We start from the raw sequence: 44,163 nt of genomic DNA, 5'->3' as shown, positions 1-44,163 counted from the left end.
GGGCGGGGCCTTCAGGCCCCGCCCCGCTCCGTTCTCCTGTTCTCCTGTCGGCTCAGGCCAGGGCGTGCAGGAGGCGGTCCACGTCGTCCCGCGTGTTGTAGAGGTGGAAGGACGCGCGCAGGTTGCCGGCCCGGTTGGAGACCTCGATGCCCTTCGTGCGCAGCTCCGGCTGGCGGGCGCCGAGTCCCGGCACGGAGACGATCGGCGAGCCCGGGGCGGGGATCGGGGCGAGGCCCCGCTCGGCGAGCCCGGCCCGGAAGTGCTCGGCGAGGGCCAGGTCGTGGGCGCACACCGCGTCGGGGCCCAGTTCCTCGATCAGCTCGAGGGAGCGGCGGGCTCCGGTGTACGAGACGAGGCCCGGGGTCTCGTCGAACCGGCGGGCGGAGAAGGCGAGTTCGGTGACCGGGCCGTAGCAGCTGTCCCAGGGCCGCTCCCCCGCGACCCAGCCGCCGAACACCGGGCGCAGCGCCGCGAACCCCTCCGGGTCGGCGGGGCCGATGAAGAAGGTCGCGCCGCGCGGGCAGGTGAGCCACTTGAACGCGACGGACGTGACGTAGTCCGCGTGCGGGGCGTGCTCGGTGAGCGGGTACCAGCCGGCGGCCTGCGAGGCGTCCACATACAGCCGGGCGCCGTGGGCGCGGGTCGCCTCCCGCAGGGCCCGCACGTCGGCGACGCGGCCGTCGGCGGACTGGGCCGCGCTGACGGCGACGAGCGCGGTGCCGGGGCGGACGGACTCGGCGAGCGCCTCCAGGGGCACGGTGCGGACCTTGAGGTCCGGGCGCACATGGAACGGGTTGATCGTGGAGCTGAACTCGCCCTCGGCCGTGAGGACTTCGGCGCCGTCGGGGAGCGAGGCGGCGATCAGGCCGGTGTAGACGGCGACGGAGTTGCCGGTCGCGACGCGCTCCACGGGGACGCCGGCCAGCCGGGCGAACGCGGCGCGCGCGTCCTCCACGTCGGTGAACAGGTCGTCGATGGAGCCGCCCTCGGCCATCACGGTGATCGCGTCGCGCATCGCGGCGGTGGCGCGGGCCGGGAGAAGGCCTGAGCTCGCCGTGTTCAGGTAGGTGGTGGCCGGGGTGTACTCGGCGCGGACCAGGCCGGCGTCGAGCTGGGGCACAGCGGAAGTCTCCATGCGTCCACTGTGCCCCGCCGCCAACTACCCGTCCATTGCGGATGTTTGAGCAGTACCTCTAAGAGGCGCTTATCAGTGCAGGTCAGGCCTGGGGCACGGCGCAGCCGTCGGGGCCGCAGACATCACCGTCGGCGCTGTCCGCGGTCTCGATGACGGTGAGCGGGGAGCGGGCGGACCAGGCCTGGGTGAGGGCCTGCGTGAAGACCTCGGCGGGCTGGGCGCCGGAGACGCCGAACTTGCGGTCGAGCACGAAGAACGGGACGCCGGTCGCGCCCAGCGCGGCGGCCTCCTGCTCGTCGGCGCGGACCGCGTCGGCGTAGGCCTCGGGGTCGGCGAGCACCCCGCGGACCTCGGTCTCGTCGAGGCCGGCTTCGACGGCGAGCTTCACGACGTGCTCCTCGTCGGCGAAGACGGACGCGTCCTCGGCGAAGTTGCCGCGGTAGAGGGCGTCGATCATCGCGTCCTGGAGGCCGCGCTCGTGGGCCAGGTGGAGGAGTCGGTGCAGGTCGAAGCTGTTGCCGTAGTCGCGGCCCTCGGTGAGGTAGGGCAGGCCGAGCGCGCCGGCCTGCTGGCCGAGGCCCTTCTCGTTGGCGGCGGCCTGGGCCTCGCTGATGCCGTACTTCTCGGCGATGTGCGGGACGACGAGGCCGGTGAAGTCCTTCTTCACCGTCGGGTCGAGCTCGAAGGACCGGTGGACGACCTCGACCTCGGCCTTGTGCGGAAAGGCGTCGAGTGCCTGCTCGAACCGGGCCTTGCCGATGTAGCAGAACGGGCAGTTGATGTCGGTCCAGATCTCGACGCGCATGGGGGTCTCTCGCTCGCTTCGGGTGACGTACGGCGCAGGGGGTGCCCCGCACTCCCCTCCACAACCGGAACCCCCCTCCGGAAATTCCCGGGCCGGACGACCGTGCCGGTCAGGAACCGTCACGCAGGCCGTCGGGCCAGGTGGGGCGGTACTCGATGTGGTCGTAGGTGACGACGCAGCCCTCGCCGACCGGGGACTGGGCGAGGAAGCCGACCAGTGCCGCGCCCGCGGTCTTCTCGTCACCCAGCGTGAAGATGCGGATGAAGGTCCAGGTGGTCCCGTCGGTCGAGGCGTGGAAGGCGAACGCGGCGCCGGTCCGGCTGATCCGGAGCCAGACGGAGCGGCCCGCCACGACGAAGGCGTTCGCGTCGTCCGAGTGGCCCCGGGTGACGACCGTGCAGATGGTGGGCTCGTCCGGGGAGCGCTCGAAGCAGAGCTTGGCCCACTCCCGGTCGCCGACGTGGAGGTAGAGCACCCCCGCGTCGAAGGCCGCCTCGAACCCGACGGTGACCCGCGCGATCAGCTGGAAGTCCCCCTCCGGCGCCGCCCCCAGCAGGCGCGGCGCGTCGGAGGCGGGCTCCAGGGAGTCTCCCGTGGGCGGCACGAACCGGTCCTGCCGGGGCCCCGCCCACCCCGTGAGCGTGCCGTCCTCGTACGACCAGTTGCCGTCGGGGCCGTAGCTGCGCAGCGGAAAGGGCAGTTCGGGGAGTCGCAGTTCCATGCCGGTCAGTGTTCCAGGCGGCCGTTGTAGCGGCGCGGCAGCCCCAGCGGATTGCCGTCGCGCAGCTCGGGCGGGAGCAGCGCCTCGGGCGTCGTCTGGTAGGCGACGGGCCGCAGCCAGCGCTCGATCGCGGTGCCGCCGACCGAGGTGGAGGTGGAGGTGGTCGCCGGGTAGGGCCCGCCGTGGTGCTGGGCGGGTGCGACGGCGACGCCGGTCGGCCAGCCGTTGACGAGGACGCGGCCCGCGAGCGGCGTGAGCTCGGCGAGGAGCTCGGCGCCCCGGCCCTCGCCGGCGGCCTCGCCCTCGGACAGCTGGAGCGTGGCGGAGAGGTTGCCGGGCAGCCGGGACAGGACCGCGGTCACCTCGTCCGCCGAGCCGTAGCGGGCGACGACGGTGACCGGCCCGAAGCACTCTTCGAGCAGCAGGTCGTGCGGCCCGTCCTCGGCGAGCCGCGCGGCGGGCACGGTGAGGAATCCGGGCGCGACGGTGTGGTCGCCGCCCGCGCCCGGCGTGACCGGCGCCTCGACCTCGGGCAGTTCCGCTCGCGCGGTGACCCCGGCGACGAAGTTGTCCCGCATGCGGTGGTCGAGCAGGACCCCGGCCTCGGTGTCGCTGACGGCGGCGGTGAGCGTCTTGACCAGCGCGTCGCCGGCCTCGCCGCGCGGCGCGAAGACGAGCCCCGGCTTCACGCAGAACTGCCCGACGCCCAGCGTCATGGATCCGGCGAGCCCCGTACCGATCGTGTCGGCGCGCTCGGCGGCCGCCGCCTCGGTGATCACGACGGGGTTGAGCGAGCCGAGCTCTCCGTGGAACGGGATCGGCACGGGCCGGGCCGCCGCCGCGTCGAACAGGGCCCGCCCGCCGCGGACGGAACCGGTGAAGCCGGCGGCGGCGACGAGCGGGTGCCGCACCAGTTCGAGTCCGGCCTCGAAGCCGTGGACCAGGCCGAGGACGCCCTCGGGGATGCCGTGCCGGGCGGCGGCGCGGCGGATCGTGGCGGCGACGAGCTCGGAGGTGGCGGGGTGGTCGGGGTGGGCCTTGACGACGACCGGGCAGCCCGCGGCGAGCGCGCTCGCGGTGTCGCCGCCGGGCACGGAGAAGGCGAAGGGGAAGTTCGAGGCCGCGTAGACGGCGACGACGCCCAGCGGGATCTTGTAGCGGCGCAGGTCAGGGACGGGCGGGGTGGCCGTGGCGTCCGGGTGGTCGATGACCACGTCGAGGAAGGCGCCCTCGTCGACGATGTCGGCGAAGGCCCGCAACTGATAGCAGGTGCGGGCGAGTTCTCCGGTGAGCCGGACGGGGCCGAGCGCGGTCTCCGCGTCGGCGGCCTCGACGAGGTGTTCCTCGGAGGCCGCGAGCAGTTCGGCGGCGGAGCGCAGGAACGCGGCGCGGACGGTGCGGTCGGCGAGCGCGGGGCGGGCCGCCTGGGCGGCGTGGACCGCCTGGTCCACCTCCTGCGGTGTCGCCTCGACGGCAACCTGCTCCCGCTGCTTCCCGGTTCGGGGGTCGACACTCCAGACTGGTGCTGCTGCCACCGCGGATCCTTCCAGCTTTTCTTCGAAGCTCACCGGGCCGGCCAGGAGAGCTGTTCGATATACTGAACACTGTCTCTCATCGTGAACTCGTATCGAGACTGGACAGTAATTCCCGTGGAACGAAGGGGTCAAGGGAGATGTCGGCAGGCGAGGCGGGGGCCGCCGCGGGCGGTGCCCAGGTCAAATCGGCGGTCCGCACGGTGGAGCTGCTCGAGTACTTCGCCGGGCGCCCCGGCATGCACTCGCTGGCCGCGGTCCAGGAGGCCGTCGGTTACCCCAAGTCCAGTCTCTACATGCTGCTGCGCACGCTCGTCGAGCTCGGCTGGGTCGAGACCGACGCGACCGGCACGCGGTACGGCATCGGCGTACGGGCGCTGCTGGTCGGCACGTCGTACATCGACGGCGACGAGGTGGTCGCGGCGGCGCGGCCGACACTGGACCGGCTGTCGGACGACACGACCGAGACCATCCACCTGGCCCGGCTCGACGGAACGAACGTCGTGTACCTCGCCACCCGTCAGTCCCAGCACTATCTGCGGCCCTTCACGCGGGTGGGACGCCGGCTGCCCGCGCACTCGACCTCGCTCGGCAAGGCGCTGCTCGCGACGCACACCGACGAGCAGGTCCGCAAGCTGCTCCCGGAGACGCTGCCCGCGCTGACCGAGCACACGATCACGGACCGCGAGAAGCTCATCGAGGAGCTGCACCAGGTGCGCGAGCAGGGCTTCGCGGTGGACCGGGAGGAGAACACGCTGGGGCTGCGCTGCTTCGGCGTGGCCGTCCCGTACCGGACCCCGGCCCGGGACGCGATCTCCTGCTCGGTCCCGGTCGCCCGCCTCACCCCGGCGCACGAACAGATGGTCAAGGACGCCCTGTTCGACGCCCGGGACCGCCTGACCCTGGCCACGCGCCGCCTGTAGTCCTTCTTCGCGCCGCTCCCCCTCCGCCGCGCGGCGGAGGGGGATCACCGGCTCGCACGACGACCCGCGCCACCCGGCGGGCCAGCCTGGACGCATGACCTCGAAGCTGCGCTCCACCTTGCGAACCGTCACCGTCCTCGCCTGTCTCCCGTACCTGTCGCTGAAGGTCGCCTGGATCGCCGGCAGCCGCGTCGGCATCCCCGACGGCAGCACCCTCCTGGACCACCGCACGACGATGGCGGTCGCCAACGGCATCACCGTGCTGCTCGACGGCGCCGTCATCCTCCTCGCCTTCCTGCTGACCCGCCCCTGGGGGCGCAGGGTGCCGGCCTGGGCGCTCGCCGTGCCGATGTGGGTGGCGACCGGACTGCTCACCCCGATCATGACCGGCTACCCGGCCCAGCTGATCGTGCAGGCGTTCGACGGTTCGGGCGGCGGCTCAGGGCCGAGCGAACCCTTCCTGGACGACTGGGTGTTCGCGGTCGTGTATCCCGGCTTCATCGCGCAGGGCCTGTGCCTGGGCGCCCTCTTCGTCGGATACGCGCGGGAACGCTGGGGCGGGGTCTGGCAGGGCCGCGTGCGGGAGCTTCCGGTCCGCCCGCAGGACGCGGCGCAGCGCCTGATCGCGGTGGGCGCGGCCCTGCTCGCCGTGCTGCCGGTCACGACGCACCTGCTGTGGGCGTGCGGCATGGACGCCGGACTCAACGCGGCGCGGGCCGCCGAACGCGACAGCACCTACTACGTGATGGAGACGTTCAACGCGCTGTATCTCGTCGCGGCGGTCGCGGGCGCTGTGCTGCTGACCTTCCGGCGCGGGCGCGTGCTCACCCTGAAGGTGCCGCTGGCGCTGCTCTGGGTGGGGTCGGGGGCGGCGGCCTGCTGGGGCGGCTGGCTGGCGCTGGCCTCGCTGACCGGGGTCGACGACCTCTCCCGGCAGCCCACGCCGCTGATGAACCTCACCTACGCTGGGCAGATGATCGTCGGCCTGCTCGTCGTGACCATCGGCGCCCATCACGCGGCCGCCCGCCGCACCACCCCCGTGCCCGCGTGAGGAGCGTGCGACCACAGGCCGCGGCACGGCTCCTGTTCGGGAGCCGTGCGCGCCGTCGCTGGCTGCATCTGATCATCGGCGGCGCCCTCGCCATGCCGTACCTGCTGCTGGCCTCGGTCGTGGTGGGGCCGCTGACCGGCGCGACCGACGTGTTCTCGGACCTGGGTCTGCAACTCGCCTCGTTCGCCTGCGGGTTGCCGCTCGCCGCGCTGACCGCGGCCCTGTCGCCGCTGACCCGGCCGATGTCGGTCGCGGTGGTGCGGGCGCTGTGCGGGGTGGATCCGGCGGAGCTCGCGGACGGGCCGCCGCGCACCCGGGAGGCACGGGCCCGCACCGCCGCCTGGTTCACGCTGCACCTGGGGGCCGGCGGGATCCTGAGCGGGATGACGCTGGCCGTGCCGCCGTTCGCCCTGGCGCTGATCGCGCTGCCGTTCGTGCCGGCGCTGCGGGACTCGGACAAGCTGTTTCCCCGAACCGCGGATCATCCGTGGGCTCTGGCGCTGATGCCGGTCGCCGGACTGGTCATGCTGGTGGCGCTCGCGGGCTGCGCGGCGGTGGCCTCGGGTCTGCTCGCGCGCTGGGCGCCCGCGCTGCTCGGGCCGAGCCCCGCCGACCGGCTCGCGCAGGCAGAGGAGCGCGCCGCCGACCTCGCGGTGCGCAACCGGCTGGCCCGCGAGCTGCACGACTCGGTGGGGCACGCGCTGAGCGCCGTCACCCTCCAGGCGAGCGCCGCGCGCCGGGTCCTGGACAGCGACCCCGACTTCGTACGGGAGGCGCTCGCGGCGATCGAGGACACCACACGGCGCACGGTCGGGGAGCTGGACGCCGTGCTCGGGGTGCTGCGCGAGGCCGGGGACGCGGCGGCGACGGCGCCCGCGCCGACGCTGGCGGACGATCTCGACGGGCTGCTGCGGCGGACCCGGGCCGGCGGCACGGAGGTGACGGCGCGGGTGGACGTCGACCCGGCCGGGCTGCCGCCGCTGGTCTCCCGGGAGGCGTACCGGATCGTGCAGGAGGCGCTCAGCAACGCGCTGCGGCACGCGGGCACCGCCGTGGCCCTGCGGCTGGCCCGGGACGGGGACGCGCTGCGGATCACCGCCGAGAACCCGCTGCCGGACGACGGGGCCGGGCCGCCGCGCCCCGGCGGCGGACACGGGCTGCGCGGCATCGCGGACCGGGCCCGGCTGCTCGGCGGCACCGCGAGCGCCGGGCCCGCACCCGGCACCCCCGGGACCTGGCTCCTGGACGTACGCCTCCCTCTCCCCTCCCGGAAGGAACCGAAGATCCCGTGACCCCCGCACCGCTGCGCGTCGTCCTCGCCGACGACGAACGCATGGTCCGCACCGCACTGCGCGCGATCCTGTCCGCCGAGCCCGGTATCGAGGTGGTCGGCGAGGCCGCGACCGGCGCCGAGGCCGTGTCCGTGGTGCGCGAGCTGCGCCCGGACGTCGTGCTCATGGACGTGCGGATGCCGGAGGTCGACGGCATCCGTGCCACCGAACAGATCCTGCGTGCCATGGACGAGCCGCCGCGCGTCGTGGTGGTGACCACCTTCGAGAACGACGCCTACGTGTACGAGGCCCTGCGGGCCGGCGCCGCCGGGTTCCTGCTGAAGCGGGCGGACGCGGACGCGCTGGTCGGCGCGGTGCGGCTGGTGGCGCGCAGCGACACCCTCCTGTTCCCGGCGGCGGTGCGGGCGCTGGCCGCCGAGCACGCCGCCTCGCGGACGCGGGCGGCCCCGTGGGTCGCGCGGCTGACCGGACGGGAGAGCGACGTGCTGCGGCTGATGGCGACGGGCCTGACGAACGCGGAGATCGCGGAGCGCATCGGGGTGGGCGCGGCGACGGTGAAGACACATGTCGCGGCGGTGCTCGCGAAGACGGGGGCCCGGGACCGGACGCAGGCGGTGATCGCGGCGTACGAGGGCGGGTTCGTGCAGGGATCGTGACCGGCGTGACCGTTGCATGACGTTGATCACGTCATGAGAGCTTTCTGAGAATCGACCCCAGAAGGAACGATCCGCTCCGGTCCGCTCGTCCCTTCTGTGGGATGAACAAGGCGATCAGGCGTGCCTCGGTCTTCTGTCTGCTCCTCGTGCTCGCTCTGCTGGTCAAGGCGACGTTGGTGCAGTTCTACGACGGCCCTGCGCTCGCAGACGACAAGGACAACCGGCGGAAGACGATCGCGCAGTACGCGTATCCGCTGGGCGACATCATCGTGGGCGGAAAGGCGGTGACGGGCTCCGAGAAGACGGACTCGGGCGACCTCGCGTACAAGCGGACGTACGAGGACGGGGCACTGTACTCGGCGGTGACGGGCTACACGTCGCAGGTGTACGGCGCGACGCAGCTGGAGTCGATCTACCAGGACGTGCTCGACGGCTCGGACCCCGAGCTGAAGAACCCGGTCGACGCGCTGACCGGCGAGCACACGGACCCGGGCGATGTGGTCACGACGATCGACCCCGCGGTGCAGAAGGCGGCGTACGAGGCGCTCGGCGACAAGAAGGGCGCCGCCGTCGCGATCGACCCGGAGAGCGGGAAGATCCTCGGCATGGTGTCGACGCCGTCGTTCGACCCGTCGAAGATCAGCGGCTCGGGATCCTCGGACGCGGCGGCGTGGAAGGCGCTGTCCGCCGACAAGGACGTACCGACGCTGAACCGGGCGCTGAAGCAGGCGCTGCCGCCCGGCTCCACGTTCAAGCTGGTCGTGGCCGCGGCCGCGCTGGAGGACGGCCTGTACGGCTCGGTCGACGAGAAGACCGACTCGCCGGACCCGTATCTGCTGCCCGGCACCCAGACGTATCTGCGCAACGAGAGCAAGACCGCACCCTGCGAGAACGCCAGCATCCGCACGGCGTTGCAGTACTCCTGCAACACGGTGTTCGGGAAGATGGCCGTCGATCTGGGGCAGGACAAGGTGCGGGCGATGGCCGAGAAGTTCGGCTTCGGCGACACCGAGCAGGACGTGCCGGTGCGGGCCGCCGAGAGCGTGTACCCGTCCGGGATGGACAAGGCGCAGACGGCGCTGTCCGGCATCGGGCAGTTCGACGTGACGGCGACGCCGCTGCAGATGGCGATGGTCTCCGCGACCCTGGCCAACGGGGGCGAGCAGGCCTCCCCGCGCATGGTGTCCGAGGTGACGGACGCCGACGGCGACGCGCTGAAGAGCTACCCCGACGGCGACACCGAGCGGGTCGTGAGCACCCGGACCGCCGAGCAGCTCCAGTCGGCGATGGAGACCGTGGTCGAGCGGGGCACGGGCACGAACGCGCAGGTCCCGGGCGCGACCGTGGGCGGCAAGACGGGTACGGCGCAGCACGGCGAGAACAACAGCCAGACGCCGTACGCCTGGTTCACGTCCTATGCGAAGGACGACTCCTCCGGGAAGCAGATCGCGGTGGCGGTCGTCGTCGAGCAGTCCGACGCGGCGCGCTCGGAGGTCAGCGGCAACGGGCTCGCGGCGCCGGTGGCGCAGGCCATGATGGAGGCGGGCCTGAAGGACTGAGACCCGAGATCGCAGAGCGGTGGCGGGTCAGGCCCGGCGGCGCCGGGGAAAGAGCCGTCGGCGGCGGGGCGGGGACGGTGCGGGCTGTGCGCCGTCCCCGCCCCGCACCGGCTCCGGCACCGGCTTCTCGCGCTTGAACCACGTGTAGACGGTCCAGGTCCCGCACGGCTGCCAGCCCACGCCGGCCGGCCGCCCTCCCGTACCGGTGACCGCGCGGCGGTACTCCCAGCGCCGGGGGTGCTCCGGATCGCGGCGGCAGACGAAACGGCCGAGGGAGTCGACGCGTTCGAGCTCCCAGCCCTCGGCGCCGAAGCGGTCGAGCAGTGCCGCGTCCGCGTAGGTGTCGGCGGACCAGCGCCAGATCTCGGCGTGTTCGTCGGCGGCGGGCGCGGGGGTCAGCATATCGGCGAGCGCGCCGGCCGGGCCGAACCGCCCGGCCGGGTCGCCGTGGGCGGCCCCGGCCAGCTCGGCGAGGACCGCCTCGGTGTGCCCGTCGGGCAGCCCGCGCCCGCGCAGCAGCTCCCGCATCTCGTCCCAGTACGCCGTCTGTTCCTCCGCCACCGGGTCAGCGTAGCCAGGGCCGCCGGGCGGGCCCGGGAGCGGACTCAGCCCACGTAGTAGGTGGGGTTCGGGAACTTGTACGTGCGGTCGGCGTGGCCGCCCTCGAGGTCGGACTCCTGGTCGCCGAAGTTGCCGACGATGTCGTAGCCGAGGGACTCGATGTGCGCGCGGGTGCCGGACTTGTACTGGACCGTGGTGCACTTCCAGGCGGCCGGGGTGGCGCAGTCGCTCAGGTAGGCGGGCGGGTTCGCCTTGTTCTTCAGGAAGACGTGGTCGGCGTCGAGGTTGACGTCGATGCCGACCTTCTTCAGGTTCTCCACGGCGGCGGAGCGCTGCTCCTCGCTCAGGCCGGAGTTGTAGAACACCTCGACGCCCTGGGACTCGGCGTACGCGATGAGGGCGGGGGTGCCGAACACGGCGGGCCGGTCCGCCTTGGCCACGTAGGCCTTCCAAGTGGCGTCGTTGTAGACGTAGTTCGTCTTCTTCTCGTAGTCGAGGCTGAGCAGCAGGGTGTCGTCGATGTCGAAGACGACGGCGGGGCGCTCGTCCTTGCCGTGGTGCCGGTGGGCGGCGCGGGCGATCCGCTTCTTCGCGGCGGCCTGGATGCGGGCGAGGTCCTGCGCGTACTGGCTGTCGGGCGAGGACTGCCAGACGCCGTCGGCGTCCTGGGTGGCGCCGTAGTAGGAGTCGATCTCCTTGAACAGCAGGCCGATGTTGTGCGGTTCGGCCGTCGTGCTCGCCGAGGGGCGGTCGGCGCTCGCGGTGCCGGTGCCGTAGGCGACACCGGCGGCGAGGGCGCAGGCGGCGGCGACGCCGATGACACGGGTGGAGGGGCGAAGGGTCGGCACGGGCAACTCCGGTGCTGGAAACGGGTGGGATGTGTGCAGGTGGCTGCATGTCTACGCGCATCACATGCGCTCCCGCGAGTCCTGTTACCCGATCGATATCAGCCACGGGGCAAGCCATTGCCCACGCCTGAACCGGACTTGACCGCGTGTTGAACCCCGGCCTCTAGGGTCGACAAGCCGGAACGAACCTAGACAGAGGATCCCGGACCGTGACTTCCGCACCCCTGGTCGCCGCCGTGACGCGCGCCGCGTCGCCCGAGCTGCTCGGGCTGTTCCTCGTGGGCGCGCTCGTGGCGATCTGCTGCGGTCTCAACTGGGCCCTTGACCTGCGCGGCACCCTCGGCCGGCGCACCGGGGCCCCGCCCGTCGCCGTGCCGTCGCCGGGCCATCTGCGGCTGCTGGGCTCACTGCTCACCGCGGCCGGGGTCGTCCTGCTGTGTGTGACGTACGTGCTGTGGCGGCTGGGCTGATCCCGGCCGCGCGATCCGGGGCATCCGCCCGATGCCGGGGCAGGGGCCTCAGATCCAGACTCGGCGCCCATGACCTCGTACAAGACGCCGCTCCCGGCGCCCCCTGAACGTCCCCTCGTCCGTGTCCTGCGCGACCGCGCCGCCGGCCGCTGTCTGCTCGCCGTGCTCGTCTCCGGCTTCGGGACGAGCGCCCTGTGGCTGGTCTCCGGGGTGTGGACCAAGGAGTTGACCGGCTCGGACGGTCTCGCGGCGCTCTGCGCGTTCGCGCTGTGGGCGCCCACGCTCGCCGGTCCGCTGCTCGGCGCGATCGCCGACCGGGTGCGCCGCCGGCGGCTGCTCGTCGCCGTGAATCTGGCCCTTTCTGCCCTCGTCCTCGCCCTGTTCGCGGTCGACGGCCCCGGCCGCCTGTGGCTCCTGTTCGCCGTCCTCTTCCTCTACGGGGCCTGCGGCGTCGTCACCGACGCGGCGGAGTCCGCGTGGGTCGCGGGCGCCGTCCCCGCAGACGTGCTCGGGGAGCTCAACGGGCTGCGGATGTCGGTGAACGAGGGCGTGAAGATCGTGGCGCCGCTCGCGGGCGCCGCCTTGTTCGCGGCGTACGGCGGCGCGCGCGTCGCACTGCTCGACGCGGTGACCTTTGTCGCCGCGGCGGGCCTGTTCGCGAGTGTGCGGGGGCGGGATCCTCGGCCGGTGCGGCGGGCGGGGGCCCGCGCGGCGGACGGGCTGCGCGAGCTGTGGCGGCACGGGGAGCCGCGCCCGCTGCTGCTGTCCGGGTCCGGCGTCATGGCACTGTCCGGGGTCACGGGCGCGTCGGTGTTCGCGGTGGTCGACGGTCTCGGCCGGGCCCCCGCGTTCACGGGGGTGCTGTACGCGGTGCAGGGCGTGGGCTCGGTGGCCGCGGGCGCGCTGTCCGGCGGGCTGCTGCGCCGGCTCGGCGCCCGCCGCTTCGCCGCGTACGGGATCGCGTTGTTCGCGCTGGGCGCGGCGGTGCGGGCGGTGCCGTACGACGCGGCGGTCCTCGTGGGCAGCGCGGCGATCGGGGTGGGGCTGCCCTGCCCGCTGGTGGCGGCGCTGACTGCGGTGCAGCGCGCCCTGCCGGACGAGGTGCTCGGCCGGGCCTCGGCGGCGGCCCACACCCTGCTGTTCACCCCGGGTGCCCTGACCCTGGCCGTGGGCGCGGGGCTCGTGGTCGTGGCGCCGGTGGGGGTGCTGTTGCCGGTGGTCGGCGGGGCGGGGCTGCTGCTGGCCGTGGCCTGTCACGGCGCCGGCCGTCGGGGCGGTTCGGCTGTGACGGAACCCGGGTGAGTGGTCACGGTACCTGGCTGAGCGGTCACGGCACCTGGGTGAGCGCCCGCGTCACCGCCGCCAGGTCCGCGTCGGACGCCAACCCGGCGTGGTAGAGCCTCAGTTCGCCGGCTCCGGCGGCGCGGGCCGCGCGGGCGTCGGTGGCGAGGGCCGCGGGGTTGCCGCCCATGCCGGTGACGATCGTGAGGTTCGCTGCGACCACGCCGCGGCCCTGCTCGGCGAACGGGGGCACGAGGCCCGCTCCCCCGGTGCAGGGCACGACGACGCCGTCGGCGACGGAGAGGATGTGGGCGGGGTCGACTCCGGCGTTGGCCCCGCAGTGGTACGGGACCGGGTCGGCGTGCAGCAGGACCTGGAAGGCGGTGTCGGCCGGGGCTGCCTTGCGGACGGCCGCGACGGCCTCCTCCTGGAGCGACTGCGCGGTGGCGTCGCGGTGGGCGCGGGTCGCGGCGGCCCGGTCGGCGCCGAGCAGCTTCTCGACGCCCGCCCAGCCGTCGTCGCAGGCCTCGCCGCGCCATACGGGCTCCAGCGCGACCCGTACCGCGCGGGCGAGTTCGTCGGGGTCGAGGCCCTGACGCCCGTACCCGTCGCGGCAGGACAGACAGAAGCAGAGCGACATCAGGTACTGCCCCGCGTCGCCGAGCTCGACACCGGCGATCTTGTCGTGGGCGTGCAGGTGCGCGAGCCCGTACCAGCCGAGGGACTCGAGTTCGGTGCCGAGGGCGCCGGGCCGGGTGGCGGCCTCGGCGGCGAGGTCGACGAGGTAGGCGCGGGTGGCGGGCTGGGCGATGCAGGGGGCCCAGGGGTAGCGGTCGCCGTAGGCGTTGACGACGGAGGTGTCCGGATGTTCGGCGCCCAGGCGGGAGTTGTGGGCGAGGACGACCCAGGTGTGCACGTCGAGCCCGGCGTCGGCGAGTGCGGCGGCGGCCTCCCCGTAGGCGTCGCCCGGGGCCCAGTCGCCGGCCGAGTACGGGGCGGGGACCCTGCCGTGCCAGCGCCGCCGGTCGACGGGGTAGAGCGTGGCGGCGTGGGCGGCGGTGACGACGCGGTGGTGCGGGTGGCGCGGGGTGAGGGCGCGGGTCGAGTGGTAGGCGGCGGCGAGCGTGACCTGGCCGACGCCGAGGTCGGCGATCCGGCGGGCGGCGGCCGGGTCCCCGTTGACGTCCCAGGGGTAGAGGAAGACGGAGGTCTTCACGCGCCGGCTCCTTCCAGCAGACCGAGGCCGTGCTCGACGAGCGCGGCGAGCCGCTCGACGTGCTCCTTGCACGGCTCGTGCAGCGGCGGCCGCACCTCGCCGACGTCGAGCCCGCGCAGTCTTACACCGGCCTTGACCAGTGAGACCGCGTAGCCGCGGCCCTCGCCGCGCAGTTCGACGAGCGGCCGGTAGAAGCCGTCGAGGAGGCGGACCACCGTCGCGTCGTCCCCCGTGTTCAGGGCCCGGTGGAAGGCCTGGGCGATCTCGGGGACGAAGCAGAAGACGGCGGAGGAGTAGAGGGTGACGCCGATGCCGCGGTAGGCGAGCGCGGTGAGTTCGGCGGTGGGCAGCCCGTTGAAGTACAGGAACGCGGCGTCGGGGGCGTCGGTGCGCACGGCGCTCACGGTGCGCTGCATCAGGTCGAGGTCGCCGAGTCCGTCCTTGAGGCCGAGGACCTTGGGGTGCCGGGCGAGGCCGACGACGGTCCGCGGGGTGAACACGGCGTTGTCGCGCTGGTAGACGATGACGTCGAGGGAGGTCGCCTCGGCGAGCAGCGTGTAGTGCCGCAGCAGCCCCTCCTGGCCCGCCGCCACGAGATAGGGCGGCAGGGCCAACAGGCCGTCGGCGCCCGCCCGTTCGGCCCGGCGGGCGAAGTCGACGGCGAGCGCGGTGCCGTACCCGGCGCCCGCGAGGACCGGCACCTCGCCCGCGGCCGCCTCGACCGCGACGGCGACGCACGCCTCGAACTCCTCGGGCGCGAGCGCGTGGAACTCCCCGGTGCCGCAGCAGGCGAACACGGCGGCGGCCCCGGCCTCGACCCCGCGCCGCACATGGGTGCGGTAGGTGTCGAGGTCGACTCCGCCGTCGGGTCCGTACGCGGTGACGGGGAAGAACAGCGGTCCCCGGGGGATGCCGAGTCGGGCGGCGAGCGGGGCTGACGTCACGGGCTCTCCCTGAACTGGTGCACGCGGACGCGGGCCGGCACGCGCCTCCCCCGTCCATGTGCAAGTTTCTGATCCCTGTCCATATCCCTGAACGCGCTCACCGTAAGCCGCCGCACAGGGCGGGTCAAGGCGCAGACTCACCCCCTCCCGCACCCTTGACGCACCCCGCCACCCTCCCTAGCGTGTCCACAAATATGAACTCGACTCACACACATACACGGGAGATCCCGCGCATGGCCGCTCCCCACACGCCCCCCGCGCCCCGCACGGTCCTGCTCACCGGCGCCGCCGGCGGCCTCGGCACCCTGATGCGCGGCCTGCTCCCGCAGCACGGTTACGACCTGCGCCTGTTCGACGTGCGCCCCGTCCCGGACGCGCCCGACGCGATCGTCGCGGACCTCAACGACACCGCCGCCCTGCGCGAGGCCGTGCACGGCGTGGACGGCGTCCTCCATCTCGCGGGCATCTCCCTGGAGTCCACGTTCGACAAGATCCTCGAGTCGAACATCCGAGGCACCCAGCGCCTCTACGAAGCGGTCCGCGAGGCGGGCGGGCCCCGCGTCGTGTTCGCCTCCTCCAACCACACCATCGGCTACACCCCGCGCCCGCACGTCGAGGACGGCGCCCCCCTGGTCCCCGTCGACACCCCGCGCCGCCCCGACACCTTCTACGGCCTGTCCAAATGCTTCGGCGAGGACCTCGCCCAGTACTACTGGGACGAGCACGGCGTCGAGACGGTGTCGGTCCGCATCGGCTCCTGCTTCCCCGAACCGACCGACGTCCGCATGCTCTCCCTCTGGATGAGCCCCGCCGACGGCGCCCGCCTCTTCGACGCGGCCCTCACCGCCGAACACGTCGGCCACACCGTCGTCCACGGCTCCTCCGCCAACACCCGCGCCTGGTGGGACCTGACCACCGCCCGCGCCCTCGGCTACGCCCCCCAGGACGACTCCGAGCCCTACGCCGCCAAACTCCTCGCCGCCCAGGGCCCCCTCGACGACACCCTCCCCGCCCACCACCACATCGGCGGCCGCTTCGTCGATGACCCACCGATCTGGCCGCACTGAGACGGGCCGTCTCTCTCCCCCCCGGACATGGGGAAGGCCGGACTCCTTCGGAGCCCGGCCTTCCCCATGCCGTCGCGGCGGTGACGGTGACTACAACGCCTGCGCCGCCGGCTTGACCATGCCGCGGACCGTGCGGGACTTCACGAAGTCGCCCATCGCGGTCATCTCCCACTCGCCGGAGAACTGCTTGATGAGCTTGGCCATCATCACGCCGGTCTGCGGCTCCGCGTTCGTCAGGTCGAAGCGGACCAGCTCCTCGCCGGTCGCCGCGTCGAGCAGGCGGCAGTAGGCCTTGGCGACCTCGGTGAACTTCTGGCCCGAGAACGAGTTGACCGTGAAGACCAGGCCCGTGACGTCCTGCGGGAGGCGGCCGAGGTCGACGACGATCACCTCGTCGTCGCCGCCGCCCTCACCCGTCAGGTTGTCCCCGGAGTGCTTGATCGCGCCGTTCACGATCGAGAGCTTGCCGAAGTAGCAGCTGTCGATGTGGTTGCGCTGCGGGCCGTACGCGATGACGGACGCGTCGAGGTCGATGTCCTTGCCGCGGAACGCGGGCTCCCAGCCGAGGCCCATCTTGACCTGGCTCAGCAGCGGGCGGCCGCCCTTGACGAGGGACACCGTCTGGTTCTTCTGGAGGCTGACCCGGCCCTTGTCCAGGTTGATCTTCCCGGCGCCGGGGGCCGGGGCGGCGGCTGCCGCGGGGGCGGCCGCGGGCGGCGGGGGCGGGGCGATGCGCGGGTCCACCGGCGGGGTGGTCGGCGCGGGCATCGCGGCGGCGGGCGGGGCCGGCGGTGCGACGGGGGCGGCGGCCGGGGGCTGGGGCGCGGGCGGGGCGGCCGGCTCCTCCACGGAGACGCCGAAGTCGGTGGCGATGCCCGCCAGCCCGTTCGCGTACCCCTGGCCCACCGCGCGGGCCTTCCACGCCCCGTTCCGCAGATAGACCTCCATGACGACCAGGGCCGTCTCGGAGCCCAGCTGCGGCGGCGTGAACGTGGCGATGACCGCGCCGTCGTCCGCGCTGCGGATCGTGGCCGTGGGCTCGATGCCCTGGAAGGTCTGGCCCGCGGCGTCCGGGCTCGCGGTGACGACGATCTTCTCGATGCCCGGCGGCACGGCGGCCGTGTCCACCGTGATCGCGTCGGGCGCCGTGCCGCCGCCCGACGTGTACGTCACGCCGGGTCCCGCGGGCTGGTTGTAGAAGATGAAGTCGTCGTCCGAGCGCACCTTGCCGTCTGCGGTGAGCAGCAGGCCCGATACGTCCAGGCGCACGGGGGCCGTGACGTCCACCGTCACGCGCTGCGCCGTGAGCGGGATGTTCGAGCCGGGGGTCATAGCTGTCATGACTGGGGTAACGAGCGGCTCCGCTTTGCCGTTCCCTTACCGAAGGATTTTTCTTCGTCACCCCAGCCACTCGGCCTACGCGGCGGCCTGGGCCCAGGGCCAGTCCGCGTCCCGGCCCGCCTCCAGCAGCGACACCATCCGGAACGCCGTGTCGGACAGCCCCCCGAACGTGTGCCGGTTCGGCGCCGACGGAGCGTGACCGGCCCGGTACCCGGCCAGGTTCCACGTGTACACCGGGACGTGCGCCGGCAGGGACTCGCCCGGGTCCCCGTAGTGGCTGTACGTGGCCTGCTCGTCGGTGACGATCAGCACCCGGTCGTGCCCGCGGTAGTGGCGGCGCACCGCCTCCGTCGTGTTCGTCCCGCCGAGGTTCCCGAACCGCTCCAGGATCTTCAGCACGGACTCGCCCGCGCCGTACTTCACGGGCGCGCTGCTCGTGCCGAACTCGACCAGGTCCGCGTCGGCGGCCCGCAGCGCGAGCGCCGTGCCGAAGACCGCGGCCGCGTCCGCCCGGTTGAGCTGCGAGCGGTCGGACAGCGGGCTCCACATCGAGCCGGAGCGGTCCACCAGGATCAGCGTCCGGCCGCGCAGCGACGGCACGTTGGCCAGCGAGTGGCCGAGCGCCCGCTCCAGCGGGTACGCCCAGCGCAGCGACGGCGCGTGCTGGTACGCGGCGAGGTAGCGGAAGGGGAACTGGCGCGAGCGCGCCACTTCGGCCGGGTCCGCGATGCGGGCCGCGACCCGCGCCGCGACCTCGTCCGAGACACCGGCCTCGTCGAAGTTCCGCAGGTTGCGGACGAGCGCCATCGAGCCCATGGACGGGATCACCGCTTCCCAGGCCGCCCGGTCCATCGGACCCTGCAGCCAGCCGGCCAGCGCCTCCCAGGTCATGCCGGCCGCGGCGAGCCGCTCGGCGCCGTCGGGCGCGAGCAGCACGGCGCGCCGCTCGGCGGCCGGCACCGCCATCAGCTCGCGGTGCGCGACCAGGACCGGGCTGGAGGCCGGCGCCTCGGCCGTCTCCGGGTGGTGCCGGCGGTCGAGCGCGTACTGGAAGAGCTCGCCCTGCCCCGGCCGCTCGGGGTCCGGCGCCGCGTGCACCAGGTTCAGGACGTCGCCGAAGCGGTAGCCCTTGGAGGCGGTGTCGTACTTCAGGAGGGCCTTGCCGTGGTACAGGCGGCGGACGGCGTCGGCGACGCCGCGCTTGACCGGCTTGGGCAGGGCGCGGCCGTGGGTCTGCGCCCAGTAGCCGAGCAGTTCGCCGGGCTCGTCGGGGCGGCGCAGCACGGACGCGATCACCTGCCGGTTCGACGGGCCGTCGGTGGCGCCGGCGGCGAGCCGGGCGTGCACGTACTCGGCGGCGCCGACGAGGGACGCGGTGCGCATGTTGCCCTCGCCGCGCAGCCAGCCGAGCAGGCCCGCGGTCCACTCCGGGTCGCTCACGGCGAGCCGGCGCACGAGGTCGGTGAAGCGGTCGTCGCGGGCCGCTCCGTCCTCGTAGAAGGTCTGCTGCGACACGAAGTTGGCGACCGAGAGCAGAAAGAGTTCGGAGCGCTCGTCGCGCTCGGCGCCCCGGCCGCCCTCGTGGGTGCGCAGGACGCGGCCGGTGGTGCGCACCGGGGAACGGAGCGCGGCCTGTACGGACTTGCGGTTGAAACGTGCCATGAGAATTCCCCCGAATTCAGCGAAAGCGTGAAAGCGAGGGAGGCGCAGCGAATGGAGCGTGCCCGAGATCAGAAGTCGGCGACGGAACTGTGCCGGTGCTCTACCGATTGAGCTACCGCAGCCGTGCGAACGACCGCGTGACGGGACTCGAACCCGCAACCCCCGGATTAGGAGAAGTAACCGTTGCCTGCGCACCGGGCACACACCATCTGCTACGCCTCCCGAGATCTTGCCGGCCGCGGTGCTGTCTTCTGGAGAGGAAGTAACCGTGGCCTTCGCACCGGGAGGTGCGGCGTGAGAAAAACTCTAGGGCGGTGTGTGACCGGTCGCCAGGCAATTAAATTCCGGCGCGGAGGAGTTCAACGGGTTCAGCGCTGACGCTTCCAGGGCCCCGTGATGGCGAGCATGATGCCGGGGGTCTGGATGTTGGCGTAGAGGGTGCGGCCGTCGGGCGAGAAGGTGACGCCGGTGAACTCGCTGTACTCCGGCTCCTCTTCCGTCCCGATGTTCAGGTCGTTGCGCGCGATCGGGTACGTGCGGCCGCGCTCGGTCGCACCGAACAGGTGCTGGACGCCCTCGCCGTCCTCGGCGATGACGAGGCCGCCGTACGGGGAGACCGTGATGTTGTCCGGGCCGTCGAGGGCGCCGTCCTGGGACGGGTCGGGGTTGACGCCGAGGAGCACCTTCAGGGTGAGGGTGCGGCGCTTGGGGTCGTAGAACCAGACCTGGCCGTCGTGCTGGACGGGGCTCTCGTCACGGGCGAAGGAGGAGACGATGTAGGCGCCGCCGTCGCCCCACCACATGCCTTCGAGCTTGCGGGCGCGGGTGATCTCGCCGTCCTTGAACTGCTTGCGCGTGGAGACGGTCTTCGCGTCGCGGTCGGGGACGTCGACCCAGTCGACGCCGTAGACCGTTCCGGTCTTCGTGGCGCGGGACAGGTCGTCGACGAAGCGGCCGCCGGAGTCGAAGCACTTGAAGGCCTGGAGGACACCCGCGTCGTCGGCGAGCGTGGCGAGCTTGCCGCGGCCGTGCTTGAAGCCGTGCGGCGGGACCCAGCGGTAGAGCAGGCCGTTGGGCCCGGAGGCGTCCTCGGTGAGGAAGGCGTGGCCGCGCTTGGGGTCGATGACGACGGCCTCGTGGGCGTAGCGGCCGAGGGCCTTGATCGGCTTGGGGGCCTGGTTGGCGCGGCGGTCGTAGGGGTCGACCTCGAAGACGTAGCCGTGGTCCTTGGTGAAGCCGTTCTTGCCGGCCTTGTCCTCGGTCTCCTCGCAGGTCAGCCAGGTGCCCCAGGGGGTGGAGCCGCCCGCGCAGTTGGTGGCGGTGCCGGCGATGCCGACCCATTCGGCGACCTCGCCGCCGCGGCGGACCTCGACGACGGTGCAGCCGCCGGCCGCGGCCGGGTCGTAGACGAGCCCCTCGGTGAGCGGCACCGGGTGCGGCCACTTGTCGCGGGCGCCGGCCAGCTCGTGGTTGTTGACGAGGAGGGTGGTGCCGCGGGGGCCCTCGAAGGTGGCGGTGCCGTCGTGGTTGGACGGCGTGAACTCGCCCGACTCCAGCTTGGTCTTCCCGCTGTAGGTGATGACCTTGTACGAGAATCCGGCCGGCAGCGCGAGGATGCCGGCGGGGTCGGCCCGCAGCGGACCGTACCCGGGGCCGTCGGCCGGACCGTGCCGGTCCGCGTCGGCGTCGGTGACGTCGGCGGTGTCGGTGGCCGCGAGGGCGCCCGGCGCGGTGGCGAGGGCGCCGACGGAACCGGCGAGGGCGACGCCGGCGCCGGTGGCCGCGGAGCGTCGGGCGAAGTCCCTGCGAGTGAGCGACATGGTGGCTGTCTCCTGCGGAGGTGACGGGAGTGGTCGGGGGGTGAGGACCGCGGGGCGTCCCTTTCGAGACACCCGGTTCGGCCACACGCTCCCGCGCCCGCGCGAACACCGGTTGAACTCCGCCCGACGCGCAGGCACCCACTGCCCCGACTTCCGGCGGCGCCGTCCGGGCCCGCTCCTCCGGAGACGGCCTGCCGAGCCCGGCCCCACAGGGACGGACCCGTTCGGATCAGCGCCGCTCGGATCAGCGCCGCTCGGTTCAGCGCCGCCAGGGGCGCGGGGGGACCGCGCGCAGCAGGACCACGGTCCGCGCCCGACCGACCACACCGGCCCCTGCGGCGAGCTCCCCCGCCCGCACCGGAAGACGCCGCTCAGCCGCCGGAGGCGGACCTCGCCTTGAAGGCGGCCTTGCGGGCCTCCTTGGCGACCTTCTTGTCCGGGTGGAGGCGGCCCATCGCCTCCAGGACGTCGGCGGTGGCGGGGTGGTCGACCCGCCAGGCCGCCGCGAAGAAGCCGCTGTGCTGCGCGGCGAGCCCTTCGACGAGGGCCTGCAGCTCCTCCGAGTTGCCCTCCAGGGACAGCTGCGCGGCGATCGTGTCGACGGTCAGCCAGAAGACGAGGTCCTCGGACGGCGCGGGCACGTCCGTGGCGCCGTGCTCGGCGAGCCAGACCCGGGCGAGGCCGCCCAGCTCCGGGTCCTGGAGGACCTCGCGGAGCGCGGGCTCGGCCTCGGTGCCGACGAGGGACAGGGCCTGCTGGCAGCGCAGCCGGCGCAGCGGGGCGCCCTGGTCGCCGCCGCGTGCGGCGCCGAGCAACTCGCGGGCGGAGGCGAGCGTTTCGCGCCGGGCGAGCCACTGTTCGATCTCGGCCTGGGCGGCGGCCTGCGGGAACGCGGAGGTGCCGTCGAGCAGCGCGTCGGCGCCCTTGTCGGCGAGGTCGCCGACGGCCGGCGCGTCGATTCCGGCCTCCAGCATCCGGGCGCGGATGCCGTGGAGGCCGAGCGGGGTGAGGCGGACCATGCCGTAGCGCGCGATGTCGGACTCGTCGACGGGGGCGGCCGGTTCGTCGGAGTCGATGTCGGCCATGAGGGCCTCGTCCACAGGCTGGAACTCGACGAGGCCGACGGGGGCGAGCATCCGGAACTGGTCGTCGAGGCGCATCATCGCGTCCGACACCTGTTCCAGGACGTCGTCGGTGGGCTCGCCCATGTCGTCGGGGACGATCATCGACGCGGCGAGGGCGGGCAGCGGCACGGGTCCCTCGCCCGCGCCGCCCTCGGTGACGGTCAGCAGGTACAGGTTGCCGAGGACGCCGTCGAGGAACTCGGCCTCCGCCTCGGGGTCCCAGTCGAGCTGCGAGAAGTCGATCTCGCCGCCCTCCTCCATGGCGTCGACCAGGTCGTCGAGGTCGGGCACGGTCGCGTCGGCGAGCACCGTCTCCAGGGCCGCGCGCCACAGCGCGAGGACGTCCGCGGGTCCGCCGGAGGTGAGGACGCCGAGTTCCTCGCCGACGGTGACGGTGCCCTCCTCCTCGTCGACGATCTCCACCAGGCCGGTGTCGACGGCGACCCGCCACGCCTCGCTCGCGTCGGCGGCGCCGTCCGCGTCGTCGGGCAGGCCGAGTTCGGCGGCCGCGGCGGGCAGCTGCTCGTCGACGAGTTCGCCGCCCGCGCCGACCCGGGTGCCGGGCCCGGCCCAGCGGGCGAGCCGCACCGCGCGCGACAGGAGGGGGGTGGCGAGGGCGTCCCGCGCCAGCTCCGCTTCGGCGGGCAGCCGTACCGGCGGCAGGGTGGAGCTGTCTGACATCGGCTGGTTCTCCTCATGAGCTACGTTGCGACCGCTCAGCCTAGACGGATTTGCACCCTTGCCGCCGGGTTCATCTGCCAGTCGGCTCCCCGACCGCGTGCGGCCACTCACGAAACCTTGACAACTCCCCCGGGCACACAAGAGATTGACGCGCGTAGAAGTCGGACGGCAGTCCGCCCTCGTCCCGGCGCTCGCCACTCGCACGTCCCCGGAGGGATCCCCTTGCCGAGTCAGTCAGCACGCCCCGCGCGCAGCGCGTTCTCCGTGTTCTCCCGTTCGCGGCTCGCCGCGCTCGCCGTCGTCACCGCCTGCGGTGCGGCCGGCACCGTCCTCGCGGTGTCGCCCGCCCACGCCGACACCGTCGCCATCCACGACATCCAGGGCTCCACCCGGCTCTCCCCGCTCGCGGGGCAGCAGGTCGCGGATGTCGCGGGCGTCGTGACGGGGGTGCGCAACTACGGCTCGGTCAAGGGCTTCTGGTTCGAGGACACGGCGCCGGACGCCGACCCGGCCACGAGTGAGGGCGTGTTCGTCTTCACCGGTTCCGCCCCGACCGTGAAGACAGGCGACGCGGTCAAGGTGTCCGGCACGGTCTCCGAGTACGTCCCGGGCGGCGCCTCGTCGGGCAACCAGTCGCTGACCGAGATAACCAAGCCGACGGTCACCGTCGTCTCGTCCGGCAACGCGGTACCGGTCACCACGATCGACTCCCGTTCGGTCCCGGCCGCGTACGCGCCCGCGGGCGACCCGGCCGCGCAGGGCTCGGTCAACGGCCTGCCGCTCCGGCCGCGCGCCTACGCCCTGGACTACTACGAGTCCCTGGAGGGCCAGAACGTACGGATCGGCTCCTCGCGCGTCGTCACGGCGACCGACCCGCACACCGAGCTGTGGGTCACGGTGCGGCCGCGCGAGAACCGGACCGAGCGCGGCGGCTCCCGTTACGGCTCCTACGCCTCGCAGAACGGTGGCCGGCTGCAGATCCAGTCCCTGGGCGCGGTCGCCGACTTCCCGAAGGCCGATGTCGGCGACACTCTCGCGGGCACGACCGAGGGCCCCCTGGACTTCAACCAGTACGGCGGTTACACGCTGGTCGCGCGCGAGCTCGGCACCCTGGAGCAGGGCGGCCTGGAGCGCGAGACGACCCGTGCGCAGAAGTCCGGCGAGCTGGCCGTGGCCACGTACAACGTGGAGAACCTGGACCCCTCGGACAGCACGTTCGCCGCGCACGCGGCGGCGATCGTCGACCACCTGCAGGCGCCGGACATCGTGTCCCTGGAGGAGATCCAGGACAACGACGGCGCGAAGAACAGCGGCACGGTCGCCTCCGACGTGACGGTGAACAAGCTGATCGACGCGATCGTCGCGGCGGGCGGCCCGCGCTACGAGTGGCGCGGCATCGACCCGGTCGACGGCCAGGACGGCGGCGAGCCGGGTGGCAACATCCGCCAGGTGTTCCTGTTCAACCCGGACCGGGTGTCGTTCACCGACCGCGCCGGCGGCGACGCGACGACCCCGGTCGGCGTGGTGCGCACGGAGCGGGGCGAGCCGGCGCTGACCGCGTCCCCGGGCCGGATCGACCCCGCGTCCACCGCGTGGAAGAGCAGCCGCAAGCCGCTGGCCGGGGAGTTCGTCTTCCGCGGGAAGACGGTCTTCGTGATCGCCAACCACTTCGCGTCCAAGGGCGGTGACCAGGCGCTGACCTCGCAGTACCAGCCGCCGACGCGCAGCTCGGAGACGCAGCGGCACGCGCAGGCCGAGGAGGTCAACGCGTTCGTGAAGGACATCCTGAAGGTGCGGCGGGACGCGGACGTGATCGCGCTCGGCGACATCAACGACTTCGAGTTCTCCGGGACCGCGCAGCGTCTGGAGGCGGACGGCGCGCTGTGGTCGGCCATCAAGTCGCTGCCCAAGAAGGAGCGTTACACCTACGACTACCAGGGCAACAGCCAGGTTCTGGACCAGATCCTGGTGAGCCCGTCGATCCGCAAGGGCCCGTTCGCGTACGACAGCGTGCACATCAACAGCGAGTTCCACGACCAGATCAGCGACCACGACCCGCAGGTGCTGCGTCTGCGCCCGTGAGCGCGCAGGTACGTGAGCGTGAGCGGTCAGTCGGCCGGCCGGCCCGCGAGGTCGGCCGGCCGTCCGGCCGCCGTGAGCAGCGCGTACTCGTCGGCCACGACGGCTTCGGCCACGGCGACGGCGCGCTGCCCCGCGAGGCGGAGCCCGGCATGGGAGTAGGGCGGGGGCGAGGGGCGTCGGCGGCGCCACCACGCGTCGGCCGCCGCGTAGATCCCGCTCGCGCACATCACGGCGGGCATGGCCAGGGCCAGCACCACGTCTCGCACCACTCACTCCTAGTGAACCGTCCGGCACTCTCTGTGCGGTTCATCGGATTCAGGATGGTCCGACTGAAGGAAAAACGGCCCCGCTCAGGTGTCCGGTCCGTACGCCGTCCCGGCCATCCTTCAGCGCTGCTCCGCTTCATGTCGTAGCAGATTTAAGTGGAGCTTCACGGTCGGGCGGCCGACACTCCCTGCATGAGCGACGACACCGTCTTTCCCGCCTCCCCGTTCGGCCGCGTCCTGTGCGCGATGGTCACCCCGTTCACCGAGGACGGTGGCGCCGTGGACCTGGACGCCGCCCAGCGGCTCGCCGACCGGCTCGTCACCGAGGGCTGCGAGGGCCTCGTCCTGTCCGGGACGACCGGCGAGTCCCCCACCACGTCGGACGCCGAGAAGACCTCCCTGGTGCGGGCGGTGCGCGAGGCGGTCGCCGGGCGCGCCCACGTGCTCACCGGCATCGGCACGGCCGACACCGCGCACAGCGCCGAGCTGGCCCGCGCGGCCGAACGGGCCGGTGCGGACGGCCTGTTGGCGGTCACCCCGTACTACAGCCGGCCGCCGCAGGAAGCCGTCGAGGCCCACTTCCGCACGCTCGCCGACGCGAGCGGGCTGCCGGTGATGCTCTACGACATCCCCGGCCGCACCGGCACCCGCATCGAGCCCGCGACGATGATCGCGCTCGCGGCTCATCCCCGCGTCGTCGCCGTGAAGGACTGCGGCTACGACCTCCTCGGCACCCAGAAGGTCATGGCGGCCACCGATCTGGCGTACTACACGGGCTGCGACGAGTACGTGCTGGCGCTGCGCGCCCTGGGCGGCGCGGGCTGCGTCTCGACGGTGGCGAACGTCGTCCCGGCCGCCTTCCGCGCGATCGTCGACGCCTTCGACGCGGGCGACACGGCGGGGGCCGCGAGGCTCCAGCGCGAGGTGATCCCGCTGACGGACGCGATGATGAACGCGGGCCTGCCCGGCGCCGTCACCGCGAAGGCCCTGCTCGGCGCCCTGGGCCTGCCCGGTGGCGGCCCGGTCCGCGCCCCGCTGCTGCCCGCGGGGGGCGGCGGGGCGCCGGGCGGGCGGGGGGGGCGGCGGGGCCCCCCCGGGCCCCCCCGGGGGTGGGTCGGGGCGGCCGCGCGCGGGCGCGCGGGGGCGCGCGCGGGGGCCGGGGGGCCCGCGCCCCCCCCCCCCGCCCGCCCCCCCGCCGCCCGCCCCCCCCCCCCGCACTGCTGGCGGCGTACCGGACCCCCCTGGTCACCGCGTGGTGAACTCCGGGATCCAGCGGCCCGGATACTCGGCGGACGCCTTGCGGAAGTCGCTGAGCGGGACGACCTCGCGGCTGCCGAGGGTGACGAGGAGCAGCTGATTGCGGAACTCGCCCTTGCCGGCGCACTTCTTGGGATCGCAGCCCCACGCGATGAGCCGCTTGTCGTCGGCCCAGGCGAGCAACTGCTGCGCGGGCAGCTTCGCGACCTGTTTGCCGGTCCTGGCGTCGTTCACCGCCACGGCGATCTCCTTGCCGCGCCCGGCGAAGTCCCCGGCGACGAGCTTGCCGCTCGGCGAGATGCCCGCCTGGACGTACCACTGGGCGTGGCGCTCCTCGGGCGGCACCGGTGCCTTGCGGCCCTTGAGGTCGAAGTACTGCTCGGGCACCCCGCCCGTCATGACGCCGGCGTGCACGAGCCTGCCGGTGGGGTTGAACGAGAAGTCCTGCCGGGAGTTGGTGTCCTCGTTGTCGGTCACCTTGTGCCAGTCGCTGTGTCCGGTCGCGACGTCGACGACCGCGAAACCGGTCCGGGACGAATCCATGTCAGGGCCCGGCATCGTCTTGCCGTCGCCGTAGTCGACCACGTTGCGCTTGTAGAGGGCGTCGGGGTTCTTCGCGTACGTCGTCGCGACGAGCTTGCTGCCGTCGGGCGAGAACTGGAGCCCGGCGGCCCCCTGCGCGAGGGGGATCCACCGCTTCACCTTGTTCGTCGCGAGGTCGAGCAGCCCGATGCGCTCGGCGGGCAGGTCCTTCTCCAGGACGGCGGCGGTGCGCAGCCCTGGAGCGACGGTGAGCCAGGACCAGCGGGTGGTCTTGCGGTACGTCTTGGTGGTCGGGTCGAGGACGCCGTAGGTACGGCTCAGGCGCCCGTCCCCGTTGTCGAAGACGACCTGCCGGATCGTCGAGAAGGAGGCCAGTGCGACCCGTCCGGCCGCGATGGCGTCCTTGGGCGGGGACTGGTCGGGGTGCGCGATGACGTCCTCGGAGCCGATGACCCCGGCGGGCCTGACGTCCTGGTCGCCGGCGTACCGGGGCACCAGGACGGCCCCGAGGACCACGGCGGTGACGGTCGCGGCGCCGGCCGCGACGGTGCGGGTGCGGCGCCTGCGCCGGGCGGCGAGCACCCGGTCGGCGAGATCCGCGGGCGCGGGGACCACCGCGGCGGCCTGCTCGTGCAGCGCGTCCTTGATCACTTCGTCCAGGTTCACGGGCGCACCTCCACGGGCGAGTAGTCACGGGACGGCGGCTGCTCGGCACCGGACGCGCCGAGCAGGGCCAGCTCGGGCGCGAGGGCGCGCAGCCGGGCCAGGGAGCGGTGGGTGGTGGAGCGCACGGTGCCGACGGAGCAGCCGAGCAGCCGGGCCACGTCGGCCTCGGGCAGGTCCTCGAAGTAGCGCAGGACCAGGACGGTGCGCTGGCGCGGGGTCAGCCGGGAAAGCGCGGCGCTCAGGACGATCCGCAGCTCGGCCGACGCGGTGCCGCCGTCACCGGCCGCGGGCGCGTCCGGCACCTCCCCGTAACTCACCTCGCGGCGTGGCCATTTGAGCCGCCATCTGCTGATCTGCTGCCGGTAGAGGACCTGGCGCACGTACGCCTCCGGGTCGTCCACCTTGTTCCAGCGCCCGGCGACCTTGATGAGCGCGTTCTGCAGCAGGTCCTCGCCGGCGTGCCGGTCGCCCCCGCTGAGCAGGACTGCGGTCTTCAGCAGCGCGGACGAACGGTTCGCCACGAACTCCCGGAAACTCTCCGCGCCGCGGCGGTCCGGGTCTCTGCCTGCGTCCATCGTCACCTTCACTTCCCCACCCATGTGGTGCCTCTGCCCTTGATGACGACCGCGACCGCTCCCCGCTATGCCCCTGCAGGGAAAACTCTTCCGGGAAGTTTTCGAGGGGCCGCACGGGGCACTCGCCCACGACACACGGCGGCCCGCGCCGAGTCCCGGCGCGGGCCGCTGTGGTTCAGGCGTGACGGTGTCAGTTGTGGCTGTGCAGGACCTCGTTGAGGCCGCCCCACACCGCGTTGTTCGGGCGGGCCTCGACGGCGCCGGTGACCGAGTTGCGGCGGAAGAGGATGTTCGAGGCGCCGGACAGGTCACGGGCCTTGACGATCTCGCCGTCGGGCATGGTGACGCGGGTGCCGGCCGTGACGTACAGGCCGGCCTCCACGACGCACTCGTCGCCGAGCGCGATGCCGACGCCGGCCTCGGCGCCGACGAGGCAGCGCTCGCCGATGGTGATGCGGACGTTGCCGCCGCCGGAGAGGGTGCCCATCGTGGAGGCGCCGCCGCCGATGTCGGAGCCGTCGCCGACGACGACGCCGGCGGAGATGCGGCCCTCGACCATCGAGGTGCCGAGGGTGCCCGCGTTGAAGTTCACGAAGCCCTCGTGCATGACGGTCGTGCCCTCGGCGAGGTGCGCGCCGAGGCGGACGCGGTCGGCGTCGGCGATGCGCACGCCCTTGGGGGCGACGTAGTCGGTCATGCGGGGGAACTTGTCGATGCTGGTCACGGCGAGGTGCAGGCCCTCGGCGCGGGCGTTGAGGCGGACCTTCTCGACGTCGTCGACGGCGACCGGGCCGAGCGAGGTCCAGGCCACGTTGGCCAGCAGGCCGAAGAGGCCGTCGAGGCTCTGGCCGTGCGGCTTGACGAGGCGGTGGCTGAGCAGGTGCAGGCGCAGGTACGCGTCGTGCGCGTCCAGCGGCTTGTCGTCGAGTGAGGAGACGACCGTGCGCACGGCCACGACCTCGACACCGCGGCGGGCGTCGGGCCCGACCGCCTTCGCGGCGCCCTCGCCGAGGAGTTCGACGGCCTGCTCGGCGGTCAGCCGCTCGGTGCCGGCCGGGCCGGGCTCGGCGACCAGCTCGGGAGCGGGGAACCAGGTGTCGAGAACGGTGCCGTCGGTGGTGACGGTGGCGAGGCCTGCGGCGACGGCGCCGGTGGTACGCGTAGCAGTCGTGTCGGTCATGGGCCCAACTTAATCGGCGCGGCCCCGCGGAGGCGAACCGGTGCCCCGCCCGTCTCAGCTGCCGGGCGCACCGGCGGCGCGGGGCGGAATGAGCCGGTCCAGCATCGTGCGCGCGAAGCCCGCGTCGTAGGTCCCGTCGGTCAGCAGGACCTGGAGGCAGATCCCGTCCATGAGGGCGACGAGGGCGCGGGCCGTGACGGGGTCGGTCCGTTCGGCGATGACCTCGGCGAGGCCCGTGCACCACTCGGCGGCGACGGGGCGCAGGGCGGGGCGGCGCAGGGCCGCGAGGTACAGCTCGTACTCGAGCTCGACGCCGACCCGGTCGCCGGCGAGCCAGTCGCCGAGGACGTCGGCGAGTTCCGCGGCGAGGTCGGTGCGCGGGTCCTGGAAGGCGCCGTGCGTGGCGACGACCTTGGCGAAGCCCTCGTTGGCCTGCCGCAGGGCGGCGACGAGCAGCTCGTCGAGGGTGCGGAAGTGGTACGTCGTCGAGCCGAGCGGTACGTCGGCCTCGGCGGCGACGGTGCGGTGGCTGAGCCCGGCGATGCCCTTGGCGCCGACGACCCGGATCGCGGCGTCGATGATCCGCTGGCGGCGCTCGGGGTCGTAGCGGCGGGCCATCAGTGCGCCCCGCCCAGATTGAGCAGCACGACCCCGCCGATGACGAGGGCGATCCCGGCAACCTTCGCCGCGGTCAGGCCCTCGCCGAGGAAGATCATGCCGATCGCGGCGATGACGGCCGTGCCGACGCCGGCCCAGATCGCGTACGCGGTGCCGATCTGGACGGTCTTGAGCGTCTGCGCGAGCAGCGCGAACGCGACGACGTATCCGGTGACGGTGATGAGCGAGGGCCAGAGCCTGCTGAACCCTTCGCTGTACTTCATGGCCGTCGTGGCGGCCACTTCGGCGGCTATCGCGCCGGCGAGCAGTACGTAACCCATGTGTACGAGGGTACACATCGTTGCGTACGCCCGTACACATGATGCGCTGGAAAACGCCGGACGGGCCCGGCTCCCCTCACAGGGAACCGGGCCCGCCCGGAAAGCACGTACACGTACGGATCAGGCGCCGAAGCCGATCAGACGTTGAAGCCGAGCGCGCGCAGCTGCTCGCGGCCCTCGTCGGTGATCTTGTCCGGGCCCCACGGCGGCATCCAGACCCAGTTGATCCGGAGCTCGCTGACGATGCCGTCGGTGGCGGACTTCGCCTGGTCCTCGATGACGTCGGTCAGCGGGCAGGCCGCGGACGTCAGCGTCATGTCGATCGTCGCGATGTTCGCGTCGTCGATGTGGATGCCGTAGATGAGGCCCAGGTTGACCACGTCGATGCCCAGCTCGGGGTCGACGACGTCGTACAGGGCTTCCTTGACCTCCTCCTCGGAGGCCGGCTTCATCTCCACAGCCGTGTTGTCACTCATGCGGTCTTCGCCTCCTCCGCGAAGGCCTGGGCCGTCGCGTCCTTCCACGCCATCCAGCTCAGGAGGGCGCACTTGACCCGGGCGGGGTACTTGGAGACCCCGGCGAACGCGACCGCGTCCTCCAGGAGCTCCTCCATCGTGTCGTCGGGCTCGATCTGCCCCTTGGACTGCATCAGCTCCAGGAAGGTCTCCTGGATCTTCCGCGCGTCCGCGAGCTCCTTGCCGACCAGCAGGTCGTTCAGCACCGAGGCCGAGGCCTGACTGATGGAGCAGCCCTGGCCCTCGTAGCTGACGTCCTCGATGGTCTCGCCCGCGTACTTGACGCGCAGCGTGATCTCGTCGCCACACGTCGGGTTGACATGGTGCACCTCGGCGTCGCCATCCCGAAGACCGCGCCCGTGCGGGTGCTTGTAGTGGTCCAGGATGACTTCCTGGTACATCGAATCCAGCTTCACGTTCCCAGCCAGCCCCTCAGCCGAAGAAGTTCCGTACGTGCTCCAGGCCGTCGACCAGAGCGTCGATCTCGCCGGGCGTGGAGTACAGATAGAACGACGCTCGCGTGGTCGCAGGAATTCCGTACCGCAGGCAGACCGGCCGCGCGCAGTGGTGGCCGACCCGGACCGCGATGCCCTGCTCGTCGAGGACCTGGCCCACGTCGTGCGGGTGGATGTCGCCGAGCGTGAAGGAGATCGCGGCGGCCCGGTCCTCGGCCGTGGCCGGACCGATGATCCGCAGGTCGGGAACCTCCTGCAGCCGCTTCACCGCGTACTCGGTGAGCGCCTGCTCGTGGCGCAGGATCTTGTCCATGCCGATCGAGTTCAGGTAGTCGATCGCCGCGCCCAGGCCGATGGCCTGGGAGATCGGCGGCGTGCCCGCCTCGAACTTGTGCGGCGCCGGCGCGTACGTCGACGAGTGCATCGACACGGTCTCGATCATCTCGCCGCCGCCGAGGAACGGCGGCAGGTCCTCGAGCAGCTCCTGGCGGCCCCAGAGCACGCCGATGCCGGTCGGGCCGCACATCTTGTGGCCGGTGAAGGCCACGAAGTCGGCCTGGAGCGCCTGCACGTCGAGCGGCATGTGCGGCGCGGCCTGCGAGGCGTCGATGAGGACCAGCGCGCCCACCTCCTGGGCGCGGCGCACGATGGCCTCGACCGGGTTGTGGGTGCCCAGGATGTTCGACACGAGCACGAAGGAGACGATCTTCGTCTTCTCGGTGATGACCTCGTCGATGTTGCTCAGGTCGAGACGGCCGTCGTCCGTCAGACCGAACCACTTCAGCTTCGCGCCGGTGCGCTGCGAGAGCAGCTGCCACGGAACGATGTTGGAGTGGTGCTCCATCTCCGTGATCACGATCTCGGTCTCGTGATCGACCTTGTACGGCTCGTCGGCCCAGCCCAGCATGTTGGCGACGAGGTTGAGCGACTCCGAGGCGTTCTTCGTGAAGATGACCTCGTCGCGGCTCGGCGCGTTGATGAACGCGGCGACCTTGTCGCGCGCGCCCTCGTACAGCGCCGTGGCCTCCTCGGCCAGCACGTGCACGCCCCGGTGGACGTTGGCGTTGTGCTGCTCGTAGTACTCGGTCAGGACGTCGAGGACCTGGCGCGGCGTCTGGCTGGTCGCCGCGTTGTCCAGGTACACGAGCTTCTTGCCGTCGTGGAGCACCCGGTCGAGGATCGGGAAGTCCTTGCGGATCGCCTCGGTGTCGAGGAGGCCCGGCAGCTGTGTCACGCGGATACGCCACCCTTCACGTACTTGTCGTAGCCCTCGGCCTCGAGCTGGTCGGCGAGCTCGGCGCCACCGGACTCGACGATGCGGCCGCCCGCGAAGACGTGGACGTGGTCCGGCTTGATGTAGCGCAGGATGCGCGTGTAGTGCGTCACCAGGAGGGTGCCGACCTCGCCGTTCTCACGGACGCGGTTGATGCCCTCGGAGACGATGCGCAGGGCGTCGACGTCGAGGCCGGAGTCGGTCTCGTCGAGGACGGCGATCTTCGGCTTGAGCAGCTCGAGCTGGAGGATCTCGTGGCGCTTCTTCTCACCGCCGGAGAAGCCCTCGTTCACGTTGCGCTCGGCGAAGGAGGGGTCCATCTGGAGACGCTCCATGGCCTCCTTGACCTCCTTCACCCAGGTGCGCAGCTTGGGGGCCTCGCCGCGGATGGCGGTGGCGGAGGTGCGCAGGAAGTTGCTCACCGACACGCCCGGGACCTCGACCGGGTACTGCATGGCGAGGAACAGGCCGGCGCGGGCGCGCTCGTCGACGGACATCTCGAGGACGTCCTCGCCGTCGAGGGTGACGGTGCCGCCGGTGATCGTGTACTTCGGGTGACCCGCGAGGGAGTAGGCGAGGGTCGACTTGCCGGAGCCGTTCGGGCCCATGATGGCGTGCGTCTCGCCCTGCTTCACGGTGAGGTCGACGCCCTTGAGGATCTCCTTCGTGGCGTTGTCGGCCTCGACGGTGACGTGCAGGTCTCGGATTTCAAGCGTTGCCATGGGTGCCTCAGGACTCCTGGGTGAGGGAGACGAGCACGTCGTCCCCTTCGATCTTTACGGGGTATACGGGGACGGGGCGCGTCGCGGGAAGGCCGGACGGCTTGCCGGTGCGGAGGTCGAACGCGGAGCCGTGCAGCCAGCACTCGATCTGGCAGTCCTCCACCTCGCCCTCGGAGAGCGACACGTTCGCGTGCGAGCAGATGTCGTGGATCGCGAACACCTCGCCCTCGGTGCGGACGACCGAGACCGGCGTGCCGTCGAGTTCCACCCGCTTCGGGGTGTCCTCCTCCAGCTCGCTCAGCCCACAGGCGCGTACGAAAGCCATCAGACCGTGGCCTCCAGCTCGGCCTCGATCTTCTCGAGCAGCCGCGCCTCGATGTCGTCGACGCCGATCTGCTGGACCAGCTCGGCGAAGAAGCCGCGCACGACGAGGCGGCGCGCCTCGTCGGCCGGGATGCCGCGGGCCATCAGGTAGAAGAGCTGCTCGTCGTCGAAGCGACCGGTGGCGGAGGCGTGACCGGCGCCTACGATCTCGCCGGTCTCGATCTCCAGGTTCGGCACGGAGTCGACGCGCGCGCCGTCCGTCAGCACCAGGTTCCGGTTCATCTCGTACGTGTCCGTGCCCTCGGCGGCGGCCTCGATGAGGACGTCGCCGATCCACACGGCGTGCGCCTCCTCGCCCTGCAGCGCGCCCTTGTACACGACGTTCGACTTGCAGTGCGGGGTGTTGTGGTCGACCAGGAGGCGGTGCTCCTGGTGCTGGCCGGCGTCGGTGAAGTAGAGGCCGAGCAGCTCGGCCTCGCCGCCGGTGGCCGCGTACTGCACGCGGGGGTGCAGGCGGACGACGTCGCCGCCGAAGGTCACGACGACGGACTTGAAGGAGGCGTCGCGGCCCACGAGCGCGTTGTGCTGCGCGACGTGCACGGCCTTGTCGTCCCAGTCCTGGACGGAGACGACGGTCAGCTTCGCGCCGTCACCGAGCAGGTAGTCGACGTTGGCGGCGAGCACGGCGTCACCGGTGTGGTCGAGGACGACGACGGCCTCGGCGAAGGCGCCCAGCTCGATGACCTGGTGGCCGAAGGCGACACCGCCCTCGCCGTGCACGGCGATGCGGATGGGCTCGGCAAGCACCGTCTCCTTCGGCACGGTGACGACGGAGGCCTGCTCGAAGGCCGAGTAGGCCTGCGCGGCGATCCGGTCGACGGGCGTGCCGGCCTTGCCGACGCGGGCGTCGTCACGGCCGACGGTCTCGACGGTGACACCGGCCGGCGCCTCCACGTCGACCTTGACGCCGGTGCCGGTCGCGACGGCGGTGCCGTCGTGCAGCCCGCGCAGCCGCTCCAGCGGCGTGAACCGCCACTCCTCCTCGCGGCCGTGCGGGACCGGGAAGTCCTGCACGTCGAAGGACGGGGGCGCGCTCATGCGCGTGGCGACGGTCGACTCGGCGGCCACCGCGATGGTTCCGGCGGTGGTCGAACCGGCCGGGATGTTCTGAGCCTCAGCCATGGCTGTCGTAGCGCTCGCTTTCTTACGGGTAAGTGGCTTGACGAGAGACGGCGGCGGGCGTCAGCCCACCGAGCCTTCCATCTGCAGCTCGATCAGCCGGTTGAGCTCGAGCGCGTACTCCATGGGCAGTTCCTTGGCGATCGGCTCGACGAAGCCGCGCACGATCATCGCCATGGCCTCGAACTCGCTCAGGCCGCGGCTCATCAGGTAGAAGAGCTGGTCCTCGGAGACCTTGGAGACCGTCGCCTCGTGACCCATGGACACGTCGTCCTCGCGGACGTCGACGTACGGGTACGTGTCGGAGCGGGAGATGGTGTCGACGAGCAGCGCGTCGCACAGCACGTTCGACTTCGATCCGGCCGCGCCCTCACCGATCTCGACGAGACCGCGGTACGAGGTACGGCCGCCACCGCGGGCCACCGACTTCGACACGATGTTGGACGACGTGTTCGGCGCCATGTGGACCATCTTGGAGCCGGCGTCCTGGTGCTGGCCCTCGCCCGCGAAGGCGATGGACAGCGTCTCGCCCTTGGCGTGCTCGCCCATCAGGTAGACGGCCGGGTACTTCATGGTGACCTTGGAACCGATGTTGCCGTCGATCCACTCCATGGTCGCGCCCTCGTACGCCACGGCGCGCTTGGTGACCAGGTTGTAGACGTTGTTCGACCAGTTCTGGATCGTCGTGTAGCGGCAGCGGGCGCCCTTCTTCACGATGATCTCGACGACCGCGGAGTGCAGCGAGTCCGACTTGTAGATCGGCGCGGTGCAGCCCTCGACGTAGTGGACGTAGGCGTCCTCGTCGACGATGATCAGCGTCCGCTCGAACTGGCCCATGTTCTCCGTGTTGATACGGAAGTAGGCCTGGAGCGGGATCTCGACGTGCACGCCCTTCGGCACGTAGATGAACGAGCCGCCGGACCACACCGCCGTGTTCAGCGCGGCGAACTTGTTGTCGCCGGCCGGGATGACGGTGCCGAAGTACTCCTTGAAGAGCTCCGGGTGCTCCTTGAGGGCGGTGTCGGTGTCGAGGAAGATGACGCCCTGCTCCTCCAGGTCCTCACGGATCTGGTGGTAGACGACCTCGGACTCGTACTGGGCCGCGACACCGGCGACGAGGCGCTGCTTCTCCGCCTCCGGGATGCCGAGCTTGTCGTACGTGTTCTTGATGTCCTCGGGCAGGTCCTCCCAGGACTCCGCCTGCTTCTCCGTCGAGCGCACGAAGTACTTGATGTTGTCGAAGTCGATGCCGGAGAGGTCCGAGCCCCAGTTCGGCATGGGCTTCTTCTCGAAGAGCTTCAGGCCCTTGAGGCGGAGCTTCGTCATCCACTCCGGCTCGGACTTCTTGCCCGAGATGTCCTTGACGACGTCCTCGTTCAGGCCGCGCTTCGCTGCGGCACCGGCCTCGTCGGAGTCCGCCCAGCCGTATTCGTACTTGCCCAGGCCCTCGAGCTCGGGGTGGGCCGTCTCCTCGATGGGGAGAGTCATGCGGGGTTCCTCCCGGCGGTGCTTGCAGATGCGTTGGTGATGGTCTCGGTGGCGCCCTTGGGGATGAACGTCGTGCAGACGCCGTCGCCGTGGGCGATGGTGGCCAGTCGCTGTACGTGTGTGCCGAGCAGTCGGGAGAACATCTCGGTCTCCGCCTCGCAAAGCTGCGGGAACTGCTCCGCCACGTGGGCGACCGGACAGTGGTGCTGGCAGAGCTGCTCGCCGTGTTGCGGGAGGGGCGCGCTGCGCGCAGTGGCAGCGTACCCGTCGGCGCTCAGCGCCCTGGCCAGGGCCTGGGCCCGCTCCTCGGGCTCCACCGCCTCGACGGCCGCCTTGTACGGCGCGGCCTGCGCGGCGATCCGGGCCCGGGCGAACGCGACGACCGCCTCGTCCCCGCCGGCCTGCTCCTGGATCCAGCGCAGGGCGTCGGCGGCGAGCTTGTCGTAGGACTGGTCGAAGGCGTCCCGGCCGCAGTCCGTCAGGGCGAACACCTTGGCGGGGCGGCCGCGGGTGCGCGCGCCGTAGACCCGCTGCTCCTTGGCCTCCACGACGTCGTCGGCGACCAGGGCGTCCAGGTGACGGCGGACGGCGGCCTGGGTGAGGCCGAGGCGTCCGGCGAGGTCGGCGACCGTGGAGGGGCCGTGGTCCAGGATGGACCGCGCGACCCGGTTGCGCGTCGATCGATCGCTACGAAACCCGGTCGCGAACTCCTCGTGCGGGGCTCCCGCAGGAGCCTCCTGAGCCTCGCCGACGTTTTTCACAACGCCATTGTTGCGTAATTCCTCAGAGCCTGACAAGCGGCGTGGTGACGAGCACACGGTGCCGTGCATCACTTAGGTTTGCCTAAGTGGACACGCGGCGTGACCTGCGGAAACGATCTTTGATCGATCAGCCGGGCCGCTCCTGGCCCGAAATCCCCTGGTCCCCGGCGCCGCCCGCGCGCAGACTCCGGATCATGCCCACGCCCCTGCCGACCGGCCCTCTCGTCACCCGCGACTCCCTCGCCGCCGACCTCCGCGCCCTCGGCGTCGAACCCGGCGAGATCCTCCTCGTCCATACATCCCTCTCCCGTCTCGGATACGTCAACGGCGGCTCGGCCACCGTCGTCCAGTCCCTGCTCGACGCGCTCGGCCCCGAGGGCACTCTCGTGGTCCCCGCCCAGTCCGGCCACCTCTCCGACCCGGCCCTCTGGGGCGCCCCACCCGTCCCCGCCGACTGGTGGGAGCCCATCCGCGCGACCATGCCCGCCTACGACCCCCGGACCACCCCGACCCTCGGCGTCGGCGTCGTCCCGGAAGCCGTCCGCACCTGGCCCGGCGCCCTGCGCAGCGCCCACCCGCAGACCTCCTTCGCCGCGCTCGGCGCCCGCGCCGCCGAGATCGTCGAGGGGCACGCCACCGACTGCCGGCTCGGCGACCGCAGCCCCCTCGCCCGGCTCGAGGAACGCGGCGCCCGGGTCCTGCTGCTCGGCGCGGGCTATGACGCGTGCACCAGCTTCCACCTGGCCGAGTACCGCCTCCCCTCGCCCTCGACCGAGGACGCTGGGCGCCCCGGCCCGGCCGGCTGGGAACACGTCACCGAGGTGACCATCTCCAGCGAGCGCTTCGACGAACTCGGCGCCGCCTTCGAGCAGGACTCGCCCCTGGTCACCCGCGGCCGCGTCGGCGCCGCCGAGGCCCGGCTGTTCCCCGTCGACGACGCCGTCGCCTACGCGACGAAGTGGCTCGCCCAGAACCGCCCGGCCACCCCCTGACGGCCCTGTCCGTCGCACCCCTCTCCCCCCGATCTCCCTCCGATCCCGTCCGGTCCCACCCAGTCCCACCCGATCCCTGCCGGTCCCCCTCCGAGCGCCCCAGCGGCGGGGGCCGTCAGCACCGTCCTTAGACTTGGCCACCATGCGAAGCGAGCCTGTCGTCCACCTCACCGGACTGGTGAAGCGGTACGGAAGCAAAACCGCGGTCGACGGCCTCGACCTCACGACGGCCCCCGGCATCACGGCCGTCCTCGGCCCCAACGGCGCCGGCAAGACGACCACCGTCGAGATCTGCGAGGGCTACCGCAGGCCCGACGGCGGCACCGCCCGGGTGCTCGGCCTCGACCCCGTGAAGCAGGCCTCCCAGCTGCGTCCCCGCATCGGCGTGATGCTGCAGTCCGGCGGCGTCTACTCCGGTGCCCGCGCCGACGAGATGCTCCGTCACGTGGCCAAGCTGCACGCCCACCCGCTCGACGTGGACGCCCTGATCGAGCGTCTGGGCCTCGGCAGCTGCGGCCGCACCACCTACCGGCGCCTGTCCGGCGGACAGCAGCAGCGCCTCGCCCTCGCGATGGCCGTCGTCGGCCGACCCGAACTGGTCTTCCTCGACGAACCCACCGCCGGCCTGGACCCCCAGGCCCGCCGCGCGACCTGGGACCTGGTTCGCGACCTGCGGACGGACGGCGTCTCGGTCGTCCTCACCACGCACTACATGGACGAGGCCGAGCAGCTCGCCGACGACGTCGCGATCGTCGACGCCGGCCATGTCATCGCCCAGGGCTCCCCGGAGCAGCTGTGCCGCGGCGGCGCCGAGAACACCCTGCGCTTCTCCGGCCGCCCCGGCCTCGACGTGGCCTCCCTCCTCAAGGCCCTGCCCGCCGACTCCACGGCCGCCGAACTCACCCCGGGCTCCTACCGCGTCTCCGGCAAGGTCGACCCCCAGCTCCTGGCGACGGTCACCTCCTGGTGCGCCCAGCACGGCGTGATGCCCGACAAGATCTCCGTCGAGCGGCACACCCTCGAAGACGTCTTTCTCGAACTGACCGGCAAGGAGCTGCGCGGATGAGCACGACCGATCCGACCTCACCGGCCGGGGGTCCGGGGGTCGCCCCTCGGGAGACACAGCCTCGAACCGACCGGCAAGGAGCTGCGCGGATGAGCGCCGGTACGTACACGCCCGCCCCGGGAGCCGCCCCGCTCCCCCGCATGATCGCCGCGCAGGCCGCGCTCGAGACCAAGATGCTGCTGCGCAACGGCGAACAGCTGCTGCTCACGGTCGTCATCCCCACCCTCCTGCTCGTTCTGTTCTCGTCCGTCGACATCGTCGACACCGGGTCCGGGAAGGCCGTGGACTTCCTGACTCCCGGCATCCTGGCGCTCGCCGTCATGTCGACGGCCTTCACCGGGCAGGCCATCGCGACGGGCTTCGAGCGCCGCTACGGCGTGCTCAAGCGGCTCGGCGCCTCGCCGCTGCCCCGCTGGGCCCTGATGACGGCCAAGACGCTCTCGGTCCTGGTCACCGAGGTGCTCCAGGTCGTCCTGCTCGTCGCCATCGCCTTCGGGCTCGGCTGGTCACCGCACGGCAACCCCTTCGCCGTGCTGCTCCTCCTCGTGCTCGGTACCGCCGCCTTCTCGGGCCTCGGTCTGCTGATGGCCGGCACCCTCAAGGCCGAGGCCACGCTCGCCGCCGCCAACCTGGTCTTCCTGCTGCTGCTCGTCGGCGGCGGTGTCATCGTGCCGCTCGACAAGTTCCCGGACGCCGCCCAGTCGGTGCTCGGCCTGCTGCCGATCTCGGCGCTGTCCGACGGCCTGCGGGACGTCCTCCAGCACGGAGCGGGCATGCCCTGGGCCGACCTGGGGATCCTCGCCGTCTGGGCCGTCGTCGGGCTCGGCGCGGCGGGCCGCTTCTTCCGCTGGGAGTGAGCCGGCCGGCCCGTACCCCCGGGTCGGGCCGCCGGCCGGGAGAACCGAGAGACACCTCACGTCCGGTTCGCACCCCCTCGTGAACAGATGCACAAGGGCGGCGCCTACGATGGGCCCGTGCCAAAGCTGACTCGCGCCGACGCCGCGCAGGCGGTGCGCAACCCGCTCGCCTTCATCGCCGCCCGCTGGACTCCGACCCAGCGGACCGTGCGGCGCGCGACCATGTCCGCCGTCGTCATGACCGTCGTCATCGTCGTGACCGGCGGGGCCGTGCGCCTGACCGGCTCGGGACTCGGCTGTCCGACCTGGCCCAAGTGCACCGACCAGTCGCTGACCGCCACGAGCGAGATGGGCTTCCACGGAGCCATCGAGTTCGGCAACCGCATGCTCACCTATGTGCTGTGCGCCGCGGTCGGCTGGGCCATCATCGCGGCCCGCTCGCAGAAGCCGTGGCGCCGCTCGCTGACCCGTCTGGGCTGGACCCAGTTCTGGATCGTCATGGGCAACGCCGTGCTGGGCGGCATCGTCGTCCTGGTCGGCCTCAACCCGTACACGGTCGCGGCCCACTTCATCCTCACCACCGCCCTCCTCACGGTCGCCGTGCTGATGTGGCAGCGCAGCCGTGAGGGCGACTCCGAGCCGCGTCCGCTGGTCGGCAAGTCGGTCAAGCAGCTGGTCTGGTTCATGATCGCGGCGTCCGGCGCGCTCATCGCCGTCGGCACCGTCGTCACCGGCGCGGGCCCGCACGCGGGCGACTCCAGCGACGTCAAGCGGATGCCGCTGGACTGGGAGACGGTCACCAAGGCGCACGCCGTGCTGGCCTGGATCGTGGTGACGCTGACCTTCGCCCTGTGGTTCGTCCTCAAGGCCGTGGACGCCCCGCGCGGGCCGCTGCACCGCACCCGCGACCTGTTCCTGATCCTGCTGGCCCAGGGTGTCATCGGCTACGTCCAGTACTTCACGGACCTGCCCGAGATCCTCGTCGGCCTGCACATGCTGGGCTCGGCCCTGGTGTGGATCGGCGTCCTGCGCGTCGTCCTCTCCCTGCGCGAGCGCCCCGCCGCGGCGGTGGACCTGCCGGCCCAGGCCGACCCCGAGCTGTCCTCCGTCTGACCCCGGCGCCTCTGATCCCGGCGCCCGGCGCCGCCCCTCAACCGTCGTCGCCATCCGGCCCGCCCTCCGGCCCGCTCTCGAGGACCTCCGTGAGGCGGGCCGCGTAGGCCCGCGGATGCGTCGTGTTCCCGTTGTGCCCGCCCGGGAACTCGCGTGCCGGCGTCCCGCGCAGCCGCGCCAGCTCCAGTGCGCAGTGCCGGTCGAAGACCTCCGGTGCCGTGCGCCGGCCGACCGCCGGCACGATCCGTACCGTCGAGCGGGCGACGGCCTCCACGTCCAGCTCGGCCTGGACGACCGCGGTGAAGTCCTGCTCGATGAAGAAGGCGAAGTCCGTCGCGCGCTGCGGAGTGAGGGGCATCGGCGTGATGTCCGGCTCCGTCTCCTGATGGACGGGGTCTATCCCCAGGACGCGGGCCATCTCCGGGAGGGCCGCCTTCAGTCCTCCGCCGCGGTACACCTGCTGCAGCGCACGCAGTTCACGCACGTGGTGGGGCCTGCGGCCGGCCGGGAGCAGGGCGGGTGACACCGGCTCGTGGGCGACGAGCGTCGCCAGCTGCTCGGGGTGCCGCACCGCGAGGTGCAGGCCGATGGACGCTCCCATGCTGCAGCCCAGCATCAGCGCCGGCCGGTCCGTGAGCTCGGCCAGCAGCCGGTGCGCGTCGTCGGCGTGCTGCCCCATCCGCACGCCACGCCCCGGGGCGGCGATCTCGCTGCGGGACAGGCCCCGGCGGTCGTAGGTCACCACCGTGTACCGGTCGACGAGTCGGTCGACCAGGTCGGCGCTGCGGCCGGCGTCCCCTTCCCCGCTCTGGGCGATCAGCAGGACCGGCCCCCTGCCCCGGACCTCGTAGTACAGCTTGGCTCCGTCGACGGTCAGAAACATCGCATCCCCCTGGCTCCCAGCACATCGGACAGCCGCACCCGGTCACGGCTCCCCTCGACGCCTTCAACATACTCCATCCATTTCGATGCATCAAGACAGATTCATCGAACCAGATCGATCGAGCAAGATGCATTGAGATCGATTCATCTCTCTCGATGTAACATCCCGGCATGAGTCAGCCGCCCCAGCCCCTCACGCCCGTCGAGCTGTTCCTGCTCGGCCGCACGCTGATGAAGATCGGCGAGGAAGCCCTGCCCGAGCCCGCCCTCGGCACCGGCACCGGCAGCCGGACCGGCGGGGGCACCTTCCGCGGCGGCACCCGCGCCGTCCTCGTCGTCCTCAGTGACGTCTACGCGCACGACGACACGACGGTCGGCGCGATCGCCTCGCGCACGGGCCTGCCGCAGAGCCAGGTGTCCGGAGCGGTGGCCCGGCTGAAGGAGAGCGGTTCGATCGAGACCGCGCCCGATCCGGCGGACGGCAGGCGGCAGCTGATCCGGCAGGCCGCGGCCGTCTCCGAGCGCGTCGCGGAGGTCCGCGGCGCCGGGATCGAGGAAGCACTGGCCACGGCGCTCGGCGCGAGCGGCACGGCCAGTGGGGACACGACGGAGGGCAGGAGGGACGCGGACGCCGACGACCGCTTGCGCGAGGTGACCGAGGCGCTCGCCGTGCTGGCCCGGCACCTCACCCCGGAGTCGGTCAGCCGGCTGCGTCCGTAGCGCCGAGCCCGTACACCCGCCGGGCCGTGCCCGCGGAGATCATCCCCGCGACACGATGGGCGTCGGTCGCCGACCACGCCCCGTCGGCCACCCAGCCCCCGAGCACCCGGCCCAGTGCCTCGCGGAACGAGCGGGCGCCCACGACGTGCAGCTCCGGGATGCCCCGGGCCCCGCTGGAGAAGAGCAGCTTGCCGAACGGCGCCAGTTCGAGGATCTCCGCGAGCACACCGGCGGCCCGCGCCCCCGTCCGGGCGAGCGCCGGCCCGAGGTCCGCGTAGACGTGCGGGAAGACCCCGGCCAGATGCGCCGCGTGCCGGTGGTACGGGTAGCCGTGCAGCAGGACGAGGTCGGTGCCGAGCCCGGCCGTGGCCCGTGCGAAGTCGGCCAGGAGCACCGGGTCGGTGCGGTCGATGCGCAGGCCCGCGTCGCCGAGCCCCGCGTGCAGTTGAAGCGGCCGGCCCGTCGCCACGGCGATCCACAGCAGATGGCGCAGCAGTACCGGATCGGTGAGGGGGCCGCCGACCGTGCGGGCGGTGAGCCAGCGCCCCACGGCGCCCCGCACCTCGCCGGGCCCGGGCGGCTGGGGAGCCAGCGCCAGTCCGTGGCGTACGCCCGCGACGGAGGTGAAGGCGACCGCTTCGGCGGCGGCGCCGTGCACCGACTCGGCCAGGTTCGCGAGGAAGGACTCGACGGACCCGGAGGTGTCCGCGACCTGCTCGGCCAACAGTTCGAGGCGGACGATCTCGTGGGCCTCGGCGGCGCCGGTGGAGGCCATCTCGGCGGGTCCGGTGAGGTCGTCGGGCAGGCCGGTGTCGACGAGATAGGTGGTGATGCCGCTGCCGCGCAGCAGTCTGCGGCCCGCCTCCAGGACACCGAGCTCGCGCCGTCTGGCCAGATAGCGGGCGGGCGCGCAGTGGGGTTCGAGACCGAGCAGCGGCGGGCACCAGCGGCGCACCGCGAACCCGGTCTGGGTGTCGAAGAAGGTGGTGCCGGGGGCGGGCGGTCCCTCGCCCCGGGCGAGATGGGCCTCGAACGTGCCGAGGCCCAGTTCCGTACGGAGCACTCCGTGACAGTACTGATCCACCAGGGTCGGCGTTTCGATCATCCGGGGCTCCCCGTATGTGGACCGCGCTTCTCACCGCGCTTCTACAGTCCTAACGGGTGAACGGGCGCCTGGTGTTGCTCGACCACCGGTCGCACACCTGCGCCCATGACCACCGGACGGGGATCAGCCGATCTGCATGCCGGCCATCCGCTTCCACTCGTACGGGCCGGTCTCGACCTTGGCGGCGAAGTCGCCGTCGAAGTCCTCGTGGAGGGTGATCCCGGCCTTCTCGACGGCCTTCTGCGCGACCTCGTAGGTGTCGGCCACCAGGTTGCCCCAGCCGCCGTCGCCGCCGACCAGCGCGATGCGCGTGCCGTGCTCGCCGATGTACGCGAGCTGTCCCTCGGCGCCGCCGTGCGCCTTGGCGAACGCGCCGATCTGCTTGGCCAGCTTGGCCGCCCGGCGCTCGTCCTTCGCCGCCCGACCGGGCGCCTCAACCGCTTGAGTCTCTGCCATGAGCAGGATGCTACCGACGAGTAGCCGAACAAGCGATGGGTGGGGCGCGTGGCTTAGGC

At 72.4% G+C, this 44,163-nt stretch carries 43 protein-coding genes and 1 pseudogene; 15 read left to right on the top strand and 29 right to left on the bottom strand.

Annotated features, from left to right (window positions below; genetic code table 11):
• Positions 1 to 52 precede the first annotated feature (52 nt).
• The 4 genes from ACFW9D_RS18390 to ACFW9D_RS18375 all read right to left on the bottom strand — a co-directional run bounded on the left by ACFW9D_RS18390 (position 53) and on the right by ACFW9D_RS18375 (position 4,196).
• The gene (locus ACFW9D_RS18390; RefSeq protein ID WP_384623132.1) at positions 53 to 1,135 is read right to left on the bottom strand and encodes an aminotransferase class V-fold PLP-dependent enzyme; all 1,083 of its coding nucleotides are present in this window, start codon (positions 1,133 to 1,135) and stop codon (positions 53 to 55) included.
• An 82-nt stretch (positions 1,136 to 1,217) separates the two neighbouring features.
• Positions 1,218 to 1,940: a DsbA family oxidoreductase gene (locus ACFW9D_RS18385; protein WP_384623131.1), complete on the bottom strand. Its 723-nt coding sequence runs from the start codon at positions 1,938 to 1,940 to the stop codon at positions 1,218 to 1,220.
• 109 nt (positions 1,941 to 2,049) lie between these two features.
• Entirely contained in the window at positions 2,050 to 2,661 is a 612-nt protein-coding gene (locus ACFW9D_RS18380; protein WP_188339633.1) for a DUF1349 domain-containing protein, read from the bottom strand.
• 5 nt (positions 2,662 to 2,666) lie between these two features.
• Positions 2,667 to 4,196: an aldehyde dehydrogenase (NADP(+)) gene (locus tag ACFW9D_RS18375; protein ID WP_188339632.1), complete on the bottom strand. Its 1,530-nt coding sequence runs from the start codon at positions 4,194 to 4,196 to the stop codon at positions 2,667 to 2,669.
• 137 nt (positions 4,197 to 4,333) lie between these two features.
• Between ACFW9D_RS18375 and ACFW9D_RS18370 the strand changes: the two genes are divergently transcribed.
• From ACFW9D_RS18370 to ACFW9D_RS18350, 5 genes are all read left to right on the top strand, one after another.
• On the top strand, positions 4,334 to 5,116 hold the full coding sequence (locus ACFW9D_RS18370) for an IclR family transcriptional regulator (protein ID WP_384623129.1): 783 nt from the start codon (positions 4,334 to 4,336) through the stop codon (positions 5,114 to 5,116).
• Between the two features lie 94 nt (positions 5,117 to 5,210).
• Positions 5,211 to 6,167 carry a hypothetical protein gene (locus tag ACFW9D_RS18365; protein WP_384623128.1) on the top strand — a complete coding sequence of 319 codons (957 nt, stop codon included), beginning with the start codon at positions 5,211 to 5,213 and terminating at the stop codon, positions 6,165 to 6,167.
• A 5-nt stretch (positions 6,168 to 6,172) separates the two neighbouring features.
• Positions 6,173 to 7,459: a sensor histidine kinase gene (locus ACFW9D_RS18360; RefSeq protein ID WP_384623126.1), complete on the top strand. Its 1,287-nt coding sequence runs from the start codon at positions 6,173 to 6,175 to the stop codon at positions 7,457 to 7,459.
• Positions 7,456 to 8,115, top strand: a complete 660-nt coding sequence (locus ACFW9D_RS18355; protein WP_188339629.1) for a response regulator transcription factor — start codon at positions 7,456 to 7,458, stop codon at positions 8,113 to 8,115. The genes ACFW9D_RS18360 and ACFW9D_RS18355 overlap by 4 nt, the downstream gene beginning before the upstream one ends.
• 101 nt (positions 8,116 to 8,216) lie before the next feature.
• Positions 8,217 to 9,674, top strand: coding sequence for a peptidoglycan D,D-transpeptidase FtsI family protein (locus tag ACFW9D_RS18350; RefSeq protein ID WP_384623124.1), 1,458 nt, complete (start codon positions 8,217 to 8,219; stop codon positions 9,672 to 9,674).
• A gap of 27 nt (positions 9,675 to 9,701) precedes the next feature.
• On the opposite strand, the gene ACFW9D_RS18345 is transcribed toward ACFW9D_RS18350, so the two are convergent.
• The gene (locus ACFW9D_RS18345; protein ID WP_384623123.1) at positions 9,702 to 10,235 is read right to left on the bottom strand and encodes a hypothetical protein; all 534 of its coding nucleotides are present in this window, start codon (positions 10,233 to 10,235) and stop codon (positions 9,702 to 9,704) included.
• A 44-nt stretch (positions 10,236 to 10,279) separates the two neighbouring features.
• Complete coding sequence (locus ACFW9D_RS18340; protein ID WP_384623121.1) at positions 10,280 to 11,083, bottom strand: HAD family acid phosphatase; 804 nt, start codon at positions 11,081 to 11,083, stop codon at positions 10,280 to 10,282.
• 209 nt (positions 11,084 to 11,292) lie between these two features.
• Here ACFW9D_RS18340 and ACFW9D_RS18335 point away from each other — a divergent pair, with 209 nt between their 5' ends.
• Positions 11,293 to 11,553, top strand: a complete 261-nt coding sequence (locus ACFW9D_RS18335; protein WP_223206182.1) for a hypothetical protein — start codon at positions 11,293 to 11,295, stop codon at positions 11,551 to 11,553.
• 69 nt (positions 11,554 to 11,622) lie between these two features.
• Complete coding sequence (locus ACFW9D_RS18330) at positions 11,623 to 12,855, top strand: MFS transporter (protein ID WP_384623118.1); 1,233 nt, start codon at positions 11,623 to 11,625, stop codon at positions 12,853 to 12,855.
• A 25-nt stretch (positions 12,856 to 12,880) separates the two neighbouring features.
• Here the strand turns inward: ACFW9D_RS18330 and ACFW9D_RS18325 are convergent, their stop codons facing one another.
• Both ACFW9D_RS18325 and ACFW9D_RS18320 read right to left on the bottom strand, forming a co-directional pair.
• Positions 12,881 to 14,050 (bottom strand): hypothetical protein, encoded by a 1,170-nt coding sequence (locus tag ACFW9D_RS18325; RefSeq protein ID WP_384623116.1) that lies wholly within the window; start codon positions 14,048 to 14,050, stop codon positions 12,881 to 12,883.
• Complete coding sequence (locus tag ACFW9D_RS18320) at positions 14,047 to 14,994, bottom strand: 5-dehydro-4-deoxyglucarate dehydratase (RefSeq protein ID WP_384623114.1); 948 nt, start codon at positions 14,992 to 14,994, stop codon at positions 14,047 to 14,049. Before ACFW9D_RS18320 ends, ACFW9D_RS18325 begins: the two co-directional genes overlap by 4 nt.
• Positions 14,995 to 15,227: 233 nt before the next feature.
• On the opposite strand from ACFW9D_RS18320, the gene ACFW9D_RS18315 reads away from it, so the two are divergent.
• Positions 15,228 to 16,061: an NAD-dependent epimerase/dehydratase family protein gene (locus tag ACFW9D_RS18315; protein ID WP_384623112.1), complete on the top strand. Its 834-nt coding sequence runs from the start codon at positions 15,228 to 15,230 to the stop codon at positions 16,059 to 16,061.
• Positions 16,062 to 16,151: 90 nt separating this feature from the next.
• Here the strand turns inward: ACFW9D_RS18315 and ACFW9D_RS18310 are convergent, their stop codons facing one another.
• The 4 genes from ACFW9D_RS18310 to ACFW9D_RS18295 form a co-directional block, all read right to left on the bottom strand.
• Entirely contained in the window at positions 16,152 to 17,393 is a 1,242-nt protein-coding gene (locus tag ACFW9D_RS18310; protein WP_384623134.1) for a TerD family protein, read from the bottom strand.
• 84 nt (positions 17,394 to 17,477) lie between these two features.
• On the bottom strand, positions 17,478 to 19,064 hold the full coding sequence (locus tag ACFW9D_RS18305; protein WP_384623111.1) for a TROVE domain-containing protein: 1,587 nt from the start codon (positions 19,062 to 19,064) through the stop codon (positions 17,478 to 17,480).
• A gap of 368 nt (positions 19,065 to 19,432) precedes the next feature.
• On the bottom strand, positions 19,433 to 20,884 hold the full coding sequence (locus ACFW9D_RS18300) for an alkaline phosphatase PhoX (RefSeq protein ID WP_384623110.1): 1,452 nt from the start codon (positions 20,882 to 20,884) through the stop codon (positions 19,433 to 19,435).
• 371 nt (positions 20,885 to 21,255) lie between these two features.
• A complete protein-coding gene (locus ACFW9D_RS18295) occupies positions 21,256 to 22,689 on the bottom strand; it encodes a hypothetical protein (protein WP_384623108.1) in 1,434 nt (477 codons plus the stop codon).
• A gap of 222 nt (positions 22,690 to 22,911) precedes the next feature.
• On the opposite strand from ACFW9D_RS18295, the gene ACFW9D_RS18290 reads away from it, so the two are divergent.
• Complete coding sequence (locus ACFW9D_RS18290; RefSeq protein ID WP_384623106.1) at positions 22,912 to 24,771, top strand: endonuclease/exonuclease/phosphatase family protein; 1,860 nt, start codon at positions 22,912 to 22,914, stop codon at positions 24,769 to 24,771.
• A gap of 26 nt (positions 24,772 to 24,797) precedes the next feature.
• Here ACFW9D_RS18290 and ACFW9D_RS18285 read toward each other — a convergent pair whose 3' ends face one another.
• Positions 24,798 to 25,037, bottom strand: a complete 240-nt coding sequence (locus ACFW9D_RS18285) for a hypothetical protein (protein ID WP_188339619.1) — start codon at positions 25,035 to 25,037, stop codon at positions 24,798 to 24,800.
• Positions 25,038 to 25,229: 192 nt separating this feature from the next.
• Here ACFW9D_RS18285 and dapA point away from each other — a divergent pair.
• A pseudogene (gene dapA, locus ACFW9D_RS18280) lies at positions 25,230 to 26,087 on the top strand (4-hydroxy-tetrahydrodipicolinate synthase); the annotation flags it as partial.
• A gap of 195 nt (positions 26,088 to 26,282) precedes the next feature.
• Here dapA and ACFW9D_RS18275 read toward each other — a convergent pair.
• The 13 genes from ACFW9D_RS18275 to ACFW9D_RS18215 form a co-directional block, all read right to left on the bottom strand.
• Positions 26,283 to 27,503 carry a WD40 repeat domain-containing protein gene (locus tag ACFW9D_RS18275; RefSeq protein WP_384623104.1) on the bottom strand — a complete coding sequence of 407 codons (1,221 nt, stop codon included), beginning with the start codon at positions 27,501 to 27,503 and terminating at the stop codon, positions 26,283 to 26,285.
• Complete coding sequence (locus tag ACFW9D_RS18270) at positions 27,500 to 28,078, bottom strand: SigE family RNA polymerase sigma factor (protein ID WP_384623103.1); 579 nt, start codon at positions 28,076 to 28,078, stop codon at positions 27,500 to 27,502. Before ACFW9D_RS18270 ends, ACFW9D_RS18275 begins: the two co-directional genes overlap by 4 nt.
• Positions 28,079 to 28,268: 190 nt before the next feature.
• On the bottom strand, positions 28,269 to 29,258 hold the full coding sequence (dapD, locus tag ACFW9D_RS18265) for a 2,3,4,5-tetrahydropyridine-2,6-dicarboxylate N-succinyltransferase (RefSeq protein ID WP_384623101.1): 990 nt from the start codon (positions 29,256 to 29,258) through the stop codon (positions 28,269 to 28,271).
• Positions 29,259 to 29,312: 54 nt separating this feature from the next.
• Positions 29,313 to 29,876 (bottom strand): TetR/AcrR family transcriptional regulator, encoded by a 564-nt coding sequence (locus ACFW9D_RS18260; RefSeq protein ID WP_188339614.1) that lies wholly within the window; start codon positions 29,874 to 29,876, stop codon positions 29,313 to 29,315.
• Complete coding sequence (locus tag ACFW9D_RS18255; protein ID WP_188339613.1) at positions 29,876 to 30,196, bottom strand: multidrug efflux SMR transporter; 321 nt, start codon at positions 30,194 to 30,196, stop codon at positions 29,876 to 29,878. The genes ACFW9D_RS18260 and ACFW9D_RS18255 overlap by 1 nt, the downstream gene beginning before the upstream one ends.
• 137 nt (positions 30,197 to 30,333) lie before the next feature.
• A complete protein-coding gene (locus ACFW9D_RS18250) occupies positions 30,334 to 30,672 on the bottom strand; it encodes a metal-sulfur cluster assembly factor (protein WP_188339612.1) in 339 nt (112 codons plus the stop codon).
• Entirely contained in the window at positions 30,669 to 31,127 is a 459-nt protein-coding gene (sufU, locus tag ACFW9D_RS18245) for a Fe-S cluster assembly sulfur transfer protein SufU (protein WP_188339611.1), read from the bottom strand. The genes ACFW9D_RS18250 and sufU overlap by 4 nt, the downstream gene beginning before the upstream one ends.
• A 16-nt stretch (positions 31,128 to 31,143) precedes the next feature.
• Positions 31,144 to 32,400 (bottom strand): cysteine desulfurase, encoded by a 1,257-nt coding sequence (locus ACFW9D_RS18240; RefSeq protein WP_188339610.1) that lies wholly within the window; start codon positions 32,398 to 32,400, stop codon positions 31,144 to 31,146.
• Complete coding sequence (sufC, locus tag ACFW9D_RS18235; protein WP_188339609.1) at positions 32,397 to 33,161, bottom strand: Fe-S cluster assembly ATPase SufC; 765 nt, start codon at positions 33,159 to 33,161, stop codon at positions 32,397 to 32,399. Before sufC ends, ACFW9D_RS18240 begins: the two co-directional genes overlap by 4 nt.
• Positions 33,162 to 33,168: 7 nt before the next feature.
• On the bottom strand, positions 33,169 to 33,486 hold the full coding sequence (locus ACFW9D_RS18230; RefSeq protein WP_067258562.1) for a non-heme iron oxygenase ferredoxin subunit: 318 nt from the start codon (positions 33,484 to 33,486) through the stop codon (positions 33,169 to 33,171).
• Positions 33,486 to 34,667, bottom strand: coding sequence for a Fe-S cluster assembly protein SufD (sufD, locus tag ACFW9D_RS18225; protein ID WP_384623097.1), 1,182 nt, complete (start codon positions 34,665 to 34,667; stop codon positions 33,486 to 33,488). The genes ACFW9D_RS18230 and sufD overlap by 1 nt, the downstream gene beginning before the upstream one ends.
• A 60-nt stretch (positions 34,668 to 34,727) precedes the next feature.
• Positions 34,728 to 36,152, bottom strand: coding sequence for a Fe-S cluster assembly protein SufB (gene sufB, locus ACFW9D_RS18220; protein WP_188339607.1), 1,425 nt, complete (start codon positions 36,150 to 36,152; stop codon positions 34,728 to 34,730).
• On the bottom strand, positions 36,149 to 36,913 hold the full coding sequence (locus tag ACFW9D_RS18215) for a helix-turn-helix transcriptional regulator (RefSeq protein WP_384623095.1): 765 nt from the start codon (positions 36,911 to 36,913) through the stop codon (positions 36,149 to 36,151). The genes sufB and ACFW9D_RS18215 overlap by 4 nt, the downstream gene beginning before the upstream one ends.
• A gap of 194 nt (positions 36,914 to 37,107) precedes the next feature.
• Here ACFW9D_RS18215 and ACFW9D_RS18210 point away from each other — a divergent pair, with 194 nt between their 5' ends.
• The 4 genes from ACFW9D_RS18210 (at position 37,108) to ACFW9D_RS18195 (ending at position 40,941) form a co-directional block, all read left to right on the top strand.
• Complete coding sequence (locus tag ACFW9D_RS18210) at positions 37,108 to 37,905, top strand: aminoglycoside N(3)-acetyltransferase (RefSeq protein ID WP_384623093.1); 798 nt, start codon at positions 37,108 to 37,110, stop codon at positions 37,903 to 37,905.
• 142 nt (positions 37,906 to 38,047) lie between these two features.
• Positions 38,048 to 38,971 carry an ABC transporter ATP-binding protein gene (locus ACFW9D_RS18205; RefSeq protein ID WP_384623091.1) on the top strand — a complete coding sequence of 308 codons (924 nt, stop codon included), beginning with the start codon at positions 38,048 to 38,050 and terminating at the stop codon, positions 38,969 to 38,971.
• 89 nt (positions 38,972 to 39,060) lie between these two features.
• The gene (locus ACFW9D_RS18200) at positions 39,061 to 39,828 is read left to right on the top strand and encodes an ABC transporter permease (RefSeq protein WP_188339603.1); all 768 of its coding nucleotides are present in this window, start codon (positions 39,061 to 39,063) and stop codon (positions 39,826 to 39,828) included.
• An 87-nt stretch (positions 39,829 to 39,915) separates the two neighbouring features.
• The gene (locus ACFW9D_RS18195) at positions 39,916 to 40,941 is read left to right on the top strand and encodes a heme A synthase (RefSeq protein WP_384623089.1); all 1,026 of its coding nucleotides are present in this window, start codon (positions 39,916 to 39,918) and stop codon (positions 40,939 to 40,941) included.
• A 37-nt stretch (positions 40,942 to 40,978) separates the two neighbouring features.
• On the opposite strand, the gene ACFW9D_RS18190 is transcribed toward ACFW9D_RS18195, so the two are convergent.
• On the bottom strand, positions 40,979 to 41,824 hold the full coding sequence (locus tag ACFW9D_RS18190) for an alpha/beta fold hydrolase (RefSeq protein WP_384623087.1): 846 nt from the start codon (positions 41,822 to 41,824) through the stop codon (positions 40,979 to 40,981).
• A 170-nt stretch (positions 41,825 to 41,994) separates the two neighbouring features.
• Between ACFW9D_RS18190 and ACFW9D_RS18185 the strand changes: the two genes are divergently transcribed.
• Positions 41,995 to 42,543, top strand: coding sequence for a MarR family transcriptional regulator (locus tag ACFW9D_RS18185; protein ID WP_384623085.1), 549 nt, complete (start codon positions 41,995 to 41,997; stop codon positions 42,541 to 42,543).
• Here the strand turns inward: ACFW9D_RS18185 and ACFW9D_RS18180 are convergent.
• The gene (locus ACFW9D_RS18180; protein ID WP_188339599.1) at positions 42,524 to 43,648 is read right to left on the bottom strand and encodes an amidohydrolase family protein; all 1,125 of its coding nucleotides are present in this window, start codon (positions 43,646 to 43,648) and stop codon (positions 42,524 to 42,526) included. The genes ACFW9D_RS18185 and ACFW9D_RS18180 overlap by 20 nt on opposite strands.
• 123 nt (positions 43,649 to 43,771) lie before the next feature.
• Complete coding sequence (locus ACFW9D_RS18175; protein ID WP_188339598.1) at positions 43,772 to 44,104, bottom strand: hypothetical protein; 333 nt, start codon at positions 44,102 to 44,104, stop codon at positions 43,772 to 43,774.
• Positions 44,105 to 44,163 lie beyond the last annotated feature (59 nt).

The sequence above is a fragment of the Streptomyces sp. NPDC059524 genome, from assembly GCF_042749255.1.
Taxonomy (GTDB): Bacteria; Actinomycetota; Actinomycetes; order Streptomycetales; family Streptomycetaceae; genus Streptomyces; species Streptomyces xanthii.
The sequence above is the reverse complement of the archived record's forward strand: the minus strand, read 5'-3'. Positions and strand labels throughout refer to the sequence as shown.

Coding starts and splice junctions, on each gene's coding strand:
- ACFW9D_RS18390 (WP_384623132.1), bottom strand. CDS start 1,135: ATGGAGACTTCCGCTGTGCCCCAGCTCGACGCCGGCCTGGTCCGCGCC.
- ACFW9D_RS18385 (WP_384623131.1), bottom strand. CDS start 1,940: ATGCGCGTCGAGATCTGGACCGACATCAACTGCCCGTTCTGCTACATC.
- ACFW9D_RS18380 (WP_188339633.1), bottom strand. CDS start 2,661: ATGGAACTGCGACTCCCCGAACTGCCCTTTCCGCTGCGCAGCTACGGC.
- ACFW9D_RS18370 (WP_384623129.1), top strand. CDS start 4,334: ATGTCGGCAGGCGAGGCGGGGGCCGCCGCGGGCGGTGCCCAGGTCAAA.
- ACFW9D_RS18365 (WP_384623128.1), top strand. CDS start 5,211: ATGACCTCGAAGCTGCGCTCCACCTTGCGAACCGTCACCGTCCTCGCC.
- ACFW9D_RS18350 (WP_384623124.1), top strand. CDS start 8,217: ATGAACAAGGCGATCAGGCGTGCCTCGGTCTTCTGTCTGCTCCTCGTG.
- ACFW9D_RS18330 (WP_384623118.1), top strand. CDS start 11,623: ATGACCTCGTACAAGACGCCGCTCCCGGCGCCCCCTGAACGTCCCCTC.
- ACFW9D_RS18315 (WP_384623112.1), top strand. CDS start 15,228: ATGGCCGCTCCCCACACGCCCCCCGCGCCCCGCACGGTCCTGCTCACC.
- ACFW9D_RS18310 (WP_384623134.1), bottom strand. CDS start 17,393: ATGACCCCCGGCTCGAACATCCCGCTCACGGCGCAGCGCGTGACGGTG.
- ACFW9D_RS18305 (WP_384623111.1), bottom strand. CDS start 19,064: ATGGCACGTTTCAACCGCAAGTCCGTACAGGCCGCGCTCCGTTCCCCG.
- ACFW9D_RS18300 (WP_384623110.1), bottom strand. CDS start 20,884: ATGTCGCTCACTCGCAGGGACTTCGCCCGACGCTCCGCGGCCACCGGC.
- ACFW9D_RS18295 (WP_384623108.1), bottom strand. CDS start 22,689: ATGTCAGACAGCTCCACCCTGCCGCCGGTACGGCTGCCCGCCGAAGCG.
- ACFW9D_RS18270 (WP_384623103.1), bottom strand. CDS start 28,078: ATGGACGCAGGCAGAGACCCGGACCGCCGCGGCGCGGAGAGTTTCCGG.
- dapD (WP_384623101.1), bottom strand. CDS start 29,258: ATGACCGACACGACTGCTACGCGTACCACCGGCGCCGTCGCCGCAGGC.
- ACFW9D_RS18260 (WP_188339614.1), bottom strand. CDS start 29,876: ATGGCCCGCCGCTACGACCCCGAGCGCCGCCAGCGGATCATCGACGCC.
- ACFW9D_RS18255 (WP_188339613.1), bottom strand. CDS start 30,196: ATGGGTTACGTACTGCTCGCCGGCGCGATAGCCGCCGAAGTGGCCGCC.
- ACFW9D_RS18250 (WP_188339612.1), bottom strand. CDS start 30,672: ATGAGTGACAACACGGCTGTGGAGATGAAGCCGGCCTCCGAGGAGGAG.
- sufC (WP_188339609.1), bottom strand. CDS start 33,161: ATGGCAACGCTTGAAATCCGAGACCTGCACGTCACCGTCGAGGCCGAC.
- ACFW9D_RS18230 (WP_067258562.1), bottom strand. CDS start 33,486: ATGGCTTTCGTACGCGCCTGTGGGCTGAGCGAGCTGGAGGAGGACACC.
- sufD (WP_384623097.1), bottom strand. CDS start 34,667: ATGGCTGAGGCTCAGAACATCCCGGCCGGTTCGACCACCGCCGGAACC.
- sufB (WP_188339607.1), bottom strand. CDS start 36,152: ATGACTCTCCCCATCGAGGAGACGGCCCACCCCGAGCTCGAGGGCCTG.
- ACFW9D_RS18210 (WP_384623093.1), top strand. CDS start 37,108: ATGCCCACGCCCCTGCCGACCGGCCCTCTCGTCACCCGCGACTCCCTC.
- ACFW9D_RS18205 (WP_384623091.1), top strand. CDS start 38,048: ATGCGAAGCGAGCCTGTCGTCCACCTCACCGGACTGGTGAAGCGGTAC.
- ACFW9D_RS18200 (WP_188339603.1), top strand. CDS start 39,061: ATGAGCGCCGGTACGTACACGCCCGCCCCGGGAGCCGCCCCGCTCCCC.
- ACFW9D_RS18195 (WP_384623089.1), top strand. CDS start 39,916: ATGCACAAGGGCGGCGCCTACGATGGGCCCGTGCCAAAGCTGACTCGC.
- ACFW9D_RS18190 (WP_384623087.1), bottom strand. CDS start 41,824: ATGTTTCTGACCGTCGACGGAGCCAAGCTGTACTACGAGGTCCGGGGC.
- ACFW9D_RS18185 (WP_384623085.1), top strand. CDS start 41,995: ATGAGTCAGCCGCCCCAGCCCCTCACGCCCGTCGAGCTGTTCCTGCTC.
- ACFW9D_RS18180 (WP_188339599.1), bottom strand. CDS start 43,648: ATGATCGAAACGCCGACCCTGGTGGATCAGTACTGTCACGGAGTGCTC.
- ACFW9D_RS18175 (WP_188339598.1), bottom strand. CDS start 44,104: ATGGCAGAGACTCAAGCGGTTGAGGCGCCCGGTCGGGCGGCGAAGGAC.